We start from the raw sequence: 57671 nt of genomic DNA on the forward strand, positions 1-57671 counted from the left end.
ACGGATGGACGGTTTTTGGTCATGGCGTCGTCTCTCGGGAGGTTGTTCACCCAAGCGAAAAGTTAAAGAGCCGGCGACGCTGAACGAGCCTAGGAATGCAGGGAGCCCCACAAGAATGCGCCGCCGCCGGCTTCGTTCCGCCGCCGATCTCTCCCGATGGCTTCATGTCAATTCGACCCCGCCCGCCCGCTAGGGCGTAACCTATGAGGCGGTCTTAGCGGACGTAGCCAAACCCCCTTCCAGTGGTTTGCGATCCTGCTACCCAGGTGGATCGAAGGGCGCTCGATCAAAAGGTAGCTGATGGCTGTGATTAGCGCCACACAGGCCGCGGCTGGCGCCAGAAGGAGAATGGGTAGTAAATCAATAGAAAGCGGCTCAGCTAGCCCGCTGACCTTATCAAATATCAGAGCTAATAGAATTCCGTGTATCAGATATATGCCAAAAGAGCATTCTCCGAGCACCAGCGCTGCTCTCGTTTTAAAAAGACCCCACATGCTGTTGCCGCATGCAATGCAGGCGAAAAATATCCCAAACAAAATCGCTCCCAATCCGTATCTGGTCGGGAAGAACATCACAATGCCGAGCGATCCAGCGGCAACCATCGTTGCGAGGGGCGTACGCAACCATCGTACGATGGCTTCACGACTCTGACACTCGTAGGCAAGCATACCCATCGCGAAGAACGGCAGGAAAAGGTTTGCGAGATGGAATGCTTGCAGTGAGAGTCCCGCTAGCAAAAGCACAGCCGGCAATACCCAGCTCGGCAATCGGCCTCGAACCAGATCCGCCGCCACAGCGGAAGCTGGAAGCAGGAGCAGATAGAAGAGCCACTCATACCAAAGTGACCAGAGGACACCGGCATTAAGACGCCAGCTATCCGGATAGCCAAGTAAATCGGGTTCACCTAGGGCCAAGATCCATTCAGCCGCCGCTTTGGGAAAGCTGCTGTCCGGCCTATGGCCGGTTTTGATCGAGATAAACAGCGTGACAGCGGCCACTGACACGGTTACGAGGGGAATTATTCTGAACACGCGCGAAATGTATATTTTCGGCCACGAGCACGCTCGATAGCCATCGAGAATTCTTGGGTAGAAGACAAGGCCGGTAATCATAAAAAAAAGCATCACCGCGCCAGAGCCGAGTTGGTTGAATACATGAACAGGCGCCGGAGTAGACCATGTTTCTCCGAGCCGGGTAATTTGTATCCACCGGATGAAGTGGCCGATCAGCACCGATAGCGCCAAGTAGCCACGTAGCCCGTCGATGCAACCAATGCGTCGTTCTGCGGGCGGCAGCGGGAAGCCCATCCTCGCGAGGAGCGTCGCAATTAGAGTCGCAAGGATATACGCGGCCGTTGCGCCAATGGCGATCGAAACAATGGGATAATTGAGCATCGAATAGTCCTTGGTATTTGGCGGCGCGGCCTTTAAGCATGTGGTGTATGATGTTGGCAATCAGGCCTTCGAAGATCGGAAAGGCCAAGCTCTCGGCGCGGTGAAGACCGCCCACGCAGGAATAAACCACAATCAGGCCTTGGCCAGCAGGCGCTCGAAAGGCTGGGGAAGGGCTTGTCGCTCTGCGGCGCCGGAGATGTGCATTCGCGCCATCCAGTCTGCGAATTCCGGCGCCGGCCGCAGCTTCATCAGGCGGCGCATTGTCGCGACGTCGTGATAGGAGGTGCTCTGGTAATTCAGCATTATATCGTCGCCGCCGGGCACGCCCATGACGTAATTCACGCCAGCAAGGGCGAGTAGCGCGAGGAGGATGTCGATGTCGTTTTGATCGGCGTCGGCATGATTCGTGTAGCAGGCGTCGCAGCCCATGGGTAGGCCGAGCAGCTTGCCGCAGAAGTGATCTTCCAGTCCGGCGCGAATGATCTCTTTTCCATCGAAGAGATATTCCGGTCCGATGAATCCGACAACGGTATTGACGAGCAGCGGGTCGAAGGCCCGGGCCACGGCATAGGCGCGCGCTTCGAGCGTCTGCTGATCGCAGCCATGATGCGCATCGGCCGATAGCGCGCTGCCCTGGCCGGTCTCGAAATACATGACATTGTCGCCGAGCGTTCCGCGCTGCAAGGCGCGCGCGGCCTCGTTTGCTTCGCGCAAATTAGCGAGGTCGACGCCAAAGCTTCTGTTCGCCGCCTCGGTCCCCGCGATCGACTGGAAAACGAGATCCACAGGCGCGCCCTGGTTGATGAGATCGAGCGTCGTCGTGACATGGGTAAGGACGCAGGACTGGGTCGGAATATCGAGCGTTTCGCGCAGTTCGTCCAAAAGCTTCAGCAGATCGAGACAGCGTTGCGGACTGTCGGAGGCGGGATTGATCCCGATGACCGCGTCGCCGCTGCCGAGCAGCAACCCGTCCATGACGCTCGCCAGAACGCCCCTCGGATCGTCGGTCGGATGATTTGGCTGTATGCGCGACGAGAGGGTGCCGGGCAGTCCGATCGTGTCCCGGAAGCGCGTGACGACCCTGATCTTGGCTGTGATCGCGATCAGATCCTGATTGCGCGAAATCTTGGAGACGGCGGCGGCCATTTCCGGCGTGACGCCCGCAGAAAGAGCCGCGAGAGCCTCGCCCGTCGCTACGTCGGAAAGCAGCCAGTCCCTGAATTCCCCGACAGTGAAGCTCGCGACGGCGGCAAAGGCGTCCCTGTCGTGCGAGTCCATGATCAGCCGCGTGACCTCGTCTTCCTCATAGGGGATGATTGGCTCCGAGAGGAAGGTTGACAACGGCAGATCTGCGAGCCGCATTTGCGCTGCAATACGTTCGACGGCGCTCTGCGCCGCGACTCCGGCGAGGCTGTCTCCCGAGCGGGGCGGCGTCGCCTTGGCGAGAAGCGATTTCAAATCGGGGAAGCTATGGCGTGTTCCCTCCAAATCGATCGCATACATGCCAGAACCTCGAGGCAGACCCTAGCGATGCTAGCTCGCAGGCCCGGGCTTGTCACTATCCGGGCTCGAGCCAGATAATGAGAAAGGAGGTATAAACCGCTTATGACCGCCGATACTTCGGATCCGGAGACTCTAATACGCGCCCTTCCCATCTGGGGCGGTCCGATCGACATTGAACCTTTGCACGGCGGAATCACGAACAGGAACTATATCGTTTCGGAAAAGGGGCGTCGCGTGGTCGTGCGCTACGGGCACGACATCCCCGAGCATGGCGTCATGCGCTTCAATGAATTCGCCGCAGCGAAAGCCGCCGCCATGGCGGGCGTTTCGCCAGGGGTGCTCTACGCTTCGGCGCCCTTTCTCGTGATGGAGTTAGTTGCGGGTCGAAGCTACCGCGCGGAGGACGTGCGCAGGAATCTCCATGGCTGCGTCGCATTGATGAAGCGCGTCCACCGGGAGGTCGCCGCCTGTCTTCACGGACCGACGCTGTGCTTCAACGTCTTCCACGTCATTCGCAATTACGCTCGCATTCTGGCCGGGGACCATAGCCGCAAGGAAAGCGGGCTTCCCGGCTATCTGCGCGCCTGCGAGACGCTGGAGCGGGCCGTGGGGCCAATCGACCTCGTCTTTGGACACAACGACCTCCTCGCCGCGAATTTCATCGAAGACGATGCGCGGCTGTGGCTCGTCGACTGGGATTACGCTGGCTGGACTACGCCGCTCTTCGACCTCGGCGGCCTGTCGTCGAACAATGGTTTGGACCGGCGTGAGAATGACGCCATGCTATCCGAATATTTTGAGAAACCCGCGAGTGACGCGCTCTGGCGCGGCTTTCAGGCGATGGTCTGCGCCTCTCTCTTGCGGGAATCCATGTGGAGCATGGTGTCCGAGACGAGATCGACGATCGCCTTCGATTATGTTTCATACACAGAAGAAAATCTGGAGCGTTTCGAGCGGGCTTTCGCCGCTTTCGAGGAAATGGAGCGGTCATGAGCGATCTGCCCGGCAGCGCGCAGGTGATTGTTGTCGGCGGCGGCATTGTCGGTTGCTCGGTCGCCTATCATTTGGCGAGGCGCGGGGTCGAGGTCCTGCTGCTCGAACGGGGCCAATTGACATGCGGCTCGACATGGCACGCGGCGGGGCTTGTCGGCCAGTTGCGCTCCAGCGCGAATATCACACGACTGCTCGGCTATTCGGTGGAGCTTTACGATAAGCTCGAAGCCGAGACGGGGCTGGCGACGGGTTGGAAGCGCAATGGCGGCCTGCGCCTCGCCTGCAACGCCGATCGATGGATCGAGGTGAAACGGCAGGCGACGACGGGCCGGAGTTTCGGCCTTGAAATGCACCTTCTCGGACCGGAAGAGGCGCAGGCGCTCTGGCCGCTCATGTCAATCGGCGATGTCGTGGGGGCGGCTTTCCTGCCCGCGGACGGGCAAGCCAATCCCTCGGACATAACGCAGGCGCTCGCCAAAGGCGCGCGCCTGGCTGGCGCGAAGTTGATGGAGACGATCGCGGTCGAGGATGTCATTGTCGAGAACGGGCGCGTGATGGGAGTGAAGACATCGCGCGGCGCAATAGGCTGCGAGAAGGCTGTTCTCTGTTGCGGCCTGTGGACGGCGCGGCTCGGCGCGCGCGCCGGCGCCTGCGTCCCGCTCGCGCCCGTGCGCCATCAATATATCGTCACCGAGCGCATCGACGGCGTGACGTCCGATCTGCCGACGCTGCGCGATCCGGATCGCCTGACCTACTACAAGGAGGAAGTTGGCGGGCTCGTGATGGGCGGCTACGAGCCGAACCCCATTCCCTGGAGTGAAACACATGTGCCGGAGGATTTCGCCTTTCGCCTGCTCGAGGACGACTGGGACCATTTCGAGCCGATCATGACGCTTGCGCTCGGGCGGGTTCCGGCGCTCGCGGAGGCCGGCGTCAAGCAGATGGTCAATGGTCTCGAAAGCTTTACGCCCGACGGGAACTGGATGATCGGCGAGACGCCCGAGGTGCGCAATCTCTTCGTCGGCGCGGGCTTCAACGCCTTCGGCATTGCCTCGGCCGGCGGCGCCGGCATGGCGCTCGCGGAATGGGTTGCCGACGGCGAGCCGCCCTTCGATCTATGGGCTGTGGACATTCGACGCTTCGGCGCACATCACAAGGACAATGACTGGGTGCGGGCACGTACGCTCGAAGCCTATGCGCGTCATTATTCCATCGCCTGGCCGTCGGAGGAATATTCTTCCGGCCGGCCGCTGCGCCGTTCGCCGCTTTACGATCAATTGAAGAAAGCCGGCGCCTGTTTCGGCGAGAAGATGGGTTTCGAACGGCCGAACTGGTTCGCCGACCTTGCGGCCGGCGAAGCGCCCGAGGACAGTTATTCTTTCTCGCGGCCCGGCTGGTTCGATGCTGTAGCGCGCGAGCATCGCGCCTGCCGCTCGGCGGCGGCGCTGTTCGATGAGACGAGCTTCGCCAAGGCGCTCCTTGTCGGGCGCGACGCGGAGGCGGCCTTGTCCTGGATCGCGGCGAATAATGTCGCGCGGGCGCCGGGCAGCGTGATCTATACGCAAATGCTGAACCACAAGGGCGGCATCGAATGCGATCTGACCGTCACGCGTCTCGACCAGAACCGTTATTACATCGTCACCGGCACGGGCTTCGCGACGCATGATTTCAGCTGGATCAGGCGCGCCATTCCCGAGGATATGGACGCGACGCTCATCGACGTGACTTCGGCGCGCGCAACGCTGGCGCTCATGGGGCCGCGCGCACGCGACATTCTGCAATCCTGTTGCGCGGATGATCTCTCCAACGCGGCCTTTCCCTTCCTCACGGCGCGTGAAGTTCATGTCGCCGGCGCGCCAGTGATGGCGATCCGTGTGACCTATGTGGGAGAACTCGGCTGGGAGTTGCACATCCCCGTCGAATACGCCGTGACTGTCTATGAACGGCTGATGGAGGTGGGCGTTCCTTTCGGTCTCGCCAATGCCGGCTATCGCGCGATCGAAACGCTGAGACTCGAAAAAGGCTATCGCGCCTGGGGCGCCGATATCGGCCCAGATCATACGCCTTTCATGGCGGGTCTGGGCTCAATGGTGAAAATGAAATCCGGGCAACCCTTCCTGGGGCGTGACGCGCTCGAGAAAGCCGCCACCGCGCCGCCGCCGCGCTTGCTCGTGGGCTTCTGCGTCGACGACCCTGCTGTCGCGCTGCTTGGCCGCGAGACCATTTACCGAGATGGCGAGCGGGTGGGTTGGCTTTCGAGCGCGGGCTTTGGCCATTGGCTCGGAAAAGCGATCGGCTATGGCTATATCCGGCTCGACGGCGGCGTGACGCCGGCGCTTGCGGCTTCTGGCGCCTATGAACTCGACGTCGCCGGCCTGCGTATTCCGGCGACGCTATCGCTGGCGCCGTTCTACGATCCGGGCGGACTCACGCCTCGGGCGTGACCGTAGCGAGACTGCGGTCACGCCAAGGTCGCGCTCACCAGCCGAGCAGGAAGATCTCCACGAGCGCCGCCGCATAGAGCAGCGCAACCACGCCAAGCACCCAGCTCTGTCTCTTTTCCATTTAGCGTCCTCCGGCCGAGCGCCTCCAGGAGACATAAAGCCCGCGGGATCGGAAAAAAGGGGCTGAGGCACGCCGTTCAACTCTCCCGTTTCGCTTGTCCCACGCGCGAGGCGAGATGGGCGAACGACTGGCTGCGACCCGCTGCATCGCTCTGAAACGCCTGCATCAAAATTCGCACGGGAAAGCAAATCGCCTCGACGTTGGCGTCCCGCATTTCCGCCGGACGGTTGGGGTCAAATCTCAGCGTGGATTCGGTTCTCGCCAGGACGTCTTCGATTTCCTCTCTTTGAAAAAGACCTTTCTGGCACATCGCCTCGAGAAGCGCGACGATTGCCACGTAGAGGCCTTCGAGCTGGAGATTTGCCGTATTCATGTCCTGACCTCGACTGAAAAAAGCGAGAGCGCTCATAGGTAAATGGGTCACCGAGCCGAAGCCGCGCGCTTCCTCATCAAAATAATAAAACGCCAAGGCTCTGCCCCCATTCCTGAATTTACCAGACCTTCACCGCTTTCAGGCCATAGCGCCGCCATTCATTTGGTCCAGAAGCGCCCGGGCAACCGCTCACAGGCGGCTGTAATCAAGAAGGGGATGCGATGAAAATTTCTGCTTTGGCCGCGCTCGCGGCGCTCGGCGGTCTTACACTAGCGGGTTGCAACTCGCCGGGTGAGCGGGCGGTGGGCGGAGCCGCCATCGGCGGACTTGGCGGGGCGGGCATCGGCGCCCTCGCCTCCAATGGATCGACGACAGGAACTCTTGGCGGAGCCGCGGTCGGAGCGGCAACGGGCGCGGCGGTTGGCGCATTGACGGCGCCGCCGCCTCCTGCGCGTTATTATTAAGTCGGAAAAGCAGGGCGCCCCGCGCTTACCGGCGGGGGCGCCCATGGCATTCCGCAAGGCTCCGCCTTTATGCGTTAGCGAGACGCCGCGGGGTTCATTTTTGTAATTTCTTCTGGCGGCTGCCAGATAATGTCTGACGAAGCGGCTGAGCTGAGCGCCTCTCTGCCGCCCTTCCGATAGGCCGTCACCGCCGCAGAGGCGAGGCGCCATTCTTCTTCCGTCCAGTTCCTGGACTCCGAAGCGATCGAACCTTGAGACTTGTCTTGCAGCGGGTCGCTCAACGACTGTGCGCCGCGCTGCGCGTATCCGTAAACATTCTGCGGGAGCCGCCTCAACGCGGAAATGAAGTGCTCGGAAATGAAATCGGGATTGGCGGCGGAGCTAGGCTGCCTGGCCTGATCACTGCTGATCTGCGAGAGCGTTTCGATCGGTCTTCTGAAACCCATGTTCCCGATAAAACCGATTCCTATCACGGCCATCGCGAGCGCCGCGACGCCAACCCAGTGACGATTGATTGCAGGAAGCTTGATCATACGCATACTCCTGGTTTCCGAAGGGCGGTCCGTTTAGTTTCAAGGGCGCGCCACGAGGATTTGCGTCTTTGGATGACGTGCGGCCATCCCGGTCGTATCGCTTAACCTATTGCAGAGGCTGATGTTTCTTGATGCCGGAATAAAAAATGCGTGGGCAGGAGACAGCCGGGGAAAATCTATTGTTTTCGTTCGTTTTCGAGCCCATTGGCAGTAGAGGCCAAGAAAAAGATTGACCATAAACACAGCCGCAAGTAGGTTTTTCGCCGATAGTCAAAACCGCGAAGGTTCTGCTCGCGCTGCGCGCGACGACTCCGAGCGCATAATGTCTTGCTCCGGTTTTTTACGACGGAACCGCGCCTTGGAATCGTGAGGCGTTCGACGATGGATACCAACCATAGCGCCATCCCGCCGTCGAGGACGCGCCTGCGTTTCGTGACGGGCGAGAGATGGGACTTTTTCGCGCCTTTTATCGCGCCGTTCCTACTGGTGACGATTGCCGTTTCGCAACTGATCTTCTCTTCTCGTCATCCAGCCTTCTCGACCTGGAAGGGGGGCGGCTTCGGGATGTTCTCCAAGCTGGATTCTCCCGACGACCGGCTTGTGAGAGTTTTTCTTGTCACCGAGGGCGGCGACATTCCCGCTCCGCTTCCTGCCGAGGAGGAGCGACGTTTCGAACAGCTCTCCGCCACCGGTTCCGAATCCCTTGCCAAATCCCTCGCCCGCACATTGTTCGAGGGTCGCTGGGTCGCTCCGGTTGAGCAATGCCGGCCGGCGTCCCCAGGTGAACAGGCGCCGCCTGCTTCTCGGATCGAGGGAGGCGCCTCGGCCAAAGCGGCGCCCGCGGCGCCGGTGCGCATGCTGAAGAGCGGCGAAAATCAGAAGCCGGGCGAGTCGTCGATCATCGTAAAAGGGCTGCGGCTCGAACTCTGGAAATTGGACTTTCACAAAGCCAGCCTGACCCTGGGCGTCCAAAAGCTCATGGAGGCTCATGTCAGTGCGAGCGAGCCTGGAACGCCATGAATTTGCAAGTTGCAATTGTCCCCGCCGCCACGACCGCTGGACTTGGCTCTGTTCTGGACGAACGAAATCGTTTCGATCTTTGCGTGACTCTGACGGCGCTGCTTCTGCTGCTCTATGCGCCGGATGGATGGTACGCGGAAATCCCCCTTTCCCTGGTCGCGATGGCAGGCCTTGTTTTTCCTGAGCTGCGCAAATCTGCGATATTGTGGGGCGCTGCAACGTCAGTCGCCGCGTTTGGCGTTTTCTGGAAATGGCACATCGCAGATAATCACAAATATCTTCTGGTTTACTGGTGCCTTGCAATTTTCCTCGCCTTGCTGACAAACGCGCCCGAGCGCGCCCTGAAGACAACGTCGCGATGGCTTATCGCACTCGTGTTTATGTTCGCTGTAATACAAAAGACGCGATCGAGCGATTATCTGGATGGAACTTTCTTTTATTCAGAACTGCTTCTCGACGTGCGTTTTGAAACGCTCGCTCGCATCGTCGGCGGCGTCACCGGGGAGTTTCAAAGCGCCAATCAGGCCAAGGTGGAGGCGCTGAGGAATTTCAGCAGCAGTTTGAGTAGCGTGCAACTTCAGGCCGCTTCGGCTACAAATGCGCTGGCCATTTTCATTACCTGGTGGAACTATCTCATACAGGTTGTGATCGCCGTCCTGTTCCTTCCAATTACGCGGCGATGGCGCGGTATTCGCAACCTTGCCCTTCTCCTTTTCTTGTTCACGACCTATCTGTTCGCGCCAGTCATCGGCTTCGGCTGGGTGCTTGCTGTCATGGGCGTCGCGCAGACGGATCCGGATCAGACTCGTACGAGAGCGGCGTATCTTTGCGCCGCCTTCTTCCTGCAAGCCTGTAATATCCCCTGGCAATCTTTGCTGGGGCGTATCTTTGCGTGAGGCGTCGGATGACCGGTGACAAGGGCGCGGATGGGGATCGGCCACAATTATTGTACGATGGCCAGTGTCCTGTTTGCAGCCAGTACTGCACACTGCTTCGCACCGGGCCCGGCGGACTTGATTTGATCGACGCTCGCACACGCCCCGCGCTCCTCGACGAGGTTCAGTCCCTTGGCCTCGATATCGACGAGGGCGTCGTTTTGAAAATTGGCGACAAATTATACGCCGGCGCGGCAGCCATCAACGCGGTGGCCGAGTTCTCCGACAGCGCGTCCTGGCTGGGCCGGCTCAACCGCTGGATTTTCAAGTCGAGATTCAGAGCCGATCTATTATACCCGGCGCTTCGAAACGGACGTGGGTTGCTCCTTAAGTTGCTGAGACGCCCGAAGATCAACGAGGTCGGTCCCGGAGTCGAATAGGCTGCGCCCCTCGAAGGTCCGTCGGGATCACGCCGGAGTCCTTTCCGCTTCCTCGCTTTCGCTTTGGAGGTCGCAGGGCAGCAGAAAACTGAAAGTCGCTCCGCCGGATGCGTTGGGCTCCATCCAGATTTTTCCTCCATGGGCCTCTATGATCGTCCGACTCATCGCCAGACCCACGCCCATCCCCTTCGGCTTTGTCGTCATGAAGGGCTCGAACAAACTTTCTCTCACGCCTTCCGCGACGCCGGTTCCAGAGTCGGCCACATCGGTTCGAATGCAGTCGGCTTCTTCTCTGCATGTAATCACGATATGGCGCTGCGGAAGTCCCGCCGTAGCGTCGACCGCGTTTCGAAGCAGGTTCGAAAGGACCTGCATGATCTGGACGCGGTCCGCGCGAACAGCGTCGCGCCTGGCGCGAAGGTTCAGTCGCACGTCCACATCCGCGTCTCCCAGGAACGACGCATTGACGCGACACGCCTCTTCGATCAGCGCTTGCAATCCGACGTATGTGAGGGAAGGCTTTCCTTCCAACAGGAAACGGCGCAAGCGGGCGACGATCTCGCCAACGTGGTCGATTTGTTCGCTTGCGGCCCTGAGGCTGCGTTCGAGGAGAGGCCGGGCCTCGGCATCGGGCCTTTCCAGCAATCGTTTCGAGGTTTCCACGTAAGCAGAGGCCGCCGCGAGGGGCTGGGCGATTTCATGCGCCACGCCGCTCGCCATGCCGCCGAGCGCGTGCAGGCCGGACGCATGAAGCCGGTCGAGCCGTTCGCTGGCTTTCGCCTCCGCTTCGATTTGTGTCTTGATCCGACGCTCGATCCCTTCCGCATAATTCGTGACGGCCCGTAACAGGACCAGGCTGTAAACCAGAAGCACGACGAGGGTGAGCAGGTAATCCTTGTCGCCGCCGAGCAGCAAAGCAAGGAACGACCCAGCCGCGATCGGGCCGGAAAAGGCGATCGCGGCAGGCGGTATGCTTGCCAGGACGAAAGCGCCGCCGCCCAACATTCCGGAACACAGGCAGGCGATCAGCAGTTTCCCGCCGACGCTCGCGTCATTTAGGAACAGCAGAGGCAGCGCTCCCCAGCAAGTCCCGAGCGCGGCGGCATAGGCAATTGCCCGGCGGATGCCGCGGTCGGAGGCGGAGGGCGCCGGCTTATGGCTCCGCTTCATTTTTCGTCGCAAGTAGACGAACGAGGCGACGGCGACGACGGGCGCGCCCCAGGACAATGCAAGCAAACGATATGGACGATCCCAGGACGCGGCCACGAAGACGGACGCGTTACAAATGTTGGCGAGCATCACGCCGGGAGTATGCCGGGCTATGTGAGAAAACTGCTCGGCCCGGAGCCGCTCGATCAGATGGGAAGCGGGCGCGGGCGGGCGATCCTGTGTTTTGATCATCATAAGGAGGGCATTCGAAATCGCGTATACAGATAACCGTTTACGACTCGGTTATGTCCAAAATCTGATCCTGGCAAGCCGCGCGCAAACGATCGAAAGCGTGAGGCGCCGGCTTGGCCTTGGCGCGGGGGCCGGTCAATCGCGCTCCTGTCCGAGGCGCGGGAAAATGACCGCGTTTGACTTGGCTACTGGTCCGTGACCTACTGACTTTACATGATTTACAATATTTCCAACGCCGTTGCGGTCGAGCGTCTGGCCGGGCCTTTCGAGAAAGCGTCCGATGCGCTCGCCCGCCTCGATGAGCGATTGCGCGCAAGTCCTCTTGCTGAAGCCTATATCATTCGCGCGCATTTCCAGGACGCCTGCGCGGCGTTGTGGAGGCAGGGCGAGTTCGTCCAGATCGAGGATTTGGTGCTGCGAGACGCCGGCATGGACGTTAGGGCGCCGACTCATGAACTTGTGCGGGCGGAGCGGGTGCTTTCGGCCCGGCGCCGCATCGCCAGCCAGCCGCCGGCATGGGCGCTGACCGAGTCGGGGATCGACGCGTTACGAGGCTTGCAAACATCCCGCTCGCGTGATCTCGACCACAAAACCGATCGTGAAGACGATGGCTGTGACGAAGCCGTGGACGAAGGGGCCTTTTACGAAGACGAATATGCATTGGCCGCAGTGTTCGACGAAATCGACGCCGTGATCGCGCGTACGTCGGCCACAACAAACGCGGCCAAATGCCCCAGGCGGGACGATTCTGGCCTCGTCTACGACGAGGATTGGGACGAGGACCGACTGCTTGCCCAGTGGCGAGCCGCGCTCGACGAAACGGAGACGATGCCGCCGCTCATCGCCGCGGCCCTTGCCTATGACGCATGGGAGACGATTGAGCCGCTGCAACATCAGGGCTGGCTCGGCGCCTTGCTTGCCGGGGCCGTTCTGCGCGCGCGGGGCAAGACGCGACATCATCTCGCTTCGCTCTATGTGGGCTTTCGGCACATGCGGGGCCGGCGGTCCAGATTGCAGGATTTGACGACCCGCCTTGTCGGATTTGCGGAGGCGGCCGAAACGACCGCCGCCTTGGGCATGAAGGAAATAGAGCGACTGGCCCTTTCGCGTGAGCTGCTGATGCGGAAATGCGCGGGCAGGAGGAAGAATTCCAAACTCCCTCAACTTGTCGATTTGTGCCTGCGCTTGCCAATCATCAGCGCGCCGCTCGCCGCGAAGGAATTGGGCGTCTCCCAGCAGGCAGCGGCCACGATGATCGACGAAGTCTCCTCCAACCTCCGAGAGCTGACCGAGCGGCGGCGTTACCGTTGCTGGGCCATCATCTAATGCTCTCTTTGGCCGTTTTCTGGCGGCCCCGACCTCGTGGCGGTCCGCGCCGACAGGGATAAGACAGCTTAGCCAATTGGGTATATTGACCTGTCCTATTTGTTTCCGAGTCGTGTCAAAAATGAGCCAAAAAGGCGCCTAGTGGAGCGCTGCTGTCATCCATTATGTTCCTGATGAAAGCTCGCACAAGAGCTTTCTCCTGAATTCTGGAAGGATGACATCATGAAGAAATTGCTCCTCGCTTCGGCGGCCCTCGCTCTCTCCGCCAACTTTGCCTTCGCCATCGACCTCAGCCAGGCGCTGAAGCTGAACCAGTCCATCGGCGACACCTCGAAGGGCGGCTTCGCGCTGAACAAGGCGTTCGTCGTCCAGGCTCAGGTTCCGGTCAACGCCGGCAAGTCTTCCGACCTGTCGCAGAAGGGCGACATCAGCCAGTCGATCGGCAACACCAGCAAGGGCGGCGACGCCATCAACAAGGCGACGGTGATCCAGGCCCAGGTTCCGCTGAGCTTCGGCTCGCACTGAGGACTGCTTCGCAGTTAGGTGGATCGTGGCCGGCGACGGCCACGATCTCCTCTGGGCGCGTAACCGCTCTGCTTATGGATGCGCGATCGGGGACGCGGACCTTCGTATGAAGGACTTGCGCAGACATGGGGTGAACCGTGTCTAAAGAAGACTGGGCTCATAGCGACCGTGAGTGGCGCAACTGCAAGCGCGCGATCTTGGCTTATCATGTCGGGGGATGGCGAAGGGGAGAGTCGCCGCTCGAGGCCCTCGCCAGGGCGCTCGGGATGGAGCCCCGAGATATTCTCCTCGAGTTGACCGACCCGTGGACGGCGCGGCGCGAACTGGATGAACTTTCAGCGTGCCTGGGAGCCGGGTGGATCGAGCCGCCGGGCATCGACATCGGCGAGAGCATCGTCCTCGCCATCTCCATTCTCAATGAAAAACTGGAAGACGTTCCTCCTGAAGTGCGCGCATTCTTCGGCGCGCCTCGGAAGCTCGAGCCGTTCTTGCCGACCCGCCGCCTCCTTTTTGGCGCCCGCGACGCAATCGGCGCGAGAGCCTGATCCCCGTTCAGCCGTCCGAGCGCGCGCATGTCGCGTGGTCGTCAAAGTTGACCGAGCGCGGGGGCGATCGCAATCAGGGCGATGACGAGCGCGGCGCCGGCCAGCACTTTGTAAAGAATTCTCAGGCGCGCCCTTGGCCCGCCGTCGCATAATCTGATCACGTTCAAACTCCCAGAGGCCCGGGTCTCGGCGCCGCCACGAAGACAGTGAGGGGAAAGAGGATTTTCGTCCAGTGTGGCGCGTCCGCAATAGCTCTCGCCTCGCCGCTCGGTCAGAATGACGGTTCGATACGCGACTGATTCCCCGTTTCTTCCTGGACAATTGCAATGGCCCGTCGCCGTTCTCCCGGATTCGCCGCTGACGCGCTCCTCGCGGCGACCGTCTCGATCATTCTTCTAACCGGTGAGCAGAAAGCGTCGGCGCTCGATTTCTTCGCCCTGTTCGACAGGGAGCAGCCGAGACGCGAAGCGGTCGAAACGCCCACGCACATCCAGAAGGCCCCTGCGAAGGCCGCGAAGGTCGCGCGCCGCCCTGCGCCCAAGGCCGCGGCGCCGTCGGCCGAGCGGGTAGTCAAGGCCGAGAGCGGCGCGAAGCGGGATTTGCCGCTGTTCGGCGTGGTGTCGATCTCGGATCAGCGCATCTCCATTTATAATCACAATGGTCTGGTGACCCGTTCGCCTGTCTCGACCGGAATGGAGGGACACGCCACGCCGAGGGGAATTTTCACCATCATCGGCCGCGAAAGATATCACCAGTCGAACATCTATTCGGGCGCGCCGATGCCCTTCATGCAGCGGATCACCTGGTCGGGCATTGCGATGCATGTCGGCGTCGTTCCGGGGCATCCGGCGTCTCATGGCTGCGTGCGGCTCCCTGCCGATTTCGCGGCGAGACTCTGGGGCATGACCAAAATCGGCGAGAGGATCGTCATCTCTCCGGACGACGTCTCGCCGACGCCTTTTGCGCACGCCTCGCTGCCCGGTGCGAAAATCTATGTCGCATCCGGCCCCGCCATGCAGGCGCCTGTTTACGGGCCGCCCGAGTCCGGGGAAGACGGGGCGTCGCCCGTCGCGCGGCTGAATCCCTTGCAGTATGCGGAGCGTCTCAAGGGACAGGCCGCCGCCGATGCGGCGGCCGCCTCGAAGGCTTTGAGAGAGGCGTCTGCTGCGGCGAAAGCGGCGCAGGACGAGGCTGCGGCCGCCGCCCGGGAATTGGCGGCGGCGGAATCCGCCGAGGCGGCCGCTCAGCTCAAGGCGGACGACGCGGACGAGGCTTATCTTTCCGCAACGGCCAGGGCCCATGCCCTGCAAGAGGAGGCGTCCCTCGGCTCCATGACGGACGACGCCTCTCGCAGAAACAGGTTCGCAAATGCCATGGAAGCGGCAGTGAAGGCGCGGGTCGCCGCGGCGACGCTGAAAATTGATCTTGCAAAGACCTCGATCGAAGCGAGACGCAGACACGAGACGGCGCGGTCTGGAATGAGCGCCAGCCAGGCCCAATTGTCGAAAGCTTTAGCTCAGCTGGGCGGCGCGACGGCTTCTTCCGAAGCAGCCGCCAAGGCGGAAGCGGCGGCGCGGCGGCGGCTTGCGCCCGTGTCCGTGCTGTTCAGCAAGAAGGATCAGCGGGTCTATGTCCGGCAGGGGCTTTCGCCTTTGTTCGAGGCGCCGATCGCCGTGCGGGATCCCGACAGACCGCTTGGCTCGCATCTTTTCATCGCCACCGCGGCCAATGACGATGCGACCTCGCTGAAGTGGTCGGTCCTGTCTATGTCTGGCCCCCTCCTCGACCCGGCGGAGGCTCTCGAGCGCATCGAAATGTCCGACGAAATTCGGGCGCGCATCGGCGAGAGATTATGGACCGGTGGGTCCATGATCGTCTCCGATCAGTCTCCAAGCGGCGAAACCGGAGCAATCGGCACGGATCTGACTGTGAAGCTGCGCTGACTTGACCCGCGCGGGGTCTTGTTTCAGGAACTTGGCCCGTCGCTCGAGGACAGGAGCTTCTGGCCATGCTTTCTAGACGCCGCTTATTGACCGCGGGCGCGGCTCTCGCCGCGGCGGGGCCGCTCGGGGCCATGGCGGAGGAGCCGTCCCGCCTATTGAAACTGCGGCGCAGGACCATCGAGGTGAAGGGCCGGCCGGCCTCGGTCTATGCGATCGTCGGAGAGGGGGGCGAGCACGCTTTCGCGTCGGAGGTCGGGAGCCGGTTCCGTCTGCGGGTCGAGAATGAACTGGCGGAGCCGAGCCTCGTTCATTGGCACGGGCTCATGCCCCCATGGCGCCAGGACGGCGTGCCGGAGATTTCGGGTCCCGCCATCCCCCCGGGCGGTTCCGCGGATTACGATTTTCCGCTCGCCTATGCCGGCACCTATTACATGCATTCGCATTTTGGCTTGCAGGAGCAGCTTCTTTTCGCCGCGCCGCTCATCGTGAGAGATCCCAGGCGATACGCCGAGCGGCAGGACGTCGTCGTCATGCTCGCCGATTTTAGTTTCAGGTCCCCTCAGGACATCTTTGCGAGCCTTGTCGCGGCCAAAAAGCACGGCATGCCGAAAATGGCGCTTCACGACGGGACGGGCGCGGCGTCGCATGAGGACATGGGCAAGCTCATGGGCAAAGTCATGGGCAAGCCCGATCTCAATGACGTCGCCTATGACGCCTTTCTCGCCAATGAGCGCACGATAGACGATCCCCAGATCATACCCGTCGAGAATGGCGGTCGCATTCTCCTGCGCGTCATCAATAGCGCGGCAATGAGCGCCTTTCGCGTCGACCTTGGCGCACTCGGCGGCAGGCTGGCGGCGGTGGACGGCCAGGATATTCTTCCCTGCGCCGGGGGCAATTTTCCGATTGCGGTAGGGCAGCGGCTCGACATTCTGCTGGACCTTCCCAAGGGAACCCGAGCCTTTCCGATCACTTTCGTGCTGGAGGGAGAAACAAAACAGACGGCAGTGATCCTCTGTCCGCCGGGCGCTAGAATAGACCGCCTGCCGGAGGAGGCTGCGGAGCCTGCTGCGCCGCTCGATCTCGCTTTGGAAAAACAGCTACGCGCCGCCGCTCCGCTTCCCGCAAGAAAGGCGGATCGCGTGATTCCGATCAATCTGACGGGCGATATGGCGAACTATGTCTGGTCGATCAATGACGTCGTCTGGAATGAAAAGACGCCGCCCATGACCGTTCGGGCGGGGGAGCGCGTGGAGCTCGCGATCACGAACAAGACAATGATGTCCCATCCCATGCATCTGCATGGCCACAGATTTCAGGTCGTGGAGATCGACGGCGCGCCGATCGACGGGGCGATGCGCGATACCGTCCTGGTTCCGCCCGGCAAGCGCGTTGTCATCGCCTTCGACGCCGATAATCCGGGACGATGGGCCTTTCATTGCCATTTGCTCTATCACGCGCAAGCGGGGATGTTTGCGAGTTTCGAATACGCCTGACGGCGCACATTGGCGGCGCGTTCGGCGGATGCGTGGACTTGGCCTTTGAGAATTGACCGATCGTTTGTTATCTTCGCGGCCGACAACAAAAATAAGGGACGGCTGTCGTGAATCCCCTGCTGGTCAGTTTCCTGTCCTTCATCGCCTTCATGATCGCCGCGCTCGGGGGGCTCTGGCTCGGTCATGCCCTTCCCGAGGGGCAGATAAGCGACCGCAATCGCGATCTCGTCAAGGAGGCGCGCCGCATGCTCGTGGCGCTTGCGTCCCTGACGCTCGGCCTCATCATTGCGTCGGCGACGACATCCTTCGAACAGCGGAGCAACGAAGTCGACGCGAGCGCCTCCAAGATCATCGCCCTCGACGCCACGCTCGCCAAATATGGCCCCGCGGCGCGCGAGAGCCGCGAATTGTTGCGTGGCATTGTCGCGCGCGGCATCGAGCGGATAGAGGTCGCCGCTCAGGAGGGCTTCAATACCGAAAAGACCCGCAAGGGAATTGGCGTCAACAAGCTTCAGCTGAAGCTGCTCGAACTCAATCCACAGAGCGAGCGAGAAACCTGGCTCAGATCGTCCGCCCTCACGCTCACGAGCGAGTTGGGGTCGTTCCGGTGGCTGAGATATGCCGGTTCGGATGGAAATATCCAGTGGCCGTTCGTCCTGATCCTCGTTTTCTGGCTATGCGGCGTTTTCGTCAGCTATGGCGTGGTTGCGCCGAACAACGCCATGGCTGTCGGCACGATAACGGTCGTGGCGCTGTCCATGGCGATGGCGATCCACCTGACGCTCGATCTCGATACGCCCAACCGAGGGCTCATCCAGATGTCCAGCACGCCGCTGAAAACAGCGCTGGTCCAGATTGGACCCGTTGCGGGCGCCGCGCCCCAATGAGAGATGCAAGCGGAATCGCCTGACATCGCGCTCGACGCCATCTCGTGACACAAGACTCCCTCGCCGTGGAGACCGCCATGAACGCCGCCGCTTCCATCCTCGCGCCCCATATCGCCCCGCGGCCCATGCCGGAGGCTTTGCTGGATGCGTTGCAGGCGCGTTTTGGCGCCTGTTTCTCGACCGCTCTGATCGTGCGGGAGCAGCATGGCCGCGATGAATCGGCCTATACCCATGTCCCGCCGCCGGCCGCCGTGGTGTTTGCCGCCACTTCAAGGGATGTCGCCGATGCGGTCCGGCTCTGTGCGCAATACAAGGCGCCCATCATACCGTTCGGCGTGGGCTCTTCCCTTGAAGGGCATTTGCTCGCCGTCGAGGGCGGCGTCAGTCTCGATCTCTCACGCATGAACCGGGTGCTCGCTATTCGTCCCGACGATCTCACTGTCACGGTGCAGCCGGGCGTGACGCGCGAGCAGCTCAATAAGGAGCTGAAATCCTACGGCCTGTTCTTCCCCATCGACCCCGGCGCGGACGCAAGTATCGGCGGCATGAGCGCGACCCGCGCCAGCGGCACCAATGCGGTCCGTTACGGCGCGATGCGCGAGAATGTGCTTGCCCTGGAGGTCGTGACGGCGCGAGGCGAGGTGATACGAACTGGCTCCCAGGCGAAGAAATCCAGCGCGGGCTATGATCTCACGCGCCTCTTCGTGGGCAGCGAGGGGACGTTGGGGGTGATGACGGAGATCACCCTGCGCGTCTATCCGCTGCCGGAGGCCGTTTCCGCCGCCGTATGCTCGTTTCCGACGATCGCCGACGCGGTGCATACGGTCATCGAGATCATTCAGCTCGGCGTGCCGATCGCCAGAGTGGAGCTCCTCGACGGGCCGTCGGTCGGCACGGTCAACCGCCATTCGAGGCTCGATTTGCGCGAAGAGCCGATGCTGCTCATGGAGTTTCATGGCTCGCCATCCGGCGTCAAGGAGCAGGCAGAAATCGTGCAGGAGCTCGCCGGCAATCATGACGGCCGGGCCTTCGAGTGGGCGGCGACGCCCGAGGAGCGCACGCGCCTCTGGACGGCGCGGCACCACGCCTATTTTGCCGCCGTGCAAAGTCGGCCCGGTTGTCGGGCGATCGTCACGGACGCCTGCGTGCCGATCAGCAAATTGGCCGATTGTCTGCTCGAGTCGAAGGCCGAGGCCGACGCCAGCGGCATTCCCTATTTTCTGCTCGGCCATGTCGGCGATGGAAACTTCCATTTCGGATATCTAATCGACCCTGACGACGCGCAGGAACGCCAGACGGCGGAGGGCCTCAATGACAAGCTCGTGATGCGTGCGCTGAGGATGGGCGGCACCTGCACCGGCGAGCATGGCGTGGGTTTGCACAAGATGGGTTTTCTGCGCAGCGAGGCCGGCGAAGGCGCGGTCGAGATGATGCGCGCAATCAAGCATGCGCTGGACCCGGACAACATCATGAATCCGGGCAAGATCTTTGATTGGAGCCGCGCTGGCGGCGCTCCGTGACGATCGCTTCAGGGCCAAGGCTCGATGGCCCGCCAATGTATCGGCGGCGCCGCATCTCCTGCGAAGGACCGCGAACGGCGTCGCATTTGCCGATTCTGGTCTGGCGGAAGAGGCGTTATGTTTCGTTCTCTCCAGCCACGGAGCGAGCTGCAATGGATGTTTCGTCGGCGCCGGGGCGCGCCGGGAGAGATCGTCTCCGCCTTTAGCGCTATCTACCTAACGCAATAAGTGTCTTTACGTATTTACTGTTTTCGGCGCTCCCCGTTAACCTGATCGCGTTGTGCGCGCTTTCAATCCATTGGATGCGGCAGGAGCCAGGAGTCCCGGTCGTGAAACATTTTTTCGTCGGATTGGAGAGCAGATCCTTTTCCCCGACTGCAAAAAGCAAATCAGCTTATAAAAAACCTCTGTTGCGCAAAATTTCTCCCGAGGAGCACCAGGGCGCGCAGGAGATGATGCAGGAGTTCCTTGCACGGATGAAAGTCATCGGAAAGAACCCCCGGCAGGAAAACTTCGAGGCTTACGTCAAATCTGGCCGCCAATCGGCGAACTGAAGCTAAATTTTACGTCGGTAACGCTCGCCACTTCTTGGCGAATGAGCGCGGGCGTGCCCGTGCCGCCCGACGCGTCATGGGTATGTCTTTGGAGATATTGGGTATTTTTTGCTTTTGCGGACTTTGGCTGTGCAGGCGTCCCTGCGAAATGAATTTTCCTGGGGGTTTGGACCTTCGCCGCAGAACGGGAATCCGGATTTTCGTTGCGCGGAGTGATCCGATGCGCTAGATGTAACATCGAGGCGCGTGAGGTAACGAAACCTCTGCCGTTCTCGTGGCTGTGAAGCGCACTTCCGGGGAGCGCAAGGGTTTGTCGTTCTGTGGCGACTCGCTCCCCTGCATTGGAGGCTTGGGGCTGTAACGAAGGAGATTTCATATGAGAGTTTTATGTGCATCAACGGACCGGGAAGCAGTTCCTGCGGTCGGCAAGAAACTTTATCAAAAGCCACTCTTGAGAGAGCTCGCTCCCGGAGAACATGCGGCGGCGCGAGAGACGCTACAGGATTTTCATGCGCAGATGGAAATGCTGGGGGCGCGGCCGAGCCAGGAGAGCTTCGAGCTTTATCTCAAAAACCGTTCCAAAAAATAGCTTGAATATTTGTCGGTCGGATCAGCCGGAAACGCGCGGCGTCCGCCTCGCTTTCTTCCGGGCCATCGTGCAGGAATGCGCGTCTCAACCGTTTTTGAAGGCCTTTCCCATCTCATCAGCCGCATAAATGGCGTCTAGTACCGCGACGGCTGTTACCTCGAATGGCTCGTTATGGGCGCTTTCCCCGGCGGCGACGGCGCGCTCGGCGATGAGGCGTCCCAGTTCGGACGGCAGCGTCGCGAGCCCGAGGTCAGCCAACGTCAGCGGCAGGCCGACGGAAAGACAGAAGCTCATCACTTCGTCGATGACAGAGGTCTCCCTGCCTTCCAGTACGAGCTGAACCAGAGTGCCGAAAGCAACCTTTTCGCCATGAAGGCGATCATGCGTTTCACGCGCCGCGGTCAATCCATTGTGAACGGAATGCGCGACAGACAGACCGCCCGACTCGAATCCGAGACCTGAAAGAAGAGTATTTGCCTCGATGATGCGCTCGAGCGCCGGCGTGATCGCGCCTGCCTTCGCCGCCTCCACGGCGGAGGCGCCATCCTTGAGCAAGGTTTTGTAGCAGAGCTCCGAGATTGCCGCAGCGGCGATCGTGCTCAGGCCTCCCACGACGTTTTTCTTGTGGGCGCGGATACTGGAGTCGGCTTCGAAATAGGTCGCGAGCGCATCGCCCATTCCCGAAATCAGGAGGCGCACCGGCGCTCGCGCGATGACGCTGCTGTCGACCAGAACGAGATCGGGGTTGCGCTTGTAAAACAGGCACTTCTCGAATACGCCCTCCTCACTGTAGACAACCGAGAGCGCGCTACATGGCGCGTCGCTGGACGCCGACGTCGGACAACAGGCGACTGCCAGGTCTAGCTCGGATGCGACAGCCCGCGCGGTATCCAGTGCTTTTCCGCCCCCGACGCCGATCACGACGGCTGCCGCAATTCGGCGGGCTGCATCCATGCCGCGCGAAATTTCGGCAAGAGAGCATTCTCCGCCGAAGGGGAGAACCTCGAAATCCAATCCGTACCTCGGAAAGGTCTCGCTCCAAACGCCGCCCAGGAGGGCGCGCGGGCTCTGGCTCGCAATGATGAGCGCCTTTCCGGAAAACCCCAGCCGTTTGAGCTCGGATGCAAGCGAATGCGTGGCGTCGCGGCCCTGGACGTAACGCGCCGGCGCGCAGAACACATGCAACATCGGACGCCTTCCCCTCGCTGGTTTTCAACGCGTCTTATCCCGCCGCCTGGCGTCGCGGAGACAATTACTACAAGAAACACGCATCGGAGCAATCGTTTTGCGCAGCGCAATTTAGACGTTGCCGGTCGAGCCGGACGACTCCGATTTCCGCATCGATCCGCGACTGGGAGGTGCGCCGATCTCGCGTCACGGATGTGTCCGGGCGCACATGTCGCCGGTCGGCGCGGCGCTAGGGTTCACGTCACGAACAACAGCGATGGATGGAGAGCCAGATGACCGGCGCAATGACCAGAATCATCGGAGCCTTGTTAGGCGTGACGATCTTCCTTGCGGTTGGCGTGGGCCTCGCGAATGCCCATAGCGCTGTCGACGGCTATCGCGAGGCGGACAGCTGCGGCGATGCGCCGGGCGGGCTTTCTAAAACAGCTCTATGCGCAAATAGCCAATGATCTCGTTGTGACTTCCCCAGGAAGCGACCGAGGACAAAGTCAGATGACGGAACAAGAGAGAGAAATCGGGCGCCTGGTCATGCCGCCAACGGCGGAAGACGCCATCGCCCTATATGAGGCGATCTCTGGAAAGACGCTGACGCCGCAGGAGCGGCGAGAAGTCGAAGAGGGCTTCGAGGCCATGCTCGCAGCCCGTGAGGAGGGACAAGCGCGCAGTCATTGATCTCATCAATCCCGCACCGAACGACATTGGGTTACGCTGGCGAGCGGCGGCCCCTTGCGGGGCCGCGTAACCCTCAAGGATGACCGAAGGACGGCAGGGGAGGCAAGGACTCGATATGCTGCCCGAGACCTGTGTAGCTTTGATTTCCGATTTGGGTGACGGTCGCATCGTTGCTGAGTTTGCTGCCCGCCTTGCCGATGGCGACTTGCTGGACGCCGAAAAAGTTGACGGCGCTGTGTTGATCGGCGTTGACGTTATTGTTTGGCCCGAGCTGGACGCCAGCTGTGGCGCTCAAGAGAGGGTTACGGATATTGACCCCGATAAAGCTGGGGCTAAGACTAAAAAAGTCTCCCGCGTGCGCCTGGGCCGCTCCGGCGCAGACAAGAACGGGGATGATGAGATATTTCATTTCGTGCGCTCCTCACTATTCTGCGTCCGCGACCGCAGATGATCGCCCCTTGCCCCCGACGAGGAGATCGCGGCCGCCCGAGGCCGCCGCGACCTGATCCGTAGATCCTTTGAGGAACGTTCAGGGAGCGCCGAAGTTCAGCGGAACCTGAGCCTGTATGACCGTCGCCTTGTTAATGGCCTCGCCGCCCTTGGAGGTGTCGCCGATCGTCTGGCTGAGATCAATCTTCTGCGAAAGCGAAGATTTCGCCCCCGCATTGACCGGGACCTGGGCCTGCACGATGAAAGCCTTGTTCAGGGCGAAGCCGCCCTCGGAAGTATTGCCGATCTTCTGGTTCAACAATAACGCCTGGGCCAGCGGCGCGAGAGGCGACGCTCCCGAAGCCGCGCCCGACGATTGGGTCGAAGATGTCGTTACGGTATCGGCAAACGCAAAGCTGGTCGAAAGGGCCACAACAGCCGGGACAAGAAACAACTTTTTCATGGACAATCCCTCCGATTTCGAAGCCCCAGAACGCGAGCTTCTGTCAGGGTTTATCCGGCTACGAAAAACGTCGATAGATAGCCATTTGGCTACGTCACATGCCCAAAAGGGTGAGTGGCGGCGCAAAGAGGGAACGACCGCCTCAATAGCTGTCTTGGCGGAAAACCCCGAGGGTTTCGAGCATGGCGCAATTTTAGGCGCGACGCGCCAAGGGTTTAATCCGATTTGCCTTGTTGGCTCTGTAGCGGAACTGAGCCTTGCGGCGCGTATGCGTCGGCGTCGTTCTTTCCAGCCGCTTTCGCGCCATCGTCCGTTTCGATCTCCGCGCCGGGATCGGCGCCCGTTATCGACTTGATCGCTTTGCCAGCGATCGCATGGCCTATTATGCGACGCACGATTTGAGCGTCGGCAGGAAAGGCGAACAATCCACTCACGAAGAGGGCCGACAGGAGGCGCGTAGGGGCTTTCATTGTGACACTTTGAATTGCAGCGAAGGAGCGGCGGCGAGACATAGGGAGATCGCCGCCTGTCGAGAGAAAAACACGATTTGATCGTAACACCGCAAGCGGATATAAAACAATAGGTAACACGGGCGGGTGTGGACGTTCGCCTCAGTTTGGAGAAAACGGAATGCAGGGGAGACATCTTCTATTATGCGCCATCTTGGCGCTTTCTGCATATGAGGCGCGCGCAGAGGCCGTCGTCGTGCGTCGCCCTGTTGCGCCTGGCCCTACCGTCGTCCGTGATGTTCGATCTCCCGGCGTCGGCGCCCCTGGTGTTGGCGTGAGGCGCGGCGTCGGCGTGGGAGCGCCTGGCGCTGGTCTCACCGTCCGAGGACCTGCGGGGATCGGCCGTTAAACCGGTTAAGGGAGAAGCGGCTGTTTCGTAAAAGCCGGGACGGCCGCTTTCCAAGCTGCGCCAAAGCCGCAGAGTTTATTTTGAGCTCAGAATTCATTACGGAAAAACGTCATGTGGTGGAATTCTCCTTCGTAAATCCACATCGCACAGCGTGGGAGGCAAGACGAGGCGGGCAGATCACAAGCTCTGTTTCGAGCCATCCGCGCTGGTCAGGTACGACTTGGAGTCGCCAACCGTGCTTAGGACACTTTTGATTTCCTCCAGTGGCATTGTGGCGAACGCCGTCGATAAAGCATCCGCAGCCGTTGCAGTCGGCGACACAACCGAAACGCTTTTATAAAATTTCGGACTCCTGCCGGTATGCGGATCGAAAAGATGCGTGAATTTGCTACGGCTGTCAAAATGGAATCCATATCCGCCCGACGTTGCAATCGAGCAATCTTCGACCTCGAGCGTTTGAGCAACATTGCCGGGGTGATCTGGGTCCTCGAGGCCCACCCGCCAGAGCCGTCGCTTGGGACGCCCTATTAAGCGCATTTCTCCCAGATCGACCAGAACGTGCTCAACTCCGCCCGCGCGGAGCAGATCCGTCACACGATCAGTAATATATCCTTGTGCTATTCCATTCAAAGTAAGACCCATCCCCGGTGCGAGCACAATACGGTCTGACGCCAGGACGATTTTCGTGAGCCCCACACGTGAAAGCGCGAGTTGGATATGGCTTTCATCCGGACCATCCGGGTCTGGGTCGGGTACAGAAAAATGCGACGCGTAGAGCTCCCAAAGCGGTTGCACGCTCGGATCGAAGGCCCCATGCGTCAGCACGTGATAAGTAACGCACATTGAAAGAAGCTTCAGAAGATCCGTTGGAGGCGCGAGGAGCAGGCCATTGCGATTGAGCGTCGATAATGCCGATTCTGTACGATACAGACTGAATATTTTTTCCAAACGCTCCAATTCAGTTAGAGACTGCTTTATCAGATTCTTCGCAACAGCTGGCCTGTTATGGTACAATTCTATGCTGGCGAGGGCGCCGAGCGCCGTCCCGCGCCAGATCACGGGAGTCTGCGATTCAACGGAGTGTTGCGAATATGAATTCAGCGGGCACATTCCCGCCGAGCTCGCCACGATATGCAGAAACCGGCGTCGGGAGAGACTGTTATTGAGCAAGCTCATAACTCTTTCCTTTCGAACTTCACGCGTGCCACCAGCAGGGGAATCGCGACCCATACAGAAAGGTCAGCAATTAAGAATGAGGGGTGGAGCTGGGCGCCTGCGGACATGCCGGCCATTCCGGAGAGAAGCCTCACATCTGCGAAAGCTGTCAGATTCAGCACACGATATGCGTCGTTGGGGTTGAGCAACAGCAAGACGTTGAAGCCCATCGGTCCGATATGGCGGCCCTGGTCCAGAACAAGTATCCCCAGCAGGGCCATATCGTAGAGGAGCACGAAGAGAAGCCAAACCCCTACAGCCGCAATCACCGCTGCGCCACGGGAAGCCACATGCACGCTGATAGCGTAGCCAATCGAGATAAAGACAGCTCCAAGCAGAATGGAAGATCCCACCATAACCGAGAATGAGTGCCAGCTCTCTTGCGGCGTGAGGTCGCCTCGGGCTGTCACGGCGAGGGCGGCTGCGCTGTATCCTATGAGCGTCGCAAAACAGAGAAGACTGAGGTGTCCGATGAATTTGCCTATTAGGACTTGGGAGCGTGCGACCGGATAGCTCAACAAGAGCAGAAGCGTGCCACGCTCCTGTTCCCCGACGATTGCGTCATGGGCAAGTAGAAGAGAAATAAGTGGCACAAGCAATGTCGTCAGGCTCGAAAGACTCACAACGACGATATCAAGCGCGTTTGCCTTCACTGTTCCTGTCGGAGCGCTTCCCAAAAGGGCGATCGTCAAGGAGAGAGTAGCGAGAAGGAGGGTCGATGCGACAATCCAGTGGTTTCTAGACCCCTCGCGAATCTCTCTTCCTGCGATTGCCAAAAGGCCCATCAGCAAGCATCATCTCCTTGCGGAAGGAAGTGGGAATACAATTGGTCGAGCGTCGGCGGGAAAAGCCCTACGTCCTCGATGGTCGTGTGGTTCTGCAAAATAGCGTGCAGCACTCCCATCTTGTCTTTCCTGGAGCAGAGAAATTCCATGCGATTGTCATAGACTCGCAATTCCTCGACGGGCCCAAGCCGCTCTTTGTCGATAACGGCGCCTTTCCGAGTCTTCACCGCAAATCGCAGCGGCAAGGCGGCGAGCTCCATCAGTTCGTCGACGGAACCGTCTGCAACAACACTCCCGCGGCGCATGACGATGATACGGTCGAGCTGATTCTCGAGTTCCGTCAGAGAGTGCGAGGATAGTAGCACGGCGACGCCCCGGGCGCGCAGTGTGGCAATGATTTCATAAAATGTTTGCCTCACAGCGGCGTCGAGTCCCGTGGTCGGCTCGTCGAGCAGGAGCAACCGCGGGGCGCCGATGAGTGCTTGCGCGAGGCCAAGCCGCTGGCGCATGCCTTTTGAATAAGTATGGATAAAGTCGCAGGCGGCTTTGCTGAGTCCTACACGTTCAAGAAGGGCGGACTCCTCCGCGGGCCGCACGCCTTTCAGTCTCGCATAATAGGTCAGGATCTCGCGGCCTGTCAGCGCAGGGCTGAAAGAGACGTTTTCCGGCAGGAAGCCAATTTGCCCCCGTGTGTGGCCATGAGAGGGATCCTCGCCAAACACCCTGATCGCGCCGCCGGTCGGCCGTGACAATCCTAATATCATCTTGATCAAGGACGTCTTTCCGGCGCCATTGTGCCCGACTAAGGCGATGCTGCGCCCCGCCGGGAGCCTGAGGTCGACGTTCTTGAGGATGTCTCGGCCTGCAAGACGTTTGGAGAGGCTTGAGATTTCGACCGGGAGCGTCATTCGAGTCTGCCGAGGGCTAACGGGGGATCGATATGTATCGGTCGCATCAACGGGGCGGAATCCACAACTCCTCCGGTCTGTAAAACTGGAAACTGAGATTGCGCCCACCGCAAAAGTTGTACGGCAGGACTATTCGCCAACATTTTTGCGAGGGGAGCCGTCCAAATTACACGATCAATGATGTCGTTGGGCCGGTAGACGACGTCTGCTATCCCGTCGCCGTCGAGATCGAACGCCGGGTTATCACTCCAGTAGTTCCCTCGCCTGCTTTTCGACCATTCTACAAAACGCGTCCCAACATATTTTACTTGGGTCCGGTTCTGGATGAAGACATTATCAAAAATCGCGTTCTGCTCGGATCCGGCAGTAAAATGAACGCCGATGTCACATTTCTCGAACCAGTTACGATAGAATGTATTGAAGTTTGCATCATAGATGAAAAGGCACTTTTGCGGGCCGTCCAGGACGATGTTGTCACGCACCGTCGAATAATTAGCAAAATTGAACATCAGGCCGTAGTTTGTGTCATGACGCGACAGGTTTCCGACCACCTCGAGCCTGGGCGAGAACATGATCGCAAACCCAATATGATTGCCGATCGAAACATTGCCGCTCACGATGCTGTCCGACGCATACATGTAATGAACAGCATAGCGCAAATCCCGCATCGTATTTCCCCCGAAAATGTTGTTTCTACTGGAGATCACAAATAGGCCGTCGCGACCGAAACGAATATCGTTGTCGAGGACCTGGGCGCCTGGCGCATTCCAGACAGTAACGCCATTCCCAGCTTCACTCAATCTTTCCGGTCGATTGCCTACGATGAGATTGCTTTTAACAATTGCGTCTTCCGCGCCGTGAACATATATTCCGAAGAGATTATTTTCGAGGATATTCGCCTCGACGCGGGCACGACTCGCCGCCTGCTCAAGAAAGATCCCTGAGTCCATCTGCTCGAGATCGAAACCAGATCCCCGGATCGTCAGGTTGCGTATGGTCGCATCTGGCGCAGAAACCGTAATAACGCTACCGACCCCAGATGCGGTAATGTTCGCGCCGGCGTCGCCTTCAAGAATGAGCGGCCTGTCTATTTTTATTGGGCCGGCATATTGGCCGCTGGCGAGGTGAAGGACGCCTCCTGTCGGAGTTCGGTTCACGAGTTCCTGAAGGTCGATAGCCGGTCCCTCAGCGGCAAAAGCTTGCATAGACGGCATGCAAAAAGCGAGCGCCAGCATATTCGCCTGCATGAGCGTTGCGCCCACCTAGGTCTCCCTTGGATGAACCAGCATACGGCCACGCATTTCCATATGCATCGCATGGCAGAACCAGGTGCAGAAATACCAGTAAACGCCTGGTTTGTCGGCTATGAAGGTTACGGATGAGGTCTCCTGTGGGCCGATTTCCATGTTGACCCCGTAGTTGACGATGCAAAATCCATGTGTGAGATCTTCGACCTGGTCTATATTGGTGATGTAGACAGTGACCTCGTCACCCTGCTTGACATCAAACTTCTCGAGCGCAAACGTGGGCGCCGTAGAGTACATGTAGACCCGAAGCTTATTACCGTCACGAACGGTTTTTGCATCGCTTTCGAGCTTGACGCCGTCCTTTTGGGCCTGACTCCGCGCATCCTCGAACATCGGATCGTCGCGCTTGTAAAGACTCGTGACGTGGCCCTCGAGCTTGGAGCGGTGGATAATCACAGCATCATGAGGCTCTGCAAAACTTGGCCCGTCATGAACCAGTTTCATTTTGTCTCCGGAAATATCGATAAGCTGGTCGTTTTCGGGTTTCAGTGGACCGACGTTCAGGAATCGGTCCTTGGAAAACTTGTTCAGTGAAAGAAGCCACTTTCCGTCAGCCTCCTTGGTCTCGCCCATCGAGGAATGGTTGTGGCCTGGCTGGTAATGAACGTCGATTTTATCGATGATCGGATCGACTTTTTCTCCTTTGAAAGCCTTGATGGCCTTATCGATGCTCCATTTGCAAACCTGGCTGTCGAGAAACAGCGTTGTATATGCATTCCCCCGTCCGTCGAAGGCAGTATGGAGCGGACCGAGGCCGAGTTCCGGTTCGGCGACCACGACATCACGAGGTTTCAGCTTGTCGTCGAAAAGCTGGTCGAAAAGGCGTACGTCGAAGACGGTGACGGTTGGCGAGAGCTTGCCATTCGCGACGACGTGAATCCCGTCCGGCGCCGCGTTCATGCCGTGTGGATTGTTCGAGACAGGCACATAACGCGTGTACGGAGAGCCGTGGCGCCCATCTATCACAGGGACTCCATTTATGCGGCTGAAATGACCTTTCTTGACGGCGTCTTCGATTCGCTTGATGCTGAAAATGACAACCCAATCCTGCTCCTTCGCCGTCATCTCGGCCAGATTGACGCCTTTTTCCGAGTTGTAGCAAGTGGCAAAGGCGTATTTGCCCTGGTAGTCGGCGTCATTGTTGTCGAGGTTGCCATCGACGATCACCTGCCAGGCGACTTTCATGGAGTCGCCATCCACAGCAGAGAAAATGGACCGGTACTGTTTTGGATCGTCGAGCGTCTTGCCGTCGTTCGGGATCGGCACTTCATATTCCCCGTTGCAAAAAAGATAACCGGTGCGCGGGAACTTTTGGGGTCTCATCCCGTGCACGGTGTATTGATTGGGTAGTTCAATGATCTTGTCGCATTTCATTATATCCGTTCTGATCCGCGCAAGACGGGTATTGGCCTTATCATTGATGAAAATGTAACGACCGTCGTAAGTTCCGTCGGTGAACGACATATGCGGATGATGGGCGTCGCCGTTCATCCATATCCCGCCCCGCGCCTTGAGGCGCGCACGGGTTTCGGGGGTGAGCCCTTCCGTCAATATTTTTACTGATTCATTTGTCAGGCCCCAGCCGGTCGCGCTGTCTCTGTTGAAAACGGGTATCCGCATCAATTCACGCATCGACGGCATACCGATTATGCGGATCTCGCCGGTCTGGCCGCTGCTGAAAAAGACATAGTATTCGTCGAGTTCGCCGGGCGCGACTTCCGTCTTGCATGCGGAAGCGGCAGAGGGCTGGGCCTCGGCCGGCGTAATGGCGGTCCTGCCGCCGTCGCTGCTGCCGACGATGGTTCCGGCTGCGCCCGCGATCGCTCCCGCGGCGCCAGCGCCCAGAATAGCGCGACGGCTCATCCCCTTGGTTTCCTGATCGTCACCAGACATGCGCGGACTCCCTCGACACCGAATTTCGAAATCGTGCGCGAATCTGCATCGTCAAGCGCCGTCGCGATGCGAACTGGGCGTTGAGAAGGGTCTCGCTATCCGCGCGTTCTCATCGAAGGCGAGGATAGCGCCTGCAATTTTTCTCGCTTCAGGCGAAGTTGAATCATGTGCGGGCACCTTTGGTCATCCCAGTAAAGCTCCTGGCAGTGCATGCAGTAAATGCACTCATTGGGGTTGATGTGTCCGTCTGGGTGGATCGATTGTACGGGGCATTCGCGTGCGCAACGCTGGCAGGGAGACCCGCATTCAGGCCAACGCTTGAGCCATTCGAACATGCGCATTCGGCCCGGGATGGCGAGGGCGGCGCCGAGAGGGCAGAGATAGCGGCAAAAGAAGCGTTCGATAAACAAGCCCATGAACAACAGGGCGCCAGCATAAACTACGTAGGGCCAGCTGCGCACGAATTTGAGAATGATTGCTGTTTTGAACGGCTCGACTTCCGCAAGGCGTTCGGCGAACGCAACGGAATACAGGGAGGCGCCGAAAAGCACCAGGAAAATAATGTATTTTATCGGCCACAGCCGCTCGTGTAGAGCCCATGGCACCGTGATCTGGGGAATCCGCCAAGCCTGCGCGGCGTTGTTGAGAAGCTCCTGCAAGGCGCCAAACGGGCACAGCCATCCGCAAAAGGGACCGCGGCCCCAGAACAATAGAGAAACGACGACGCCGAACCAGAGGATGAATACAAGGGGAGCCGTTAGAAAATATTCCCAATGGAAGCCGGTGGCGAGGGCATTGGTGAAGGTGATGACGTTGACGACGGAGAGCTGCGCATTTGCATACCATCCGAGCCAGAGAAGTATGAAGGCGAGGTAGCTCCGACGCACCCATGCGTAGAAGTTCGGGCGTCGCACGAGGAAGTCCTGGAAAAAGAAAATCGCCGTGAGCACAAGGAGAGTGATCGCCGTGAGCGCTATGTTCAGCGCGTCCTCCCGCCAGATGCGCCGCCAGAGCGGTTCGTCGAGAGGACCGGCAAGAGGCGGATTTCTGGCGTGGAGGCCATCTTCGGCGAGTGGCTTTTGCTGGAGCGTGGGCGTTCCCTCGATCTTGAAATAGCGCTCCGGGAGTTGGTATTTCAGATCGAAAGTAAGGAATGCTTTTTCCCGTCCGCCGATCGCGCGCTGCACGAGCAGTTGGAGGCGCCAAGGTTCAGCTGGGTCGAAACGGGCGTCGGCGGGGATAAGAAAGATCCCTATCTCCGGGAGCTTCGGCGCGCCTGCGGCGGCGAAGGCGCCGATGCGGGTATGGTCGCGATCACGGAAACGTATGGTCTCGGCGCCCTGGATCAACTCGAAACGGTCGAATATTCCGCCCCGGACATAGGCGGAGCCCTTGAAGGAGAAACGCCCTTTGGCCGCTATTGCAATCGCCTGCTGGCCCGGGGCGAGACGCTGCTGCAATTGACTGAATTCCTGATCGCCGAGCAGGCTTCGCCCAATCGGCGGAAACGAAGCCGGGGCCGCATAAAGGTCGATAAAGGTTTCTTCGGGCTCCCCCGTTTCCGGATGTTCAGCGGCCGCAGGGGGGCCGGACTTCGCAAAAGCGGAATTGACTTGCGCGACCGTCAGGCGGAGCTGGCCGACCGAACCGTCGCGAAGCAATCCCTCCCAATCCGGCGGCGCCGTTGCGTCGGGGTTTATTGTTCGCCCGCTCGTCGGCGCTTTAGTGGCCGGCGGACCAGCCGAAGCCTGTTCGGACAGGCGGCCGGCTTCTATGAGCTTGACCGCGGAACGTATGACGCTGTCGCCGATCACCAGGACCGTGACGGTGGCCCCGCTTACAATATCGACCCGCGGGACAGGTTCTGCGCCGGTCGTGATGCGCGACACGTTGAGTCCGACCAGTTTTTGCATCGATGCGACGATGCGGGACTCGGGTATGCCGACGAGCACGATCGGCTCCTTGTGGTCGACAAGCTTCAAGCCCGCGATCCGACCTTGCGGGCTGACGCCGACTATGATCTCGATGGGCTTTCCCGAATAGCCGACTGCGTTTGCGAAATCAGAGTTCAAATAGGCGAAGCCGAGCTGTTCGTTGCCTCTCAAAACGGGAATGAGCGGCGGCTCCCCTTGGGGCGCGCCGAAGCGATCGGCGCCGGGGATAATGTCTCCGGGCTGGACTTTGGCGATCAATTCGACGAGGCGACTCGCCGCACGAGCTGCATCAATATGGAAGGAGCAACACAAAGCGAGGAGGATCACGGCGCGCAAGAGGCGCTTGAGGCTTTGTTTCAAGGCGCTACCTGTCGTGAGGAATGGATGAAATGGGCTCCCGCGTGCTTTTGTGCCGCGTGGCGCCCTCTACTTATGATCGGCGCGAAACTCGACGCGTCAATCCGTGGGCGGAAGATAGTGACGCGAATCCGTGGGACCGAAAACTGATGGGCGTGCTGAAGTCTGAACCTGAAGGCGTCGTCGAATCTCTTCCGGAACTGATGGCGATCGCGAAGGCCATGGAAGAGGAGGCCGCCATGCGGTATCGTCAACTTTCGCGACGGATGCGCAGCCTCGACAATGACGCAGCTGTGAAAGTCTTCGAGCATCTCGCGAGCGAGGAGGAGGCGCATTCGGCGAGAGTTACGGAACTGTCCGTGGCCGTAACGGGGTCTGCGCCAAAGCCGGCGGACATCCGCTGGGAGCTTCCCCCGGATCTGGAGGACGAGGGTATGGCGGATCTCGCCGTCTCGCGCCTCGTTACACCCTACCGCGCCCTGTCCATTGCGGTTCGGAACGAAGATCGCGCCTTTGCATTCTGGAGCTATGTCTCCGCCTATGCGCCGAGCGAGGCTGTCCGTCGCTATGCGGAGCGCATGGCGCGAGAAGAGTTGCGCCATGCGTCGATTCTGCGGATGGAGCGACGAAGGGCCTACCATGGCGAACTGCGCGCGGCGGGCTTGCCGCCGGCGATATCCATGAGGGAGCTACAGGAGAAAGCAGCATCGCTGGAAGAGGGCATACGGAGGACGTGCAGATCTTTGGCGTCCGCCGCAGCGGTGAGCGGCGACGAGGCGACGGCAGATCTCCTTGGGAGAATAGCAGAGGCAGGGAGCGGCAATAGGCGGGCGTCCGTCTTTTCTGGCGTCGGCCCCTCCCCGACACAGCGTCATGGCGCGCCGGATTCGGTCGTCATGATCGATCAGGCGATCGCAGCCTGTGAAACTGCAGCGGAAATCTATTTGCAGGCGGCGGAGTCGGCCGCCGACGAACGCGTCGCCCTCGAGGCGCAGCGTCTCTCCAAATCCGCGATCACGCGCCTGGTGGCGTTGCGGGGACGCCGAGTTGAAATAGCGCCGGTCCAATTCGAAGACAAACCGGGAACTGCTCCGTGAGCGAACGAGCTTCGAGGCGACAACGAATGATCATTGCGCGAAAGTCGAGTTCCGAAAGTTGATTGCAGTTGCGAATGAAATCAATTCGGCTTACGCTATCCTTCTCTTGTAAGTTTGTAACTATAACTCTGAGAGACACGAGATTCTGAGAGGAGCGTCCCGCGATCAAGTTAAGTTGTGGACGCGTAAGTTGCATTGGCTCGATTTTTTAGGAGGAGAGCTATGGCGCAGGCGCTCAGCTATCCTGGAGTTTACGTCAATGAAATTGCGAGCGGCGTTCGTACGATCACGGGCGTCGCGACTTCCGTGGCGGCGTTTATCGGCCGGGCCAGAAAAGGGCCAGTGGACAGCGCCGTCGACATTGTGGGTTTCGGTGATTTCGAGCGCATTTTCGGCGGGCTCTGGACCGACAGCTCCATGAGCTTTGCCGTTCGGGATTTCTTCCTGAATGGCGGCGCGCGCGCCGTGATCGTGCGCCTGTTCAACGACGGCGCGGGCGGCTCCGCCGATGCGGCGATCGAGGCGGTCGGCAATATAATCGCCGCCGCGCGGGGCGCCGCAAACGGCAAGGCCGCGAAGGACGCCGCCAAGGCCGTTTACGATCCGATCGCCGCGGACACGGATGCGCCGCAGCCTGTCAAGGACGCCGCCAAAGGCGCGATGGATGCGATTTCAACGCTTGCGGACAATGCCGACGCCGCGGCGATCGATGCGGCTGCGAAGAAAGCGGCCGCCTCGGCGCCAAAGGCGACAGTGCGCGTGCTCAATGTCGGCGAGCTTACATTCAAGGCTGTGAGCCCCGGCGCATGGGCGAATAAGCTCCGCATTCTGATTGCGGCCGCCAAGCCGGCGACGGCGTCGAGCGTCGCGTCGACGCTGGGCGTGAGCGTTGGCGATCTTTTTGATCTCACCGTGACGGACCTCGATAGCAACGCCACGGAAATTTACGAAAATCTGACGGTAAAAAATTCCATGCGCCGGGTCGATCACATGCTGGCCGACTCCGCGCTGATCGCCTGGAATGGCGGGGACCTCGACAGCCAGACGCCGGCGCTTCCCGATTTCTCGGCCGTGTTCGGCGATGACCAGCTCGGCCAGAAATACGCCGAAATGCTCGCCGCCCAGAAACAACTGCCCGACCCGACCAAGGACCCGCTCAAAACCAGGAAGAAGGCCTATAGCGACGCGCTCGCGGCGATTGCCGGTCTGATCGGAGACGGCGGCGCGCTTGCTTCGGCGGATTTTCTGAAGCCCAATGGAGAGGATAAGAAGACTGGCCTTTACGCGCTGGAGCAACTCTACACGCGCGACGGCATCTTCAACCTGCTTTGCATCCCGCCCTATAATGCGGGCGGCGACGCCGATGTCGGGGTGATCGCGGCCGCCGGCGCCTATTGCGAGAAGCGCCGCGCGGTCTTGCTGGTCGATCCGCCGAGCGCCTGGAAAAGCGTCGCGGCCGCGGTGGTCGGCTTCTCGGCCGATCCCGACCAGATTGGCTATCGCGGCCGCAACGGCGCGATCTTCTTCCCGCGGCTGAAGATGCCCAATCCGCTTCGGGACAATCGCATCGAGGAATTTGCGCCCTGCGGGGTGGTCGCCGGCCTGTTCGCGCGGACCGACACGCAGCGCGGCGTGTGGAAGAGTCCAGCGGGCATCGACACATCGCTCATCGGCGTGTCCTCGCTCGCTGTGCCGATGACCGACGGCGAGAATGGCCTTTTGAATCCGCTCGGGGTCAATTGCCTCCGTCACTTCCCTGTGTTTGGCTCGATCAACTGGGGCGCGCGCACGCTCAGGGGCGCCGACGCCTTCGCCGACGAATATAAATATGTCGCAGTTCGACGAACGGCGCTCTACATCGAGGAAAGCCTCTACCGCGCGCTCAAATGGGTCGTGTTCGAGCCCAATGACGAGCCTTTGTGGGGGCAAATCCGGCTCAACGTCGGCGCCTTCATGCACAATCTCTTTCGCCAGCGCGCTTTCAAGGGCGAAAGCGCGAACGAAGCCTATTTCGTCAAATGTGACAGCGAAACCACCACGCAAAATGACGTCAACCTCGGCGTGGTCAACATCAGGGTCGGCTTCGCGCCGCTGAAGCCCGCCGAATTCGTCGTATTGCAACTCCAGCAAATGGCCGGCGCGATCGAAGCGTGAGGGGAGACGTCATGGCTCAGTTCACCGTCAATCCGCAACGCTTCGATCCCTACAAGAACTTCAAGTTCAGAATCAAATGGGGCTCGGACTATGTCGCGGGCGTGAGCAAGATCAGCGGATTGAAGCGCACGACGGAGGTCGTCAAGCATCGTGAGGGCGGCGATCCGAGTTCGAGCCGCAAGTCGCCGGGCCGCACCGAATACGATGCGATCACGATCGAGCGCGGCGTCACCCACGACGTCGAGTTCGAGCAATGGGCGAACAAGGTGTGGAATTACGGCTCCGGCCTCGGCAAGGAAGTTTCTCTGGCCGATTTCCGCAAGGATCTCGTCATCGAGGTCTACAACGAGGCGGGACAGCCGGCGATCCGTTACAAGGTGTTTCGCTGCTGGGTTTCTGAATTCCAGGCCACGTCCGATCTCGACGCCAATGGCAATGCGGTTCTGATCCAGCATCTCAAGCTCGAGACCGAGGGCTGGGAGCGCGATTACGATTTGCCGGAGCCCACAGAGGGCGCGTTCACCGAGCCGGCCTGAGGCGTCGTCATCATGCGGACGCTCTCTCCCTCGGAACTCCTCGATGTGTGCGACCTCGGCGACGGGTCGAGCCCGGCGGGTCGAGCCGTGCTGCTGCTCGATGCGGCTGACGCCAGGGACGATGACGCGGATGGGGATCCCCGCGACTGGCCCCTCGGCCTCGTCAACGGCGCGCTGCTGCGCCTGCGGGCCCAGGTGTTCGGCCCACGTCTCGAAGTGCTGGCGAATTGCCCGCAATGCGCGGCGATCTGTGAGAGCGCGCTCGATTGCCTCGCCATCGCCGCCTCGGCGCCTCGACGGTCTGGGCCCTTCCTGCTGGCCTATCGCGAGGAGCTCATCGGCTACCGCCTGCCGACCCCCGCCGACGTGATGGCCGCCGCAGATTGCGCGGCGACGCCTGCCCATGCGCTCGCCCGCCGGATCCTCCTCGACAGCGACGCAGTGGACGCGCCGGGGCTGGCCGGCGCGCTCGCCCTCGCAGTCGCCGAGGCGGACCCGCTGGCGCAAATCGAGCTGGCGCTTCACTGTCCCGAATGCGCGGCGCGCTGGACCGAGCCGCTGCACGTCATCGACATCCTGTGGGCGGAACTGCGCAACTTCGCCACGCGCCTCACGATCGACATCGCCCGGCTCGCGCAGGCGTTCGGCTGGCGCGAGGCGGACATTCTGGCGATGAGCCCCCGCCGGCGCCAGCGCTATCTCGCGTTGTTGCCGACATGAGCGCCGAGAGCGACGCCGCATCGGCGGGAAAGGCGCCGGATCTGTTCGAGGCGCTCGTCAGCCACGAACGAGGCGACCGGGCGGCGGCGGCGCCCAGCCTGCGCCCCCGTCTGCCCTATGTGTTCGGCGCGGAGACGGGCGTCGAAAGTGAAGCGCCCGTCGATCCGGCGGCGCTATCCACGCGCCAGGCGGAGAAGCCGGCTGCGGGTCCGTTTGTCCCGCCCGCCGCCATCGGCCAGCCGTCGCCAACGATCGCCGCCGTCGCCGGATCAGACCCGCCGCCCCCGGGGTCGGCGCTGCTCGCTTCTCGTTCCGAGGCGGTGAGGCGGTCGCCGGAGCCGGAGCGGTCAGCGGATCGCAAACGGCCCGTTGCCCGAGAGGCCGAAGACGCCAACCGACGCGGCGAGGTCGGAGCGCAGCCGCGTGACCCTGCGAGCCGCGAGCATCGCGTGTCGGAACCGGGGCCGGCGCCTTCGGAGCCGCGCGGCTCGCGCCGAGGCGAACACATTCTCGCCCGTCCGCCGATCCCGGCGATCCCGCCGATCGCCGCGACGCGGACGGGCGCGGCGCTTTTGCGCAGCGAACCGGTCATCGAGATCAGCATTGGCCGTATCGACGTGCGCGCGGCGCCCGGACAGCAAGCGGCGCCGGCCGTGCGGGCGGCGCCGGCGCAGCCCCGGGACGACCGGCTCGCCGCCTATCTCGACCGGCGATCGCGTGGAGCCCGCTCGTGAGCAGTCCCCTCGCCATCGCTGCGGTCACCGCAATCCTCAAGGACTTGCTGAACGAGGGGCTGATCAACAACGATCTGTCGCCGGTCGGGAGCTTCACGGTCAGCGCGCTCCCGCCGGACCGGATCACGACGGGCGAAACCGAAACCAGCCGGCTCAACCTGTTTCTGTATCAGGTCACGCCCAATCTCGGCTGGCGCAACGCGCAACTGCCCTCGCGGGACGCGCGGGGCGCGCGGCTTTCCAACCCGCCCCTTGCGCTCGATCTCCACTACCTGCTCACCGCCTACGGCTCGGTCGACCTCAATGCGGAAGTCCTGCTCGGCTTCGCGATGGATCTCCTGAACGAGACCCCCGTGCTGACGCGCGACATGGTGCGCCGGTCGCTGACGCCGCAGAATCCGACGCCGGTCAACCTCATTCCTCCGGACCCGCAGGGGCGAACCGCGATCGACCTGGCCGACCAGATCGAGACGCTCAAGATCATTCCGCAGTATCTCAGCGCCGACGAACTGTCGAAGCTTTGGACCGCCATGCAGGCGCGCTACCGGCCGACCGTCGCCTATCAGGTGACGACCGTGATCATCCAGGGGACGCGGCCGAGCCGCAGCCCGCTGCCTGTGCTCAGCCGGGGGCAAGGCGATCGGGGCGTGTCGACGCAACCTTCGACCGCCGCCCCCCTGCCCGCGTGGCCAACCCTCGCCGGCATCGAGATTGCGCCGGCGGCGGGCGAGGGACGGCGCGCCAGCGCCGAAATGGGCGACAGGCTGACGCTGCGCGGCGCGCTGCTCGAGGGCGACGTCGTCACCGCCGAATTCCGGCACCAGCGGCTGGCCGACCCGCTCGAACGCGTCGCGACGCCCGCGGCGGACGGCGCCAGCGCGAGCGTCGCCCTGCCCGACGCCGCGGCGGCCGCGGCCGACTGGCCGGCCGGAACCTATGGGGTGGCTCTCAGGATCGAACGCGCCGGCAAAGCGACAAGGCGCACGAACGAGCTTGCGATCGTTCTGGCGCCCCGGCTGAAGCCCCCGCCGGCGCTCGCCGCGCCCGGCGGCCAGCGGATCCTGACGATCAACGTCGCGCCGCAGATATGGCCGGGCCAGCGCGTCGACGTGCTCGTGGGCGACAATCCCTTCCAGATCGCCGTCGCGGCGAAGACGGGCACGCTCGCCGTGCCGGCGCCGGGCGTCGCCCCGTCGGACACGCCGCTGCCGGTGCGCCTCCGGGTCGATGGCGCCGAGAACAATCTCGTGCGCGATCGAATGGCGCAGCCGCCGCAGTTCGATCCGCAGCAGACCGTGACGGCGCCGCCATGAACGAGACGAGCGCCTTCGCAGGGAACAACAGCGCCTTTCTTCAGGCCGGGCTCCATTGGCTGCGTCTGCTGCTGGAAAATCGCGCCAGAAAGCTTCGCCCGCCGCAGCCCGTCCCTGCGCCGGCGGAGCCGCCGCCGCCGCGCCCTCGCCGCCTCTTTTGGATCGACTGGGCGTCGGACGCCGCCGCCGAGGTTTGCCAGCCCTGCCCGCGCGCTCCGCCCGCCGAGGATACGCCCGAGGGAGCGGCGGCGAAATTCGAGGAGGCGGCGCAAAGGCGACCCAGACCGGCCCTGGCGGCGCTGTCGCAATGGTTCGGCCTTTCCGCCTTCGAGCGCAACGTGCTGCTCCTGTGCGCGGCGATGGAGCTCGATCCGCGCTTCCCCGCGCTGATCGCCGGAGCGCAGGAGGCGCCCGTCGTCGCGGCGCCGACGTTCGGCCTCGCGCTCGATTTGTTCGACGCGCCGAGCTGGGATGCGCTTTCTCCGACGCGGCCGCTGCGCCGCCATCAGCTGATCGAGGTGCACCAGTCGGGCGCCGCCGCGCTGATCGCCGCGCCGCTGCGGATCGACGAACGGATCGCGGCCTATATCAAGGGGCTCGACTATCTGGACGAGCGGCTGCTCGAAATCGCGGAGCCCGTCGCGCCGCCGCCCCTGCCCTTGCCTCCCTCGCACGAGGCTCTCGCCCGTCGTGTCGAAAACTGGATCGCCCGCGGCCAGCCGACGACGCTGGTGGAGCTCGTCGGACGCGACAGGGCGTCGAAGCGCGACGTGGCGGCCGCCGCGCTCGCCGCGAATGGGATTGCGCTGCTCGAAATCCCCTTCGCCAGGCTGCCGCGCGACGCCGACGCGATCGAGCGTTTCGCGAACCTTTGGGAGCGCGAAGGTTTGCTGACGCCGATTGCGCTGCTCGTCGCGCCGCCGGGCGCCGAGCCGGCGGGCGGAGAACCGCCGGAGGCGGCGCGCCCGGCGCCCGGCTGGGACTGGCTGCTCAAGCTGGCTGGAATCGTCATTCTGGATGTTGGCGCGCCGGGCGCTGATCCGGCTGCACATCTCCTCGAAATCGGCGCCCCGACCGTGGCCGAGCGGCGGGCGCTCTGGGCCGAGGCGTGGCCGGAGGGCCCGGAGCCTGACGCGGAGGCGCTCGAACGCCTTGCCGGCGAATTTACCCTGCCGGCCTCGCGCATCCGGCTCGCCATCGACGGCGCCGCGGCTGAGGCCGGCGGCGTGCCTGACGTCGAGCGGCTGTGGAGCTGGTGCGTGCGGCGCGCGGGCGGCGCGCTGGAGGGGCTTGCGGAGCGCATCGCGCCGCGCGCCAAGATCGATGAAGTCAAGCTGCCGGCGCAGGATCGAGAGCAGCTCGACCGGCTGATCCGCCACGCCCGCACCCGCGGCGCGGCGCTCGACGCCTACGGATTTTCGGCCATGGCCAACCGGGGGCTCGGTCTCGCCGCCCTGTTCCATGGCGAGAGCGGCACCGGCAAGACCATGGCCGCCGAAGCCGTCGCCCGGGAGCTGGGTCTCGCGCTTTTCCGGGTCGATCTCGCTTCGATCATGAGCAAATACATCGGCGACACGACCAAGAAGCTGCGCGGCGTCTTCGACGCGGCCGAAGGCGGCGGCGTCATGCTTCTGTTCGACGAGGCCGACGCGGTTTTCGGGCGGCGCAGCGAGGTCAAGGACAGCCACGACCGCTTCGCCAACATCGACATCAATTATCTGCTGACGCGGATGGAGGCTTTCGGGGGCGTCACCATCCTCGCCACGAACATGAAGCATGCGCTCGATCCGGCTTTTCTGCGCCGGCTGCGGTTCGTGATCGGCTTCGGTTTCCCCGGGGCCGCGGAACGCGAGGCGATCTGGCGCGACGTATTTCCGAAGGCGGCGCCGGTCGAGCCCCTCGACTATGCGGCGCTGGCGCGGTTCCCGCTCACCGGCGGCAGCATCTTCAACGCCGCCCTGGGCGCCGCGCATGAGGCGGCGGCCGAGGGCGGGCCGATCGCGATGCGGCACATCCTCACCGTGGTTCGGGCCGAATTGCAGAAGCTCGAACGACCCATACCCGAACGGGAATTCGCGCATCTGCGCGAGGTGACGGCGAAGGCGGGACAATGAAGGTGCGGCTTCACATAGATGCGCTGTCGATTGAGGCGGACTGGCCGCGCGCCGGCCGCGCCGATTTCGCCGAGGCGCTGCGGGCGGCGTTGGAAGGGGAGCTGACCAGGGCGGCGCGCCGCGGCGCTTTCGGGCCCGCCCGCGTCGAACCGCATCGCAGGCTGACGATTCCGGCGCTCGCCCTGTCGGAGCCTCGGGACGCGGGCGCGCGCGTCGCCCGCGCCGTCGCCGGCGAGATTGCGCCGCCGGCCGCGCCGGGCCAGGGGAAAACGCGATGAACGGGCGAAGCTTCGTCGCGCGGCGGGCCGCCGCTTCGCCGTCGCCTGCGGCCGTCACGCTCCGGCGCAAATGCGCCTGCGGGGAAACCGGGGGAAATTGTCCGCGCTGCGCCTCGAAGCGCATGACGCTACAGCGTCACGGGACCGGCCGCGCCCCTGCCCCGCGCATGGCGCCCGGCGAGATGGTCGGCGACGTCCTGCGCGCCTCTGGCGAGCCGCTGCCGACCGCGACGCGGGCCTGGATGGAGGATCGCCTCGATCATGATTTCTCGGGCGTTCGCATCCACGCCGACGCGCGGGCGCGCCGCTCCGCCGCCGCCGTCGACGCGCGCGCCTATACGGTCGGCGAGCATGTCGCGCTCGGCGAACCCCGACCAGACTTCGAGTCTCCCGCCGGGCGGCGGCTCCTCGGCCACGAACTCGCTCATGTGGTGCAGCAATCGCGCGGCGGCGTCGGCGCCGGGATCGATCCCGACCCCGCCCTGGAAAGTGAGGCGCGTCAGGTCGGAGACGCGATTGCGGTGGGACGGCGGGCGCATGTCGGCGGCGCCTCGCCGCCTGTCCTCGCGCGAGAGCCGAAACGGCCGTCGAAGCCTCCGCGGGAGGCGGCCGCGCAAGGCTCTTCGCTCGACGACTATCTGCGCGAGATGGACGAAAACGAGGCGCTGCTCGCCAGGGAGAATTACGCCGACGCCACCTACACCCGGGTTTCCGAGTCGATCGTCGTCGACGGCGTCCCCATCGCCGACCGAACGGGAATTTACGATTCGAGCGGTCTCTACACCGCGAAAAATCCGGAGCTCGACGAGATCGTGGCCCTCTACCGCCAAGCGGCGGGGAGGGACGCGGCGCGCCCGTCTTCCATCGACAGCCACACGGCGACGCAAAAAGCCGGCGACGAGGGGCCGCTCGTCGGCAACGAGATCATCATCATCCACGACGTGGCGACGGAGGCCGAGAAGTCGCGGCGCGCCGGTCTGTCGCCCAACATTCAGACGTTCGACGAGTTCAAACGGATCTACCAGAAAGAGCACGGAACGGCCGAGGGAGCCGAGCAGGCCTTCTTCGCCTATCACGACGCGGAGTCGGCCAAGTTGTTCGAGGGCTATCGCCGCATCGACGCGGCGGCGGGCGCCGTCAACTGGATCGCAGGCGCGACGGTCGGGGTCGTCGCCAGCGGCTTCGATCCCGTCGCCGTTTTCGGACCCATGGCTGTGGGCAAGGGCGTCGAGCTGGGCGCGCGAGCCGTGGGCGTCGACAAGGAGACCGCGAGCGCCTTTGGCGATCTCGCCGAGTTTGGCGCCGGCTTCGCCATTCCGTCGCTCGCGCATGGTTCGCCGACGACGGGGAGCGCCGCGCGGGCCGAGGCGAAGTCGGCCGGCGTCGCGACGCAGGCCGCCGAGCGAGAGACTGGCGCGCTCGAGACTGGGACGCTCGAGTCTGGGGCGGGCAAGTCGCCGCTCGGCGCGCCGAACCCCGTCGACGCCGGGGCGGTCGAGACCATCGAGCGGCAGGCGCCCAGGACCAGGCCCGCCGGGGATCCGGGGGCGCCCTCCGTGAAGCCTCCGTCTCCCGACGCAGACCTCGCCCATAAGCCGCTCGCCGAGCCCGAGTCGCTGGGCGACGGACACCATACGCAGATCACTGCGCGAGGCGTCGAAAGATGCAGCCCTGAGCCCTGCCCCGTCCTGCGTGTGGCCTATCAGAAGGAGCTCGCCGCCGACCCCGCGCTTCAAAAGGAGATGAAGCGGCTCGACGCCTTGAGCGCCATCGCCGCCGCGCAGGAACGGAGCGGCAAGCTCGATCCCGCCTTCGTCAAGCGGATCAACCGGGAGGGCGCGGAGCTGGAGCGCAAGCTCGCGGCGATGCGGGCCGGCGTCGGGCCCGCCCCCCGGCCGCCGGCAGGGGGTGCGGCAAGGGCCGCGAAAGTCGCCGGGCGGCCCGGAATTCCCTCGCCCGAGGGTTTCGTCGACGAAGCGATTGCTCGATTGGACGATCCGGACGCCTTCTCGCTCCACGTCGGCGAGAAAGCCGCGGAAAAGATCAAGTCGGGAGAGAAGCCCTTCGTGCTCGATCAGCCGGTCACGCGCGGCGACATCGACGAACCGCTGGCCGTCGGCGCGCCGGGAGTGAAGCCCCAGCGCGCCGTGGATCGCGCCCTCGACCCGCACAACCGGCAGTTTCTCGATCCGGCCACCAATCGTCGCACGAAATATCTGGGCACGGACCCGCGCGACGTTGCGCGCGGCCGTCAGAAGCTCGATCCGGTGTCGCTGAAGGACGACCCCGACGCCCTCTTCACCCGCCGCTTCGACGAAACGACGGAGATGGCCAAGATCTTCGACGAGGCCGTCAACAGCGTTCAAAACAAGGGCAAGATGTCGCCCACCGAGCTCAAGAACGCCATCAATCGCAAGGTGTCGTCCATCATCAAGGAGGGGGCCTCGACCGAAGCCCACACGGTGCGCGACGTCCTCGTCAGCAAGGGTTTCGTCTATCGGGAAAACGTCGGCTGGGTGGCGGGAACGGGGGCGGCGCCATGACGGGTCCGCGCGCGCTTCTTGTGCGGCGGACGCCCGCCGGAACGGCCGCGGCGCCGGCGACGCTACAGCGCAGCTGCGCCTGCGGGGAGACCGGCGAGAGCTGCCCGCGCTGCGCCGCGAAGCGCGCGCCGCTCCAGCGGCTCGCGGGCTCCGGCGGGCCGCCGCGCGCCTTGCCCGGCGCCGTGAGCGCGGTCTTGCGCACATCCGGCCAGCCGCTGCCCTCGCCGATTCGCGCGCAGATGGAGGAGCGGTTCGCGCATGATTTTTCCAGCGTGCGGATTCATGCCGACGCATCCGCGCAAAAATCCTCGGCGGCGGTCAATGCGCGCGCCTATACGGTCGGGCGCGACATCGTGCTCGGAAGCGGCGCGCCTGACGTCGCGAGCCGCGAGGGTCGGCGCCTGCTCGGTCATGAACTGGCCCATGTCGTTCAGCAGTCGCGCGGCGGCGTCGGCGGCGGGATCGATCCCGACCCGGCGCTCGAACAAGACGCGCGCCGCGCCGGCGACGCCGTGGCCGCGGACCAGCCTGCGCGCGTCGCGCAAAGCGCCGGCCCCATGCTCGCGCGCGAGCCAGCCGCCGCCGGGTCCGGCGAAAGCGTCATGTACGAAGTCAATTTTCCGGACGGCAAGAAGCGGCTCACGAAGCAGGAATACGAAGCCTATAAAGCCCAGGCCGCCCACCGCCTGCGCCTCCGTCTCGACAGGGTGATCGACGATTCGGAGAGGGGACGCGCGTCGCAGTACGACATGCTCAAGGAGTACCAGGGCGGCGTGGAAAGTTTGGGCGATGTCTTTCGCAAGCCAAAAGCGCTGATCGGCATCGCGGCGGATATCTGGGGAAAGACCAGCCCGCCGTGGATCGGCATGTGGGGACATCCGAAAAACGCTGCGCGCCACGGACTGCAAGCGCTCGAACGCGGGGATATCGGGGAGGCCGCCCGCCTCCTGAAACTCGCAACCGGGCAATACGAAGACGCGATGAAGGAATGGAACGCCTATCGCATGAAAACGATCGGCGGCGCCGAGAGTCTTGCGAGCGATCTCGAGACGGTTCGCGACGTTTCCTTCGCCGTCGCGCTCGCCGCGGGCGCCGTCGTCGCGGCCCCCGTCATAGGGGCCGCCGTGGGGACCGCCGGCGTCACGGGCGCTGGCGCGACGGCGTTGACGGCGGGCGGAACCGCGCTCGTCACCGGCGCGGGCGGCGTCGTGCTCGGGGGCGGCTCCACCGCCGCGGCGAGCTATGCGGTCAACGACAAGGTCGATTGGAAGGCGGCCAAGCGGGACGCGGCGAAATTCGGCAAACAGGGCTTCGTCACCGGCCTCACGGCGGGTCTCGGCCAGGCGCTCAACGGGGCGGGCGCCGCCGCGCAGCTTGGCAAGCCGCTGGCCCAGCAGGCGGCAAGGCGCTGTCTGACCGAGGCTGGCGTCAATTTCTCGGGCGAAGTCACGACGGAGGCGCTGGACAAGCTCTTCCCGGCGACGCCGCCCCAGGAGCAGGCCGGGGCGCAAACGAAAGAAATCCTCGGGGGCAAGACCCGGGCGCTGGCCATCGGCTGCATCAGCGGCGTCCTTGGCGTCCCGGCCAGCAAACTGAAAGGCGGGTCGGCGACCGCCGCCGACAAGGCGCTTGGCGCCGGTACGGCGTTCCTCGACGCGAAGCTCCAGGGCAAGACGGACAAGGAGGCCGCAATCGCCGCCGCGCAATCGACCGCGACTTCGCATCTCGTCGGCGCCGGGAAGAAGGGAACCGACGCGGCGGCGGCGAGACAGGCGACGGCCCCGAAACCGAAATTGGCCGACGAGCCCCACGAGACGGCCGAGCCTGCCGGCAAGCCTGCGCCGAAACCCGCTCCGAAACCCGCGCCTCGGGCCATCGACAAGGCGCCGGAAGGCATGAAGAAGCCAGCCGCCGGCCATGTCGAAGAAAAGCCGGACATGAAGCCGGCAAAACCCCCGCCCGCTCCCGAAAAGGCGATCGATCAGGGACAGGCGGTGGCGCAAAAGGAGACCGCCAACGGGCATCGCGCCGTCGTGACGCCGAAGGGCGTGGGCGTCTGCAGCCCGCATCCCTGCCCCGTGATCCATGTCGAATACGCCAGGGAGCTCGCCGCCGCGCCGGAGCTGAAGGCGTGGAACGAAAAGATTCAGGCCATGCGGCAGGTCGATCCAGAACTCGCCGCCCAATCGGCCGCGGCCCTGATCCGGGAGCTCGAGACGCTGCGCGCCAGCCAGAAGAGCCGCGGACAGGCCGGAGGGCCGCAGGCCGCCGCCGGCAGGACAACGCCGCCGGCTCCAGTTGGAGGCGCGCCCCGACCCGGACCGAACCAGGCTCTTGTCGGTTCGAGCACCCGTCAGATGCGGCGGGCGGCAATCAGAATGATTGAAGCCGATCCCAACCATCCGCTTCGATTCCTGCTGGGCAGGCCGGGGCGGTTCAAGCCCCAGCGTGGGCTGACGCACGATCAGCTGGCCGACCGACCCGACCTCGTGCAGATGGGACATATCCGCAGCAACAAGCTCGGAGAGACCGAATATGTCATGCTGCAGGGCGCCTGGGAGAACCAATTCAACAATGTGACCATCGAGCAATCGCATCTGGGCGGGGCCGTTCTCGATCAGCCAGCCGTATCGATTGGCGGCGTCGCGGTCGACAGGCGCACCGCGAAATTCTGGGAAGACGTGGGCCTGCTGAAGCCGGGCGCCGTGGAGGCGTCCCCGACAATTCGACTCCCCATCTCGGAGAGCGACGAATGACCGGCTTCTCCCGATCTCCCCAAATCCTCAAGGCGGGCCTCGTGCTGCTCGATCCGGTGCTGTTCACCGTCAGGCGGCTGATCGTGCTGCAATACAATCCCGACCAGCTGACGCGCACGCTGCAGCCGCTGTCGGCCGGCGGCGATAGCGCGGACCGGACCGAGGCGCTCAGGCTCAAGGGGCCGGCGGTCGAGACCTTCAAGCTCGACGCGGAGCTCGACGCGACGGATCAGCTCGAATTCGCCAAGGACAATCCGGCCGCCGTCGAGGTCGGTTTGTTTCCGCAGCTTTCGCTGCTCGAATCCCTCGTCTCTCCCACGAGCGACGACATCGCCGCCGCGGATGAGCTGCTGCGGCGCGGCGCGGTCGAGATCGCGCCAATGGAGGCGCCCCTCACGCTCTTCGTCTGGAGCGCGCAGCGCGTCGTGCCGGTGCGCGTGACCGAGTTTACGGTAACGGAGGAAGCCTTCGATACGACGCTGAACCCCATCCACGCGAAAGTCTCCCTCTCGCTGCGCGCCCTGTCGAGCAACGACCTGCCGATCGACCATCGCGGCGCTGAATTCTTTCTCGCTTATCTGCGGACCAAGGAGTCGCTCGCCAGGCGCGCCGCCGATGGAACCCGCACGCAACTGGGAGCGCAAGGCTTCTGATGCTCGATCTGATGGACCCCAATCCGGCGTTGCCGGTCCCGACGCTTCAGCCGTTCGACGAATACAGCCGCTATCGCGGCCTCGACCTGCTCTCGGGCGTGGACGCGAGCGGGCGTCCCGTCGTCTTTGTCGCGCGCCGTTTCCTGCCGCAGCCGGCGTCGCTCGCCGAAGTGGGAAGCGTGACGGTGAAGCCTGCCGACCGGCTCGACATCCTCGCCGCGCAGCAACTCGGCGACGCGCGCTGGTGGTGGCGGCTGGCGGACGCCAACGGCGCGATCGACCCTGCGGAACTCACAGCCGAGCCGGGGCGCGTCCTGCGGCTCACCCTGCCGCAAGGCATGGCCGCGCCAAGGAGCTAGACCCGTGCTGAAGGGCGTGAGCCTCCATATCATGATGGGCGTCGCGTCGCCGTCGCCGGCGCCCGCCGAGCTCGTAGAGGCGCTGGTGTCGGCGCAGGTGACGCAGGCGACCGAGCGCCGCAGCGGTTTCACGATGTCCTTCGCCTTCGGCAAGAATTCGCTCGTGCGGGAAAAGTTTCGCCAGGGCTTCTTCGACCCGCCGCAGCGGGTCGTGCTCACGGCGATGGTGAGCGGCAATCCGATGGTGCTGATGGACGGCGTCATCACCCGTCATGAGATCGCCGCCGCAAACGATCCCGGCGCCTCGCGCCTCCAGATCACCGGCGAGGATTTGTCGCGCCTCCTCGACGCCGTCGACCTCAGCTGGGTGATGAAATATCCCGCCATGCCCGCCGAGGCGCGGGTCGCGCTGATCCTTGCGAAATACCTGCCGCTCGGGATTACGCCGATCGTCCTGCCGAGCGTCAACGTCGATGTGCCGCTACCGACCGAATACATCCCCAGCCACATGGGGACCGACCTCGAATATGTGACCTATCTCGCAAAGTCGGTGGGCTATGTCTTCTACATCGATCCGGGACCGCTGCCGGGCCAGTCGATCGCCTATTGGGGCCCCGAGATAAAGACGGGCCCTTCGCAGACGACTCTCTTCGTCAACAGCGACGCAATGAGCAACGTCGACAGCATCAGTTTCAGCTTCGACGGTTTCTCCAAGACCCTGTTCGTCTTCCTGCTGCACGACGAGCGGGTGCCGGTCAATATTCCGATCCCCATCCCGGTGCCCGACGTCAATCCGCTGTCGCCGCCCCTCGGCCCGCGCGCGCCCCTCCCGCTGCGCGCCGAGCCGCTGACGGGCATGGCGAAATTCTCGCTCCCGCAGGCGCTGATGGTGGGGCTTGGCAAGGCGGCGCGCGCCGCCGAGACGATCACCGCAAGCGGCTCGCTCGACGTGCTGCGGCTCGGCAGGGTCTTGCGCCCGCGCCAGCTCGTCACGGTCGCGGGCGCGGGAATGCCGCATGACGGGCTGCATTACGTGCGCAGCGTAACCCACGACCTGCGGCCTGGCGAATACAAGCAGCGCTTCACGCTTTCACGCAACGCCTTCGAGCCATGGTCGGGCCTGGCGGCGTAGGATTTTGGCGGCCTGGGACAGGAGAGCCTCGGGATGAGCAGGAAGACCATGGCGCAGCTCGGATTTGTCGACAGCATGCGCCCCGACGAGGACGAGGACCTGCCCGCCTCCGACGCGATGAGCGGCGTCAAGCGATATTACGGCAAGTATCGCGGCACGGTTCTACCCACGCCCGATCCGGACCGGCGCGGCCGGCTCATGGTCGAGGTGGCCGACCGGGACGGGCCGAACGTCACGGGCTGGGCGCGGCCTTGCCTGCCCTGGGCGGGCCTTCAGATGGGCTCTCTGATCGTGCCGCCGCCGGGGTCGAAGGTATGGGTGGAGTTCGAGCAGGGGCTTGCCGATTATCCGATCTGGGTCGGCTGCTGGTGGGGCTCGACCGCGGAGGCCCCGACGGTCGCCAAGGCGAGCGCGCCGGCAATGCCGATCTTCGCGTTGCAGACCCTGTTGCAGCACGCGCTCGTCGTGACCGATACCCCCTACCCGCCATACCTGCCCACGGGCGGCATATTGATCGGCAACGCGACGGCCTGCATCGCGATCGACGCGACGGGGGTGCGCATCTTCGGCCCGACGGTTCAGGTCAACGGCGATCCGGCCGGCGCCGCGCCTGCGGCCGCCGCGCTGCTCGTGACCAAATGAGAGGAGGCGTGAAATGCCGGGCTTTGTTGCGCTCCCCGCCAATCAGGTCGTCTGTTCGCACGGCGGCCAGGGCAAGCCTGCGCCGCTGTCGCCGCGCGTCTTTATCATGGGCCAGCCAGTGGTTCCCCTCGTTGCGAAATACACGATCGCCGGATGCAGCCTCGCCGCGTCCGGTTCGTCGCCGCCCTGTGCGACAGGCGCCTTTCTCAGCGGCGCGAGCCGGGTCCTGGTCTCCGTCGCGGGGGCGCTGAGCCCTGTCGTGATCGTGCCGGCCCGAGGCCAGTGCGCGCCCACCGGGCAACCGCTGATCGCGCCCCCCGCCGGTCAACAGCGGGTCTTCGCATCGTGAGCGCGCCGTTCAACGCCGACGCGCCGCTGCGCATCGGAGCCGACGGCCGCACCGTCGGCGCGGCCTACGACAAGCATGTCCGCGACATGATCGAGGCGCTGCTGTTCACCCAGCAGGGCGAACGGGTGATGCGTCCGGAGATGGGATCGGGGCTTCTCCAATATCCCTTTGCTCCGAACAGTCCCGAACTCGCGGCCGCCTTGCAGCTCACGGCGCGGTCCGGGCTCGAGCGGTGGCTGGGCGACGTGATCGAGGTGCGGTCGCTGTCGGTCGAGGCCGAGGACGCGACGCTCGTCGTAACGCTGACCTGGGCCTTGCGCGGCACGGGCGCATTCACGACCGAGCCCTTCGTGCGGAGCCTCGAATGAGCGGCTGCGACCCCTTCGGCCCCGCCTGCGCGGGCGACGAGCGCCGCGAGTTCGTGCGTGCAAGCGGCGCGCTCTGCGGCATCGACGACATCGAGGTCTATGAGGATGGAGTCTCGCTGTGCGTCAGGCTGTTCGGCGCGCCGCCCCAGGGGCTGGGGCCCGAGAATGTCGTTATTACGGGCGGCGCGCGGATTACCGGCATCAAGGCGGCGCGGGTCGATCTCGAGGAAATCGAGGACGAGGGCGCCTGTCTTCGCGTCACGCTCGACCGGACGGGGGATTTTTCGACCTATTGCCTGTGCCTGACGGCGGCCCCCGCCGCCGATGACGCGGCCTGCTCCTTCCTGCCGCCGGCCCCGGCGCCGCTCGTCCGGCCGGCGCCGGCGGGCGTCGACCCGCGATATGCCTGCGCCGAGTTCCGTTTTCATCTCGACTGTCCCTGCGACGACGACTGCGCGCCGCGGCCCTGCGTGGGCGAGGCCCCGCCGCCGGACATCCCCATCAATTATCTCGCCCGCGATTTCGCCGGCTTCCGCCAGCTCCTGCTCGACCGCCTCGCCCTCGCCATGCCCGACTGGCGAGAGCGCCACCTGCCGGATCTCCAGCTCACCGCGCTCGAGCTGCTGGCCTATCTCGGCGATCGGCTGAGCTATCAGCTCGACGCGGTCGCCACCGAGGCCTATCTCGGGACCGCCCGGAAAAGAATCTCCCTGCGCCGTCACGCGCGCCTGCTCGATTACCGGATGCACGAAGGCTGCAATGCGCGGGCGTTCGTCTGTGTTTCGATCGAGGGCGGCGACTTGCTCGACCGTCCGGCGTCCGATTTCCTGTTCGCCGCGCCCAACCCCGACGATCCATCGCCGGCCACCGGGCTGGCGCCGCCGGAACGGCTGGACGGCAATGCGCTCGTTTTCGAGCCGGTCGTCTGCGCGCCCGACGCGACCATCAGCCTTCGCGCGGCCCATAGCAGCATCCCCTTCCATACCTGGCGGCAAAGCGAATGCTGCCTGCCCAGGGGCGCGACGCGGGCGACGCTGCGCGACGGCGCGCCGCCCGCGGCGGGCGAAGGCGGCGGCGGGGAGACGCGCGCGCTCGACCTCCGGCCCGGCGATCTGCTCATCCTCGAAGAGACGCGCGGCGCCGACACGGGCGCCGCGGCCGATGCCGATCCGGCGAAGAGATGGCCGGTGCGGCTCGTGCGCGTCGAGCCGCTGGTCGATCCGCTGGACGGCGCGCCGCTCATTGAAGTCGAATGGGGGCAAGAAGACGCCCTGCCCTTCGCCTTGCAGCTCTCGTCCTGGACGGCGCCGGATGCGCCGGGGGCGCTGCGTCTCGCGCCAGGGGGAACCCTTGTCGTCGTCGCGCGGGAGGCGGCGGGCGAGGCGCTTCCCGAGGGCGGCGTCGCCATCGAGACGCCGCCGCCCCGCGGCAAGGCGACCATCGACGCCGACGGCGTGCTGACCTACACGGCGGCGCAAGGCTTCTCAGGCGCCGAGATCGTCGAACTTGCAGTCACGACGCCCGCCGGGTCGCGCGTCAGCTTCACGCTGACCTTCGTCGTCGGCGAAGACCCCTTCTGTCGGGTCGTGGAGACCGCGGTCGCGCGCGGCAATGTCATTCTCGTCGACCATGGCCGCACCTTCGTCGAGGACAATGACGCATGGCTGGTCGATCGGGAGGATGTCGCCGACTGTTGCCGCTGCGACGGCGCCGCCGCCGACGTTCTGGGCGTTCCGGGCGCGTTCGCCATGACGCTGGACCGGGCGCCCGTCTGCCAGGCCGCGCCGGCGCCATGCGGAGACGTTCCGGCGGCGCGCCTGCTCGAGCAGGACCCGCGCGCGGCGACCGCCGCCGTGGCGCTCGACATGGCGGACGCGCGCGGGGGCGCCTTCACGGGCGCCTTCGACTGGCGCGCACGCTTCGACCTGCTCGGCAGCGGGTCTTCCGATCGCCACTTCGTCGTCGAGATCGACGACGACCGGCGGGCCAGGCTGCGCTTCGGCGACGATGACTGCGGTATGCGCCCGCCCGCAGGCGCGCGGTTTCGGGCGCGCTATCGCATCGGAAATGGCAGGGCCGGCAACGTCGGCGCCGACACGATCGCCCTCATGGCGCTGCGCGGCGTCATCCGGCTCGACGGCCTTTCGATCGAGCTGCGCAATCCGTTGCCGGCGCGGGGCGGCGCCGACCCCGAGCCCGTCGAGGAAGTGCGCCGTCGGGCGCCCCACGGCTACGGCCGGACGCTCGAGCGCGCCGTGACGGCCGCCGATTACGCCGAAATCGCCGGGCGCGATCCGCGCATTCAGGGAACGAATGGCGAGTTCTCCTGGACGGGCGTCTGCTATGAAGCCGAGGTGGCGCTCGACCCCTTCGCCGCCCATGCCGAGGACGCCGATCTGGCGTCCGACGCGCTGCGCCGTATCGAGGCGGCGAGGCGGATCGGCCATGACGTCGCCCTCGCGAGGGTCAGGCGCGCGCCCTTGCGGATCGGAGCCCATGTCTGCGTCGACCCTGCCTATCGGCAGGACGAGGTGGCGCGGGCCGTGCGCGCGCTGATGTCGGCCGGCTCGCTGCCAGACGGCGCCCCGGCGCTGTTCCATCCCGACCGGTTGCTGTTCGGACAGGATGTATTCGCCTCGCGCATCGTTGCGGCCATCCAGGCGCTGGACGGCGTCTTGCACGTCGAGCTCACGCATTTCTCGCGGCTCGACGACGTCAAGCCCGGCGCGACGAGTCGGCTCGACTCCGGCGTGATCCCCATCGCCGCCGACGAGATCGCGCAATGCGACAGCGATCCCGACTATCCGGAAAGAGGACGGTTCTCCATGCGAATCGTAGGCGGCCGATGAGCGCGGCGGCGCCTTGCGCGGGCTGCGGCGCGCCATCTTGCGATTGCCGCTGCGGCGCCTGCGCGGGCGGTCCGTTCCTCGCCGCGCGCGAGAACCGCATGGGCCTGTCGCGCATCGACACGCGGATCGGCGGACATGCGCGCTTTTTTGCGGCCGCGACGCAGTCGCTGTCTTCGGCGGAGACGCCCGCCTTGCGTTTGCTGAGCGTGCGCGCGGGGGACGATCCCATCATCGCGCTCCTCGATGGCTGGGCGATGATCGCCGACATACTGACATTCTATCGGGACCGCTTCGCCAACGAGACCTATCTGCGCACCGCGCGCGAGGAACGATCGCTCTTCGAGCTTGCCGCGCAGGTGGGCTATCGGCCTCGGCCAGGCGTATCGGCCAGCGTCGCCCTGGCCTATCTCCTCGACCCTGCCGCAAAGCCCGTGACCGTGCCGGCGGGCGCCCGTGCGCAATCCGTCCCGAAGCCCGGCGAGCAGATGCAGAGCTTCGAGACCATGCAGCCGCTCGATGCGCGGGCCGAGTGGAGCGAGATGCCGCCCCGCCGCTCCTGGCTGCCCCCGCTCGACCGCCTCGACGCCCTGTTGCGCGACGAAATCCGGTTGAGCGGCGCGCAGCTCGTGGTGCGTCCCGGCGAGCGGCTGCTGTTCGTCTTCGGCATGAAGCAGGGCTGGCAGATCGCACGGGAGGTGGCGGCGGCTAAGGCGGACATCGCGTCCGATTGCGTCGTCGTCACGCTCAAGCCGCGTCCCGGCCTTACCGCGGCGCTCGCCCAGAAACTGCTCGACCTCCTTGAGAAGGCGGCCGGAACCGCGGGCGACCATGCGGCGAGCGCGGTTCGCGGCGTCGCCTCCTATCTGCTCGGCGCCTCGCCCCGGGACGCGCGGCGGACCATCTCCGACACGGAGCGCGACCTTTATGGCGTCCTCGAGGACATCGAGCGCGCGCCGCGCGCCCCGTCCAAGGGCGCGCCCGGTTTCAGCATCGACGCCATCCTCTCGAAGGTCGCGACGACCGCCGGCCGGGCGCCGCCGGGGGGGCCGCGCAGGGTGGTCGACGCGCTGCGCCCGTCTGGCGACGGGCGGGCCGCCCTCATCGCCGCCGGCGCGCCGGACGTCGGCGAGGCGCTTTACGCCGCCTGGGGAAATCTGCCGGCGAATGGCTCGAGGCCGAAAAAGGCGCCGGACCTCTACCTGCTGCGGCTCGTCGCCGGCGCCTTTGGCGGCAATGCGCCGGCGCTGCTCCCCGACGGCCATGTCGCCGACGACGCCAGCATCGAAGACCTCGACGGCGAATACGTCTTCCTCGACACGCTCGCCGAGGGCGTCGAGGGGGGCGGCTTCGCGCTGATCGACGCCCCCGCCACGAGCATGTCCTCGGCGCGCCTCCTGCGCATCGGCCGCGTGCGCGAGGCGCAGCAGACCGCACGCTCCGACTATGGCCTCAACGCTCGGGTGACCCGCCTCGACGTGGTCGGCCTCGAGGACGACGAACCGCTCGGCCTCCCCGCCGCCGATGACGGCCGCGGCATGACGGTGAAGCTGCTGCGCCGGATACTCTATGTCGCCCAGAGCGAACCGGTGACGCGGGCGCCCGAGCCGCTCGACGCCGTCGTCGAGGGCGACACGATCATGCTCGACGGCCTGTATCCGGATTTCGCGCCGGGGCGGTCGATCCTCGTCACCGGCGAGCGGTCCGACATTCTCGTTGGCGGCGCTCCGGTTCCGGGCGTGTCGGGAGGCGAGCGCGCCACAGTGGCGGCCGTTACGCAGGGGCCGCTGCCGGGCTCGCCCGGCGACACGCCCCATACCGTCCTCCATCTCACCGCGTCCCTGGCCTTTTCCTACCGGCGCGCGACGACGGTCGTCCATGGCAATGTCGTCACCGCCACTCATGGCGAAACCGTGAGCGAGACGCTCGGTTCGGGAGACGCCGGAGAGGCGTTCCAGCGCTTCCGGTTGCGCCGCGCGCCGCTCACCTTCGTCGCCGCGCCGACGACGAGCGGGGTGGTCGATACGCTGCGGATCGAGGCCAACGGCCTCGCCCTCGCCGAAGTCGCGGCGCTGTCGGACGCCGGACCGAGGGACCGGGTTTTTCAGCTCGCGGTCGACGCGTCCGGCGCGGGGGCGATCGAGGGCGGCGACGGGAAGACCGGGATGCGGTTTCCGACCGGCGCCGAAAACATCCGTGCGACCTATCGCGTCGGCGTCGGCGCCGCCGGCAATGTCGACCCCCGGCAGATCAGCCTCGCCGTCACGAGGCCGCTCGGCGTGCGGGGGGTGATCAACCCGCTGCGCGCAAGCGGCGGCGCGGACCGGGACGGCGTCGAGGCCATTCGCCGGAACGCGCCCGTTCCCACCCTCGCGCTCGCGCCGCAGTCGCGGCTTGTCAGCGTCGATGATTACGAGCATTTCGCGCGCGCTTTCGCCGGGATCGGCGACGTGCGCGCGGCGATGCTGTCCGATGGGCGCCACCGCGCCGTCCACGTGACCGTGGCGGGCGTCGACGACGCGCCGCTTGCTCGGGGCGACACCCTCATGAGCGCCCTGATCGACGCCTATGCGCGTTTCGGCGATCCAGCCTTGCCGGTGGTCGTCGCCGTGCGCGAGCGGGTGACAGTGCTGGTCCAGGTGGCGATCGCCGTCGCCGCGGACGCCGACCGGACCCTGGTCGGGGCGGCGGTCCGCGCGCGTCTCGCCGACGTCTTCTCCTTTGCCCGACGGGGCCTTGCACGGCCCGCCTACCGCTCCGAACTGATCGCGCTCATCCAGGCGACGCCGGGGGTCGACCATGCCGACGTGGAGGCGTTCGGCGGCATATCGGACTCCGACCTGCTGGATGCGGCGCGTCTCGCCGCCACGTTGCGCAAACTGCGCGAGCAGACGCGAGAGGGCCGTCCGCTCGCTTTGGTCGCGGCGCAGCCGGCCCGCACCGCGCCGCAGGGCGCGCCCGAGCGGCTGCTGCCGGCGCAGACCGCCTATGTGCGGCCGGATGTCCCTGGAACGCTTGTCGTCAACTGGTTGTGAGGAGGCCTGGGTGATCGATTCCCGCGATGCGCTCTTCGAGCTGTTGCCAGCCTTCGTCAGACAGCGGGATCTCCTCGGCGGGGGCGTGCTGCGGCAGACGCTGCGCGTGATCGGCGCCCAGGCGGTCGCCCTCGAGCGAGACCTGGAGCGCATGTATGACGACATGTTCATCGAAACCTGCGCGCCCTGGGTCATTCCTTATATCGCCGACCTGCTCGGCGCGACGCTCGTCGAAAGCGGGCCGCAGGGCGCGGGCGCGCGGCGGCGCGCGGTCGGTCGCCTCCTCGCCGCGCGGCGCAAGCGCGGCGCCATGGCTGCCCTCGATGCGCTCGCGCAGGACGTCGCCGGCTGGCCGGCCGAGGCGCGGGAAGTCTATCGTCGTCTCGCGGTCGCCCAGCACCTCGATCATGTACGTCCGGAGCGGACCGCGACCGTCCGCATCGGCGCGGCGCTCGCGCTGGAGGCGATGGAGCCCTGGGGCGGGTCGTTGATCGGGGAGGTTCGGCGCGGCGCGCCCGGCGACCGGGCGTCGCCGGCCGACGTCGCCGGGCTGGGCCTCGCCGTGCGCCGGACCCGGTCCTTTTCCGTCACCGCCACGCAGGCCTACGCCATCGAAAATCGTGAGAACTGCTACAGCTTTTCGGTGTTGGGAAACGACGCCCCGCTCTTCGATCCCCGCCTGCCCGCGCCCATCTCCCGCCTCGGCTTCGAGGTCGGCGCCGGGCCTGCCGACGCAGCGGCCCGCGCGGATCCCGAAATTTACGGGGTCGGCAAGGCGATCACGATCTGGGCCGAAGGCTGGCCGGATCGTCATCCGGAAGCGGGCGCGCGCGCGCAGCCCATACCGCCCGAGGCGATTATTCCCGCGGATCTGGAAGGCTGGAAATATCGCCCGCCCAAGGGCAAGGTCGCCGTCGACCCCGTGCTCGGCCGCATCATGTTCCCCCTGACGCAGGGACCGGCCCGCGGCGCCGCCGTGCGCGTCAGTTACAACTATGGCTTCGCGATGGAGCTTGGCGGCGGCGAATACCCGCGGCCGCCGCTCGCCATGCCGGCCCATGTCTCGCGCCGACGGGTGCGCGCGCGC

51 protein-coding genes (1 of these 51 running past the window's edge) are annotated in these 57671 nt (G+C 63.9%); 36 read left to right on the plus strand and 15 right to left on the minus strand.

Annotation, left to right across the window (positions count from 1 at the left end; genetic code table 11):
- Positions 1–167: 167 nt before the first annotated feature.
- Entirely contained in the window at positions 168–1394 is a 1227-nt protein-coding gene (locus tag WOC76_RS19760; protein WP_341431558.1) for an acyltransferase family protein, read from the minus strand.
- 132 nt (positions 1395–1526) lie between these two features.
- Positions 1527–2897 (minus strand): ethanolamine ammonia-lyase subunit EutB, encoded by a 1371-nt coding sequence (locus WOC76_RS19765; RefSeq protein ID WP_341108977.1) that lies wholly within the window; start codon positions 2895–2897, stop codon positions 1527–1529.
- 102 nt (positions 2898–2999) lie between these two features.
- Between WOC76_RS19765 and WOC76_RS19770 the strand changes: the two genes are divergently transcribed.
- Positions 3000–3890: a choline kinase family protein gene (locus WOC76_RS19770; protein ID WP_341108978.1), complete on the plus strand. Its 891-nt coding sequence runs from the start codon at positions 3000–3002 to the stop codon at positions 3888–3890.
- Entirely contained in the window at positions 3887–6334 is a 2448-nt protein-coding gene (locus tag WOC76_RS19775) for a GcvT family protein (protein WP_341108979.1), read from the plus strand. The genes WOC76_RS19770 and WOC76_RS19775 overlap by 4 nt, the downstream gene beginning before the upstream one ends.
- 197 nt (positions 6335–6531) lie before the next feature.
- On the opposite strand, the gene WOC76_RS19780 is transcribed toward WOC76_RS19775, so the two are convergent.
- Complete coding sequence (locus WOC76_RS19780) at positions 6532–6924, minus strand: hypothetical protein (protein WP_341108980.1); 393 nt, start codon at positions 6922–6924, stop codon at positions 6532–6534.
- A gap of 125 nt (positions 6925–7049) precedes the next feature.
- Here WOC76_RS19780 and WOC76_RS19785 point away from each other — a divergent pair, with 125 nt between their 5' ends.
- Positions 7050–7292, plus strand: a complete 243-nt coding sequence (locus WOC76_RS19785) for a hypothetical protein (RefSeq protein ID WP_341108981.1) — start codon at positions 7050–7052, stop codon at positions 7290–7292.
- 74 nt (positions 7293–7366) lie between these two features.
- On the opposite strand, the gene WOC76_RS19790 is transcribed toward WOC76_RS19785, so the two are convergent.
- Complete coding sequence (locus WOC76_RS19790; protein WP_341387312.1) at positions 7367–7825, minus strand: hypothetical protein; 459 nt, start codon at positions 7823–7825, stop codon at positions 7367–7369.
- A gap of 381 nt (positions 7826–8206) precedes the next feature.
- On the opposite strand from WOC76_RS19790, the gene WOC76_RS19795 reads away from it, so the two are divergent.
- From WOC76_RS19795 to WOC76_RS19805, 3 genes are read left to right on the plus strand one after another with little or no spacing between them, the layout of a single operon-like run.
- On the plus strand, positions 8207–8845 hold the full coding sequence (locus WOC76_RS19795; protein ID WP_341431559.1) for a hypothetical protein: 639 nt from the start codon (positions 8207–8209) through the stop codon (positions 8843–8845).
- Positions 8842–9741 carry a hypothetical protein gene (locus tag WOC76_RS19800; protein ID WP_341108896.1) on the plus strand — a complete coding sequence of 300 codons (900 nt, stop codon included), beginning with the start codon at positions 8842–8844 and terminating at the stop codon, positions 9739–9741. Before WOC76_RS19795 ends, WOC76_RS19800 begins: the two co-directional genes overlap by 4 nt.
- Positions 9742–9749: 8 nt before the next feature.
- Complete coding sequence (locus tag WOC76_RS19805) at positions 9750–10160, plus strand: DCC1-like thiol-disulfide oxidoreductase family protein (RefSeq protein ID WP_341108897.1); 411 nt, start codon at positions 9750–9752, stop codon at positions 10158–10160.
- A gap of 27 nt (positions 10161–10187) precedes the next feature.
- Here WOC76_RS19805 and WOC76_RS19810 read toward each other — a convergent pair whose 3' ends face one another.
- A complete protein-coding gene (locus WOC76_RS19810; RefSeq protein ID WP_341387311.1) occupies positions 10188–11564 on the minus strand; it encodes a sensor histidine kinase in 1377 nt (458 codons plus the stop codon).
- A gap of 210 nt (positions 11565–11774) precedes the next feature.
- Between WOC76_RS19810 and WOC76_RS19815 the strand changes: the two genes are divergently transcribed.
- From WOC76_RS19815 to WOC76_RS19855, 9 genes are all read left to right on the plus strand, one after another.
- Positions 11775–12887 carry an RHE_PE00001 family protein gene (locus WOC76_RS19815; protein WP_341108899.1) on the plus strand — a complete coding sequence of 371 codons (1113 nt, stop codon included), beginning with the start codon at positions 11775–11777 and terminating at the stop codon, positions 12885–12887.
- Positions 12888–13109: 222 nt separating this feature from the next.
- The gene (locus WOC76_RS19820; protein WP_341108900.1) at positions 13110–13412 is read left to right on the plus strand and encodes a hypothetical protein; all 303 of its coding nucleotides are present in this window, start codon (positions 13110–13112) and stop codon (positions 13410–13412) included.
- Positions 13413–13549: 137 nt separating this feature from the next.
- Positions 13550–13957 (plus strand): hypothetical protein, encoded by a 408-nt coding sequence (locus WOC76_RS19825; RefSeq protein WP_341108901.1) that lies wholly within the window; start codon positions 13550–13552, stop codon positions 13955–13957.
- Between the two features lie 326 nt (positions 13958–14283).
- On the plus strand, positions 14284–15900 hold the full coding sequence (locus tag WOC76_RS19830) for a L,D-transpeptidase family protein (RefSeq protein ID WP_341108902.1): 1617 nt from the start codon (positions 14284–14286) through the stop codon (positions 15898–15900).
- Between the two features lie 65 nt (positions 15901–15965).
- Positions 15966–17396 (plus strand): multicopper oxidase family protein, encoded by a 1431-nt coding sequence (locus WOC76_RS19835; protein WP_341108903.1) that lies wholly within the window; start codon positions 15966–15968, stop codon positions 17394–17396.
- A gap of 107 nt (positions 17397–17503) precedes the next feature.
- The gene (locus tag WOC76_RS19840) at positions 17504–18283 is read left to right on the plus strand and encodes a bestrophin-like domain (protein WP_341108904.1); all 780 of its coding nucleotides are present in this window, start codon (positions 17504–17506) and stop codon (positions 18281–18283) included.
- Between the two features lie 77 nt (positions 18284–18360).
- Positions 18361–19803 carry an FAD-binding oxidoreductase gene (locus WOC76_RS19845; RefSeq protein ID WP_341108905.1) on the plus strand — a complete coding sequence of 481 codons (1443 nt, stop codon included), beginning with the start codon at positions 18361–18363 and terminating at the stop codon, positions 19801–19803.
- A gap of 329 nt (positions 19804–20132) precedes the next feature.
- Complete coding sequence (locus WOC76_RS19850) at positions 20133–20357, plus strand: hypothetical protein (protein WP_341108906.1); 225 nt, start codon at positions 20133–20135, stop codon at positions 20355–20357.
- 376 nt (positions 20358–20733) lie between these two features.
- The gene (locus WOC76_RS19855) at positions 20734–20946 is read left to right on the plus strand and encodes a hypothetical protein (protein WP_341108907.1); all 213 of its coding nucleotides are present in this window, start codon (positions 20734–20736) and stop codon (positions 20944–20946) included.
- 84 nt (positions 20947–21030) lie between these two features.
- On the opposite strand, the gene WOC76_RS19860 is transcribed toward WOC76_RS19855, so the two are convergent.
- On the minus strand, positions 21031–22134 hold the full coding sequence (locus WOC76_RS19860; protein ID WP_341108908.1) for a glycerol dehydrogenase: 1104 nt from the start codon (positions 22132–22134) through the stop codon (positions 21031–21033).
- Between the two features lie 272 nt (positions 22135–22406).
- Here WOC76_RS19860 and WOC76_RS19865 point away from each other — a divergent pair, with 272 nt between their 5' ends.
- Complete coding sequence (locus WOC76_RS19865) at positions 22407–22583, plus strand: hypothetical protein (RefSeq protein ID WP_341108909.1); 177 nt, start codon at positions 22407–22409, stop codon at positions 22581–22583.
- 43 nt (positions 22584–22626) lie between these two features.
- A complete protein-coding gene (locus tag WOC76_RS19870) occupies positions 22627–22806 on the plus strand; it encodes a hypothetical protein (RefSeq protein ID WP_341108910.1) in 180 nt (59 codons plus the stop codon).
- A 73-nt stretch (positions 22807–22879) separates the two neighbouring features.
- On the opposite strand, the gene WOC76_RS19875 is transcribed toward WOC76_RS19870, so the two are convergent.
- The 9 genes from WOC76_RS19875 to WOC76_RS19915 form a co-directional block, all read right to left on the minus strand.
- Positions 22880–23215 carry a hypothetical protein gene (locus tag WOC76_RS19875; RefSeq protein ID WP_341108911.1) on the minus strand — a complete coding sequence of 112 codons (336 nt, stop codon included), beginning with the start codon at positions 23213–23215 and terminating at the stop codon, positions 22880–22882.
- 120 nt (positions 23216–23335) lie between these two features.
- Complete coding sequence (locus WOC76_RS19880) at positions 23336–23698, minus strand: hypothetical protein (RefSeq protein WP_341108912.1); 363 nt, start codon at positions 23696–23698, stop codon at positions 23336–23338.
- A gap of 215 nt (positions 23699–23913) precedes the next feature.
- Positions 23914–24168 carry a hypothetical protein gene (locus WOC76_RS19885; protein WP_341108913.1) on the minus strand — a complete coding sequence of 85 codons (255 nt, stop codon included), beginning with the start codon at positions 24166–24168 and terminating at the stop codon, positions 23914–23916.
- A gap of 565 nt (positions 24169–24733) precedes the next feature.
- Positions 24734–25732, minus strand: coding sequence for an FAD:protein FMN transferase (locus tag WOC76_RS19890; protein ID WP_341387310.1), 999 nt, complete (start codon positions 25730–25732; stop codon positions 24734–24736).
- Positions 25729–26556, minus strand: a complete 828-nt coding sequence (locus WOC76_RS19895; protein WP_341108982.1) for an ABC transporter permease subunit — start codon at positions 26554–26556, stop codon at positions 25729–25731. The genes WOC76_RS19890 and WOC76_RS19895 overlap by 4 nt, the downstream gene beginning before the upstream one ends.
- On the minus strand, positions 26556–27464 hold the full coding sequence (locus WOC76_RS19900; protein WP_341108915.1) for an ABC transporter ATP-binding protein: 909 nt from the start codon (positions 27462–27464) through the stop codon (positions 26556–26558). Before WOC76_RS19900 ends, WOC76_RS19895 begins: the two co-directional genes overlap by 1 nt.
- Positions 27461–28678 (minus strand): nitrous oxide reductase family maturation protein NosD, encoded by a 1218-nt coding sequence (locus tag WOC76_RS19905; RefSeq protein ID WP_445730684.1) that lies wholly within the window; start codon positions 28676–28678, stop codon positions 27461–27463. The genes WOC76_RS19900 and WOC76_RS19905 overlap by 4 nt, the downstream gene beginning before the upstream one ends.
- Positions 28679–28726: 48 nt before the next feature.
- Positions 28727–30664 carry a TAT-dependent nitrous-oxide reductase gene (nosZ, locus tag WOC76_RS19910; RefSeq protein WP_341108917.1) on the minus strand — a complete coding sequence of 646 codons (1938 nt, stop codon included), beginning with the start codon at positions 30662–30664 and terminating at the stop codon, positions 28727–28729.
- Between the two features lie 95 nt (positions 30665–30759).
- A complete protein-coding gene (locus tag WOC76_RS19915; protein WP_445928479.1) occupies positions 30760–32958 on the minus strand; it encodes a 4Fe-4S binding protein in 2199 nt (732 codons plus the stop codon).
- Positions 32959–32987: 29 nt separating this feature from the next.
- Between WOC76_RS19915 and WOC76_RS19920 the strand changes: the two genes are divergently transcribed.
- The 19 genes from WOC76_RS19920 to WOC76_RS20010 form a co-directional block, all read left to right on the plus strand.
- Entirely contained in the window at positions 32988–34052 is a 1065-nt protein-coding gene (locus tag WOC76_RS19920) for a ferritin family protein (RefSeq protein ID WP_341387309.1), read from the plus strand.
- A 222-nt stretch (positions 34053–34274) separates the two neighbouring features.
- Positions 34275–36206, plus strand: coding sequence for a phage tail sheath family protein (locus WOC76_RS19925; RefSeq protein WP_341108919.1), 1932 nt, complete (start codon positions 34275–34277; stop codon positions 36204–36206).
- Between the two features lie 11 nt (positions 36207–36217).
- On the plus strand, positions 36218–36742 hold the full coding sequence (locus WOC76_RS19930; protein ID WP_341108920.1) for a phage tail protein: 525 nt from the start codon (positions 36218–36220) through the stop codon (positions 36740–36742).
- A gap of 12 nt (positions 36743–36754) precedes the next feature.
- On the plus strand, positions 36755–37462 hold the full coding sequence (locus tag WOC76_RS19935; protein WP_341108921.1) for a hypothetical protein: 708 nt from the start codon (positions 36755–36757) through the stop codon (positions 37460–37462).
- The gene (locus tag WOC76_RS19940; RefSeq protein ID WP_341108922.1) at positions 37459–38196 is read left to right on the plus strand and encodes a hypothetical protein; all 738 of its coding nucleotides are present in this window, start codon (positions 37459–37461) and stop codon (positions 38194–38196) included. Before WOC76_RS19935 ends, WOC76_RS19940 begins: the two co-directional genes overlap by 4 nt.
- Positions 38193–39509, plus strand: coding sequence for a DUF4255 domain-containing protein (locus WOC76_RS19945; protein ID WP_341387307.1), 1317 nt, complete (start codon positions 38193–38195; stop codon positions 39507–39509). Before WOC76_RS19940 ends, WOC76_RS19945 begins: the two co-directional genes overlap by 4 nt.
- Positions 39506–41623, plus strand: a complete 2118-nt coding sequence (locus WOC76_RS19950) for an ATP-binding protein (protein WP_341108925.1) — start codon at positions 39506–39508, stop codon at positions 41621–41623. Before WOC76_RS19945 ends, WOC76_RS19950 begins: the two co-directional genes overlap by 4 nt.
- The gene (locus WOC76_RS19955; RefSeq protein ID WP_341108926.1) at positions 41620–41901 is read left to right on the plus strand and encodes a hypothetical protein; all 282 of its coding nucleotides are present in this window, start codon (positions 41620–41622) and stop codon (positions 41899–41901) included. Before WOC76_RS19950 ends, WOC76_RS19955 begins: the two co-directional genes overlap by 4 nt.
- Positions 41898–44444 carry an eCIS core domain-containing protein gene (locus WOC76_RS19960; protein WP_341431560.1) on the plus strand — a complete coding sequence of 849 codons (2547 nt, stop codon included), beginning with the start codon at positions 41898–41900 and terminating at the stop codon, positions 44442–44444. Before WOC76_RS19955 ends, WOC76_RS19960 begins: the two co-directional genes overlap by 4 nt.
- A complete protein-coding gene (locus tag WOC76_RS19965) occupies positions 44441–47200 on the plus strand; it encodes a polymorphic toxin type 5 domain-containing protein (protein WP_341431561.1) in 2760 nt (919 codons plus the stop codon). Before WOC76_RS19960 ends, WOC76_RS19965 begins: the two co-directional genes overlap by 4 nt.
- Positions 47197–47853: a hypothetical protein gene (locus tag WOC76_RS19970; RefSeq protein ID WP_341108930.1), complete on the plus strand. Its 657-nt coding sequence runs from the start codon at positions 47197–47199 to the stop codon at positions 47851–47853. Before WOC76_RS19965 ends, WOC76_RS19970 begins: the two co-directional genes overlap by 4 nt.
- Positions 47853–48212, plus strand: coding sequence for a LysM domain-containing protein (locus WOC76_RS19975; protein WP_341108931.1), 360 nt, complete (start codon positions 47853–47855; stop codon positions 48210–48212). The genes WOC76_RS19970 and WOC76_RS19975 overlap by 1 nt, the downstream gene beginning before the upstream one ends.
- Before the next feature lie 4 nt (positions 48213–48216).
- Entirely contained in the window at positions 48217–49344 is a 1128-nt protein-coding gene (locus tag WOC76_RS19980) for a hypothetical protein (protein ID WP_341108932.1), read from the plus strand.
- A 33-nt stretch (positions 49345–49377) separates the two neighbouring features.
- The gene (locus WOC76_RS19985) at positions 49378–49986 is read left to right on the plus strand and encodes a phage baseplate assembly protein V (protein WP_341108933.1); all 609 of its coding nucleotides are present in this window, start codon (positions 49378–49380) and stop codon (positions 49984–49986) included.
- A gap of 13 nt (positions 49987–49999) precedes the next feature.
- The gene (locus tag WOC76_RS19990; protein ID WP_341108934.1) at positions 50000–50335 is read left to right on the plus strand and encodes a hypothetical protein; all 336 of its coding nucleotides are present in this window, start codon (positions 50000–50002) and stop codon (positions 50333–50335) included.
- Positions 50332–50703, plus strand: a complete 372-nt coding sequence (locus WOC76_RS19995; protein WP_341108935.1) for a GPW/gp25 family protein — start codon at positions 50332–50334, stop codon at positions 50701–50703. Before WOC76_RS19990 ends, WOC76_RS19995 begins: the two co-directional genes overlap by 4 nt.
- Entirely contained in the window at positions 50700–53552 is a 2853-nt protein-coding gene (locus WOC76_RS20000) for a putative baseplate assembly protein (protein WP_341108936.1), read from the plus strand. The genes WOC76_RS19995 and WOC76_RS20000 overlap by 4 nt, the downstream gene beginning before the upstream one ends.
- Complete coding sequence (locus WOC76_RS20005) at positions 53549–56584, plus strand: putative baseplate assembly protein (protein WP_341431562.1); 3036 nt, start codon at positions 53549–53551, stop codon at positions 56582–56584. The genes WOC76_RS20000 and WOC76_RS20005 overlap by 4 nt, the downstream gene beginning before the upstream one ends.
- A 10-nt stretch (positions 56585–56594) precedes the next feature.
- A protein-coding gene (locus tag WOC76_RS20010; protein ID WP_341431563.1) for a hypothetical protein crosses the window boundary here: on the plus strand, positions 56595–57671 show its 5' portion. Its footprint extends 1155 nt past the window's final position; only the first 1077 of its 2232 coding nucleotides appear in the window; its start codon is at positions 56595–56597; its stop codon lies off the right edge, out of view.

It is taken from the genome of Methylocystis sp. IM3 (genome assembly GCF_038070105.1).
Classification (GTDB): Bacteria; Pseudomonadota; Alphaproteobacteria; order Rhizobiales; family Beijerinckiaceae; genus Methylocystis.

Bases quoted from the DNA above. Each gene is read 5' to 3' on its own strand.
- WOC76_RS19760 (WP_341431558.1), bottom strand. From the start codon at position 1,394: ATGCTCAATTATCCCATTGTTTCGATCGCCATTGGCGCAACGGCCGCG.
- WOC76_RS19765 (WP_341108977.1), bottom strand. From the start codon at position 2,897: ATGTATGCGATCGATTTGGAGGGAACACGCCATAGCTTCCCCGATTTG.
- WOC76_RS19770 (WP_341108978.1), top strand. From the start codon at position 3,000: ATGACCGCCGATACTTCGGATCCGGAGACTCTAATACGCGCCCTTCCC.
- WOC76_RS19775 (WP_341108979.1), top strand. From the start codon at position 3,887: ATGAGCGATCTGCCCGGCAGCGCGCAGGTGATTGTTGTCGGCGGCGGC.
- WOC76_RS19785 (WP_341108981.1), top strand. From the start codon at position 7,050: ATGAAAATTTCTGCTTTGGCCGCGCTCGCGGCGCTCGGCGGTCTTACA.
- WOC76_RS19790 (WP_341387312.1), bottom strand. From the start codon at position 7,825: ATGATCAAGCTTCCTGCAATCAATCGTCACTGGGTTGGCGTCGCGGCG.
- WOC76_RS19795 (WP_341431559.1), top strand. From the start codon at position 8,207: ATGGATACCAACCATAGCGCCATCCCGCCGTCGAGGACGCGCCTGCGT.
- WOC76_RS19800 (WP_341108896.1), top strand. From the start codon at position 8,842: ATGAATTTGCAAGTTGCAATTGTCCCCGCCGCCACGACCGCTGGACTT.
- WOC76_RS19805 (WP_341108897.1), top strand. From the start codon at position 9,750: ATGACCGGTGACAAGGGCGCGGATGGGGATCGGCCACAATTATTGTAC.
- WOC76_RS19810 (WP_341387311.1), bottom strand. From the start codon at position 11,564: ATGATGATCAAAACACAGGATCGCCCGCCCGCGCCCGCTTCCCATCTG.
- WOC76_RS19815 (WP_341108899.1), top strand. From the start codon at position 11,775: ATGATTTACAATATTTCCAACGCCGTTGCGGTCGAGCGTCTGGCCGGG.
- WOC76_RS19820 (WP_341108900.1), top strand. From the start codon at position 13,110: ATGAAGAAATTGCTCCTCGCTTCGGCGGCCCTCGCTCTCTCCGCCAAC.
- WOC76_RS19830 (WP_341108902.1), top strand. From the start codon at position 14,284: ATGGCCCGTCGCCGTTCTCCCGGATTCGCCGCTGACGCGCTCCTCGCG.
- WOC76_RS19835 (WP_341108903.1), top strand. From the start codon at position 15,966: ATGCTTTCTAGACGCCGCTTATTGACCGCGGGCGCGGCTCTCGCCGCG.
- WOC76_RS19845 (WP_341108905.1), top strand. From the start codon at position 18,361: ATGAACGCCGCCGCTTCCATCCTCGCGCCCCATATCGCCCCGCGGCCC.
- WOC76_RS19855 (WP_341108907.1), top strand. From the start codon at position 20,734: ATGAGAGTTTTATGTGCATCAACGGACCGGGAAGCAGTTCCTGCGGTC.
- WOC76_RS19860 (WP_341108908.1), bottom strand. From the start codon at position 22,134: ATGTTGCATGTGTTCTGCGCGCCGGCGCGTTACGTCCAGGGCCGCGAC.
- WOC76_RS19865 (WP_341108909.1), top strand. From the start codon at position 22,407: ATGACCGGCGCAATGACCAGAATCATCGGAGCCTTGTTAGGCGTGACG.
- WOC76_RS19870 (WP_341108910.1), top strand. From the start codon at position 22,627: ATGACGGAACAAGAGAGAGAAATCGGGCGCCTGGTCATGCCGCCAACG.
- WOC76_RS19875 (WP_341108911.1), bottom strand. From the start codon at position 23,215: ATGAAATATCTCATCATCCCCGTTCTTGTCTGCGCCGGAGCGGCCCAG.
- WOC76_RS19880 (WP_341108912.1), bottom strand. From the start codon at position 23,698: ATGAAAAAGTTGTTTCTTGTCCCGGCTGTTGTGGCCCTTTCGACCAGC.
- WOC76_RS19885 (WP_341108913.1), bottom strand. From the start codon at position 24,168: ATGAAAGCCCCTACGCGCCTCCTGTCGGCCCTCTTCGTGAGTGGATTG.
- WOC76_RS19890 (WP_341387310.1), bottom strand. From the start codon at position 25,732: ATGAGCTTGCTCAATAACAGTCTCTCCCGACGCCGGTTTCTGCATATC.
- WOC76_RS19895 (WP_341108982.1), bottom strand. From the start codon at position 26,556: ATGGGCCTTTTGGCAATCGCAGGAAGAGAGATTCGCGAGGGGTCTAGA.
- WOC76_RS19900 (WP_341108915.1), bottom strand. From the start codon at position 27,464: ATGACGCTCCCGGTCGAAATCTCAAGCCTCTCCAAACGTCTTGCAGGC.
- WOC76_RS19905 (WP_445730684.1), bottom strand. From the start codon at position 28,678: ATGCCGTCTATGCAAGCTTTTGCCGCTGAGGGACCGGCTATCGACCTT.
- nosZ (WP_341108917.1), bottom strand. From the start codon at position 30,664: ATGTCTGGTGACGATCAGGAAACCAAGGGGATGAGCCGTCGCGCTATT.
- WOC76_RS19920 (WP_341387309.1), top strand. From the start codon at position 32,988: ATGGGCTCCCGCGTGCTTTTGTGCCGCGTGGCGCCCTCTACTTATGAT.
- WOC76_RS19925 (WP_341108919.1), top strand. From the start codon at position 34,275: ATGGCGCAGGCGCTCAGCTATCCTGGAGTTTACGTCAATGAAATTGCG.
- WOC76_RS19930 (WP_341108920.1), top strand. From the start codon at position 36,218: ATGGCTCAGTTCACCGTCAATCCGCAACGCTTCGATCCCTACAAGAAC.
- WOC76_RS19935 (WP_341108921.1), top strand. From the start codon at position 36,755: ATGCGGACGCTCTCTCCCTCGGAACTCCTCGATGTGTGCGACCTCGGC.
- WOC76_RS19940 (WP_341108922.1), top strand. From the start codon at position 37,459: ATGAGCGCCGAGAGCGACGCCGCATCGGCGGGAAAGGCGCCGGATCTG.
- WOC76_RS19950 (WP_341108925.1), top strand. From the start codon at position 39,506: ATGAACGAGACGAGCGCCTTCGCAGGGAACAACAGCGCCTTTCTTCAG.
- WOC76_RS19955 (WP_341108926.1), top strand. From the start codon at position 41,620: ATGAAGGTGCGGCTTCACATAGATGCGCTGTCGATTGAGGCGGACTGG.
- WOC76_RS19960 (WP_341431560.1), top strand. From the start codon at position 41,898: ATGAACGGGCGAAGCTTCGTCGCGCGGCGGGCCGCCGCTTCGCCGTCG.
- WOC76_RS19965 (WP_341431561.1), top strand. From the start codon at position 44,441: ATGACGGGTCCGCGCGCGCTTCTTGTGCGGCGGACGCCCGCCGGAACG.
- WOC76_RS19970 (WP_341108930.1), top strand. From the start codon at position 47,197: ATGACCGGCTTCTCCCGATCTCCCCAAATCCTCAAGGCGGGCCTCGTG.
- WOC76_RS19975 (WP_341108931.1), top strand. From the start codon at position 47,853: ATGCTCGATCTGATGGACCCCAATCCGGCGTTGCCGGTCCCGACGCTT.
- WOC76_RS19985 (WP_341108933.1), top strand. From the start codon at position 49,378: ATGAGCAGGAAGACCATGGCGCAGCTCGGATTTGTCGACAGCATGCGC.
- WOC76_RS19990 (WP_341108934.1), top strand. From the start codon at position 50,000: ATGCCGGGCTTTGTTGCGCTCCCCGCCAATCAGGTCGTCTGTTCGCAC.
- WOC76_RS20000 (WP_341108936.1), top strand. From the start codon at position 50,700: ATGAGCGGCTGCGACCCCTTCGGCCCCGCCTGCGCGGGCGACGAGCGC.
- WOC76_RS20005 (WP_341431562.1), top strand. From the start codon at position 53,549: ATGAGCGCGGCGGCGCCTTGCGCGGGCTGCGGCGCGCCATCTTGCGAT.